Origin of the sequence: Rhodothermus bifroesti (genome assembly GCF_017908595.1) — a bacterium.
Classification (GTDB): Bacteria; Bacteroidota; Rhodothermia; order Rhodothermales; family Rhodothermaceae; genus Rhodothermus; species Rhodothermus bifroesti.
Genome location: NZ_JAGKTL010000002.1, coordinates 114,314 through 171,479 on the forward strand (window position 1 = coordinate 114,314; position 57,166 = coordinate 171,479).

The window sequence follows — 57,166 nt, forward strand, 5'->3', positions numbered from 1 at the left end:
GGACCGATTCTTTAGGCACGCTGCGGTACACTTCGCTGGTGCAAGCTATTGCCGACTCAGTAGACCGTGACTTTTGGGACGTCTGGAGCGTGCGGGTTACGCCAGAGGGCGTGTACTTTCAGACGCATAAGCGGCTTTTTCTGTGGGATGGGAGTGCGCTCCGCGTCTGGCGTGCCTCCACCCGCTTTCATACGGCTTTTGCAGTACGGGGACGGTTTTATGTGCGGCAAGACAGCATTGGGCTGCAGACCATCAAGCAGGGTAGACTACACCTGGTGCCTAGGGGTGAGCACTTTGCCCATCGGCGTATTTATGCCATGATGCCTTACGGTACCGATCAAATTTTGATTGCAACGCGCGAAGATGGGCTTTGGCTGTATGATGGACAAACGTTGCAGCCCTTTCCAAGCGAGGCCGACCCCTTGCTTCGGTCCTATCCGCTCTACCACGGCTGTGCTATGCCTGGAGGATTTTATGCGCTCGCTACACTAGGGGGAGGAGTAGTAGTGATCGACCGACAAGGACGGCTCATGCAGGTTATTAACGAAACAGCGGGCCTTCCAGATGGCTGGGTAAACTATGTGTATACCGATCGTCAAGGAAGCCTATGGATGGCGCTGAACAGTCGTGGCCTTGCCCGTGCCGACGCAGTGCCCTATCTGTCGGTGTTCGATAAACGACTAGGGCTAGAGGGGTTTATGTATCAAATTACGTATAAGGACGATACTTTATATGCTGCCACAAGTACAGGGCTCTTTTATCGTCCGATGCATCAACGGAGGTTTGAGAAGATAGACGGTATTGGGTCTCAAGTTTTTGGTATTCTGTATATTGGTGATCAAATGATTATAGCCACAGGAGAGGGTTTAAGGACTTACAAAAGACCTTCCTTATTAAGGAAAATATCTTCAGGCTTGACCTATTCATTAAGTGATTTGAATCATTTTATTGCAGTAGGCTCAAGTAGTGGGTTACTTATTTTTAGATATAATTCTGATACTAGCTTTTGGTATAGCGACCTTATAAAAAAAATTTCTTTACGTAGAGAAGTACTCAGAGTTGTTCAGGAAAATCATACCCTTTGGCTAAGTTTGCGAGGGGGGCGGGTGGCCCAGCTGCAGTTTCCACAGGGATGGGAAAGTGAGCCCATTATTACAGAGTATGGGCTGGAAGATGGGCTGCCGGGAAGCGAAGTGCAGCTGGCTTTGTTGGGTGAGAGGGTGCTTTTTTTTACCAAAGAGGGGATTTTTCGCTTTAATCCAGATCAAAAGCCGGCTTTTCAGCCTTACGAAGCGTTGATGGCTCCAGGGCATGAGGGTCATGAAGAACTACTTGCCTTGGTTGTGGATTTTGAGCGGAAGGTCTGGCTTGTTTTTCCAACGCACGTTGACATTGCACGGCTGCAGCCGGACGGCAGCTATCGTTTTGAGACGCCTTTGGTGCTGCATTACCCTTCATGGGGGTGGCCGGTACAGATTTTTGTAGATCGCGAAGGGATTGTCTGGATTGGCAACCGAGATCAGCTGATTCGCTATGATCCACGTTTGCCCCTCCCAGAAGGAGTAGCGCTTGAACCGCCGTCGGTACTTATTCGGCGCATTACTTCGGGCGACCGGGTGCTGTTTGGCGGAACCTTTGTGGGATCAGACGGGCGCCTTTCGGCACAGCCGCCGCCTGAGTTTGTGCTTGAAGTCCCTTATGCCTTTAACGATCTGCATTTTGAATTTGCGCTACCTAGTTTTATTCGAGCCGAAGAAAACCGGTATCAGTTTCGTCTGGAAGGAGTAGACGAAGGGTGGTCGGATTGGACAGCGGCTACGCAGCGGCTGTATCCCAATCTTTGGGAAGGGACGTATCGCTTTCATGTGCGGGCGCGCAACGCCTGGGGATTTACCACGCCAGTAGCCACTATTGTGATCCGGGTATTGCCCCCCTGGTACCGTACTTGGTGGGCCTATATGGCTTATGTGCTACTAACTGTTACCACCATCGGGCTAGCATGGCGGCACTACCGGGTGCAGCAGGCAGCCCAGCGGATTCAGCAGTCGTTGATTTCTGAAGATCGGATCAACTACCTCACGTGGCGTGTGCAGGAGCTCAGTCGCCAGCTTAGAGATGCCAACGCGGCCAAGGAGACGTTGCTTTCAACCACTTCGCACGAGCTGCGCACGCCGCTTTCGTCTATTCTGGGATTTGCTGCTGTGCTAAAAGAGGAAACCGATAAGCCCCATCACCACGAATTTTTAGAATTGATCGAAGAAAGTGGGCAGCGCTTACTAGAAACAATCAATGCCATTTTAGATTTGGCTCAGCTCCGTGCAGGAGCCATGATGCTGCATCGGGTGCCCGTCGACGTAGGAGAAAAGGTGCAGGAAGTGCATCGGCTCATGAGCGCCCTGGCCCAAAAGAAAGGGTTAACCTTTACCGTAAAGCTGCCAGAGACGCCTGTGTACGCGATGCTGGATCCCAAAGCGCTAGAACGCGTGCTCATTAACTTGGTCAGTAATGCGATCAAGTTTACAGAAGCTGGATCGGTAGAGATTGTCGTTGATGCTTCACCAACCCAGGTAGCCATTGCGGTGCGGGATACCGGTGTTGGCATTGCAGAGGAATTTATGCCGCACCTGTTTGAGGAGTTTCGCCAAGAGTCGTCAGGATTGGATCGGGCGTATGAAGGCAGCGGATTGGGTTTGGCCATTGTGGCCCAGTTAGTGCGGCTGATGGAAGGTACGGTGACGGTGCAGAGTAAAAAAGGTGAAGGTAGTACGTTTACGGTAACGTTTGCCCGGGTAGCAGTGCCTACAACGCAATCGGATCCCAAAGCGCGCGCGTACATTTCAACCTCATGAGTGTATTCCGAAGCGTGCAGGCATGGGGGCGACTTTTAGGGCGCCTGCCGAAGCTGCTCTATATTGCGCTGCGCTATACCATAGCGACCAATCGGCAAGCGCGGCGCTTGCCATCGGAGGCTCAGCCGTTGTTTCGGGCGCAGCGGCAGCAGGAAGGATGCCGCTTTTTGTGCCGGATCATGGGGTTGGAGGTGGACGCCTCCAATGCGGCACTGCCGACGGGTACGCCCGGACTTTTGGTGGCCAATCACTTGGGCGCCTTAGATCCAATTGTTCTGGCTACGTGCTGGCCAGTAGCGTTTGTCGGCAAGGCAGAGCTGAGGCGGTGGCCATTGATTGGTTGGCTTTGCCGTAGCTACGGTGTGTTGTTTGTCGCCCGTGAGCGCCGGACGCAATCAGCCCATTTTGTGCAACAAGTGCGGGCGCGGTTGCAGGCCGGAGTGCCCGTGTTGGTTTTCCCAGAGGGAACTACCAGCAGGGGGGATGCGGTGCAGCCGTTTAAAACGGGCGCATTTGAGGCGGTTGCCGGTATGCCTCAAAGTTGGGTTTTACCGGTAAGCCTTTGCATCCAGGAAGTCGACGGCAAACCGGCTTCAGGCAGGGAACGCCAATGGCTAGCTTGGCATGCGCAGGTGTCGTTTGTGCGGCATTTAAGTCGTTGGCTGCGCCTTCGTCGGGCTCGGCTCCAGGTGCGCGTAGGTCGGCCTATTTCTACCCTTCATAAAACGCGTAAACAGCTGGCACAGGAAGCCTTTGAAGTGGTACAAGGATTGTATGAGGCAATGCTTAAGGCAACGGTTGATACAGCTGGGCCGATGCAAAAAATTCCTGCTTCAACGGCGAAACAATCCGCTTCAGCTGCGGTCTCTGAAAGCAGTTCATCCGAACGTTGGGGTAATAGCTAAATATGGCCAGTAGGGCAGGTCGGCGTATTCTTTGGATCGTCAGCGCCTTGGGGTTGCTGCTTGTGGGACTATTGGGTGGAGGGTTATGGACTACATGGCGCATGCAGCGCTATCAAGTTCCGGCTGAGCCGGTCCGCATCGTGGAGCGTGTGCAGCTGGGAGGCGGTGAGACGGTAGGTGCGGTGACGTTGCCAGGGCGAAACGGTGCGCAGATAACCGTAGATCCCGTGGTGCTCAATCAGGTGTTTCGAGAGGTAGCCCAGCGCGTAACGCCTGCGGTGGTCTACATCGAAGTGCGCGTTGGGCGCGCTGGAGGAGAAAAGTGGTTACGGCAAATGGATCCGAATCAGGAGCCATTTTTCCAGGAGTTTACACCACGCCAAAGCGTAGGCAGTGGCGTACTGGTTAGCCGGGATGGATACATTGTGACCAACTATCATGTAGTCCAGAACGCTGCGGAAATTCTGGTCACCCTAGCCGACAAGCGACAATATCAGGGCCGGTTGATCGGATTTGATCGCTCCACAGACCTGGCAGTACTAAAGATCACGCCACGCTCAGGCGAAACTTTTCCGGTTGTTGCTTTTGGAAATTCAGACGAGCTGCAAGTGGGCGAATGGGTGCTGGCCATCGGTAATCCGTTTCGGCTGACCTCTACAGTCACGGCAGGGATTGTGAGTGCGCTGGGGCGACAGGTGAACATTATCGAAGATTTTTTCCGCGTAGAAGATTTTATCCAGACCGACGCCGCGATTAATCCAGGCAATTCAGGAGGGGCATTGGTCAATCTACGCGGCGAGCTGGTCGGTATCAACACAGCTATTGCTACCGAAAGTGGGGCCTATGAAGGTTACGGCTTTGCCGTGCCGGTTAATCTGGTAGCCCGTGTTGTGGAAGATCTGATTGCCTATGGGGAAGTGCAGCGTGGCTATTTAGGCGTATCGATTCAGGAAATCGATGCGCGCCAGGCGCGTCTTCTGGGATTGCCCGGCGTGCAGGGCGTGTTGATTACCGAAGTGCGCAAAGGCAGTGCAGCCGACCAGGCCGGATTGCAAAGTGGTGATGTGGTACTAGCTGTCAATGGGCGCGCGGTCAACGCACCCAATGAGCTGCAAAGCGTGGTGGCACGCTATCGTCCAGGAGATCGGATTGATTTAGAAGTGTGGCGTAATGCGCAGCGCCTGCATTTGCAGGCCCAGCTTATGGGCAGAGAGACCTCGGCCTATCAAGAGTGGTTCAGCGAGCTGACCCAGCAGGCTCCAGCGCTTCCGGAATCACCTCAAGAGCCAGCACCTGACAGTGTGTTTAACTTGGAAAACTGGGGCTTGGGACTGCGCGATCTGAGTGATCAGGAGTATAAGACCTTTAAGGTGAACTCGGGCGTTTATATAGCTTACGTAGCTCGGGGTAGTGTGGCTGATGAAGCAGGTTTGCCACGTGATGTGGTGATCCTGCAAATCGAAGGTTTTGAGGTTGCTGCACTGGAGGATGTGCTGGCTTTGCTCGAAGAATTCGAGGCGACCGAAGCCGTACTCTTTCGGGTAAAGAAACGCGATGGTACGATTGCCTTTTACGAGGTGCTTGTACCCGAACCTATATCGGTTCAGCGCTAAGAGCCTTCTGGATATACCACTCAATCTTAAGCATTTGGGCGTTGCATGCTGCGCTATCTGACAGCCGGTGAGTCGCACGGCGAAGCATTGATCGGTATTGTGGAAGGCATGCCCGCGGGCGTGCCGTTAACAGCTGAGGTAATCAACGAACAACTGGCCCGCCGATGGCAAGGTTATGGACGGGGAGGACGGGCGAAGATCGAAGAAGACCGGGTACACATTTATTCTGGGGTTCGTTTTTCAAAGACGATTGGTAGCCCTATTGCACTGCGCATCGATAACGCGGCCTATCATAAAGACCGGGCCCATTGGCCTGAGGTAATGGCTACCGAGGGAAGTGGCGAAGGCATCGAAAAGATCACGCTGCCGCGCCCAGGGCATGCCGATTTGGTCGGCGCGCAAAAATACGGGTTTGACGACCTAAGGCCTGTGATCGACCGTGCCAGTGCACGGGAGACGGCTATGCGGGTTGCCTGCTGCACGATAGCGCGGCAGTTGCTACGCCAGTTTGGCATCCAGATTGGCAGTCACGTGTTGCGTATCGGCCAAGTAGGCTATGAGCGTTCTGAGGATTGGCAGGCGCGCGTTTCAGCGCTTTTGTCCGAAGGTGCTGAGGCGCTCTACCGTGCAGCCGATCAAAGCCCGGTGCGCATGCTGGATCCAGAACTGACGGAGCGCGCCATTGAACATATCCAGGAAACCAAAAAGCAGGGAGACTCGCTGGGAGGTATTTATGAGGTCATCGTTACTGGTGTGCCGCCGGGGTTAGGTTCCTACGTGCACTGGGATCGGCGGCTGGACGGGTTACTGGCGCAGGCCATTCTTTCGATTCAGGCCCAAAAAGCCGTGGAAATTGGCGATGGGGTGGCTGCTGCATCGCTGCCAGGCTCTCAAGTGCACGATCCCATTGTCTTTGAAAACGGTGTGTTTCGGCGCCGCTCAAACCATGCTGGTGGCCTCGAAGGAGGCGTGACAACCGGCATGCCGATCGTGGTGCGCGGTTACATGAAACCTATTCCTACGCTCATTAAGCCGCTGGATACCGTCGATATCGCGACCAAGGAAGCGCAGCCGACGCGCTACGAGCGTAGCGACGTGACGAGTGTGCCGGCAGCTTCGGTAGTGGCCGAAGCAGTGGTGGCTTTTGTAATTGCGAATGCCTTTTTAGAAAAGTTCGGTGGCGACAGCCTCGAAGAAATCCACCATCGCTACGAACAAGAAGTGACCTGTCGGTCGTCTAACGCCCTGCATAAAGTCTAAGGCGTTTGAGGTGCTGGCTGTTGTAAGCGTTCGAGCAGTTCAAAGTAGCGACGGATGAGTGCTTCGTAGTCGGGAGCGTAGCCGCTTTCAAGGGCTTCGATAAGCGCGCGCCGCAACCGATCAAGTTCTTGCTGAGGCGTAAGCTCGGGTGGGCTTTCCCGAACTACGTCTTCGCCCGAACGGCTTTGGCGGCGGGGTTCTTCATCTTGCTCTCGAATGGAATGCTGGGCTTCAAGCAAGCGAGTGAGAATTTGGCGCTGGCGCTCAAGGGTACGGCGGTCGAGCTGACCCTGTTGGAGTTCTTGAACGGTTTCTTCCATCTGGCGGGCTAAAGCGTCTAAGTCGCCTAGCAGACGGCGCCGGGCTTCGCGGTCGCGGGCCAACTGGTGAAGCTGGCGACGAATGGCCTCCTGCTGCCTGGCCAGTTGGCGCATGCGTTCAAGCTGATCCGTGACCAAGCGCGTTCCCTGGATGTCGTTTAGAAGTTGCTGGATCTGATCGTTGAGTTGCTGCTGCTCGCCAGCCATTTGCTGAAGCTGCTGAATCATCTGCGCGAGCGACATGCCGCCAGCGCTTTGTCGCTGCAACTGCTCAAGTAAGTCTGCCAGCATACGCGCCAGTTCATTTAGGTGCATCATTGCCAGGGTTTGGTTGCTACTGGCCAGGCGCGCTGTACCTTCGGCCATGCCCGATACAGAAGCCTCCATGGCCCGAAGGGCTTCGCTGGCGGTTTGCTGCACGGCACGCTCCATTTGAGGAATACGGCGCGCCAGTTGCCGAAGGGAGTCGGTAACTGTTCGGGTACCTTGGATGAGTCCTTCCTGGCGGCGCGCTAGCGTTGCTGGGGGACGGTCTGTGCGCAGGGCTTGGAGCTCGTTGCGTAGCGTTTCTTGAGCTTCTGAAAGCAGGAGTACGTGCCGAAGGGCCTGGCGCAGACCAGCAACGTTAAGCTGAAGTTGCCCCCCTTCCATGTGTTGCCGCAGCTGGCTCAGGCGGGCAGCTAGTCCTTCCAGTTGCTGCTGCATTTGCTGCTGCTCCTGCTGCGCTCCAGAAAAGTCTCCTTGGCGAAGCTGCTGCGCGTTTTGCTGCATGCGCTCAGGCAAGGAAAGCCTGCGCAGGCTTTGTTGCAATGAGTCCATTGCTTGGCGGGGGGTGCCTCGCAGGGTTTCCATCTGACGGCGCGTTTCTTCGAGGAGTTGTTCAAGCTGCTGCGCTTCTTGGCTGGCTGCTTCTTGCTGACGCGCAAGCGCTTCGGGAGTGGGCATTGTGGCTGTATCCTGGGCAGCGGTCTGTTGCTGAAGTTGCTGTGTCTGTTCAGCCAGGCGTTCTTCGGTACGGGCCAATGCTTCAGCAAGGCGAGCAGCTTCTTCAAGCTGCTGCTGCGTGCGTAGCCGTTTAAAAAGTTCCAAGGCACGCTCGATTCGCTCCCGGAACTGGGCTTCGTTGAAGCGGACGTGCTCCAGGTTTTCCAGCATGCGTGGAAGGTCTAGGGCGCGTAGGGCTTCTTGAAGCTGCTCAAGGGCTTGGCGCAGTTCAGGTGAACGGATTTCTTCCACAACGCGCTGCAGCTCTTGGTACCGCTCGAGCGTCTCTTCACTAACGAGCTGGTTGACTTGCATCTCACGGGCGAGATGTTCGAGCTGCTTGGCCAAGGCATCGACCTGCTCCTCTAAGGCTTCCTGTTGCTGGCGGAGCTGCTCGGCCTGTTGTTGCTCGTTCCATCCAGCCTGTTGGGTGCGCCGGATGGTTTCTTGGAGTTCCTGAAACGTGCTTTGCAGCTGCTCGGCTTGCTCGCGCAGTGATTCTAAACCCTGGGCGATATTGTCTTGCGCGGCATCCAAGGCTTCATAGCGCTCAGCCAGTGAGGGCAAACGCAACTGTTGTATGGGAGTGCGGGTAGCTTTAGGGCCTGAAACGCGATCATTGTCCCACACTTCGAGGTAGTATTCGAGTACGTCGCCCGGTACCAGCTCCAGGCCGTCGGCGCGCAGCTCCCAGCGATATTCGATTTCCTGGTCGAGCGGCCTAGGGATCGTCAGTGGCAAAGTGCGGTAGCTGAACTCAGCTTCTACGGGCCGAAAGCTGCTTTGAGCTAAGCGCCAGTAAAGCCGAAGCCCTGTAAACCCAAAGTCGTCATGCACGCGCACCAGCAAAGGTGCCTCAAGGGCATCATCCAGGGTATAGGCTGCCTCGGGCCGAAGGAGGGTGATGATTGGAGCTTCGTCGGGTAAGAGTTTAAGTTGGTAGCGAATGGGGTCTACGTTGGTTAGCCCATCGGCCGTTTGCAGCTCAATCCAGTAAGTACCTTCCTGAAGCAGGACAAAGCTACCTTGGGCAAGACTGTCCTGGAGCCTTAGCGGCACTATAGCGCCATTATCGAAGCGGAGGGCCGCTTGGGCTACGGGGGCACCGGCCGTGAGGAATTGAAGGTATACCTGCGTGCCGGGCAGTGCTGTGACATGACCTACGTCGAGGGGCAGCGTTTGCGCAGGCAGACCGGTATAGGCCGGATAATGCAACGTAAGCTGCAAGCCTCGGGCTATAGGGCGCTCCTGAAGCGTCACTGTATGCCAGGGAGTAGCTGCAGGTAAGGCTTCGAGGCGATAGTGAAGCGGTCGTTGTAAGTTGGGGAGGGTAAACTGCGCACGGCCGAGGCTGTCGGGGATCAGGGTAAAGGTTTCTGGCTGCAACTCACCCGCATACCGCAGCGCCAGCGTAAGTTGCTTGGGAAAGTGCGTGCCTTGCAAGGTGGCCGTAATCCGTAGCGTATCACCGCGGGCTAATGTGGTATCTCCGGGCGTCACGATTAACATGAAGGGGAGGGGGCGTTCAAACGTGCGCCCAGGAGAGAAAAGGCGGGTGGCTGCGGCCTTGAATGCCCCAGGTGCTACCAGAAAACCCAAGCCCAAAAGGATGAGCGGTCCTAATCCGATACCGAGGAGTCGGTGTGAAGGGCGCAGCGCAGCTAGCTGCTCGAACGGTACCGGCATAATCTGCGTGGCGAGTTCCTGCTGGGCGCGCTTAACGAGTGCTGCAGCTGCCGAGCTGCAGCGGCCACGCTCGAGTTGCAAGAGCGTCAGCAGCCGGTCGGCGATTTCAGGAAATTGACGACCGATCTGACGCGCCAGATGCTCCTCATCCAGGCGCCAGAAGGCCCGCAGCCACTGGCCAAGATGCCACACAATTAGCGCGAGCGAACCCAGCACAAGCCCCAAAAGCAGCACAGTACGCCACGTAGCTGGCAGCCAAAATAGAACTTCCAGCAGCAAAGCCACTCCCCAGAGGAGTCCTAAAGCCCCTGCAAGCCGCAATAAAGCCATGGTTAGCTGCGCAGCGATCCAGCGCCGCCGCGTCTGGGCCAAGCGTTTTTGCAGTAATGCAATGGATGGGTGAGGGGCTTCGGTCATGCCTGCAAGCCTTGGGCGCTTTTGCAGCATGTACCCAGGGCACCAAGTCGGGTTTCAGGGGCACGTAACAAAGTTTTTGTATTCTCTGGCGCGATTCTGACGGTGAATGATGTATTTTTAAGAAAAGTGCTTTTGGTGGTTGCCTTTATGGATATTCTCCATGTAGCCTTTGAGTGTGCACCTATTGCCAAAGTTGGGGGGCTTGGCGACGTGCTGGGAGCACTGCCAAAGTTTTTAAACCGGAGAGGGGTGAACTCAGCCGTGTTTATGCCCCGCTTTGGGGATGCGCATGTCGATCCTGCAAGCTTAACATTGGTGCATGAGGGCCGCTTGCGGTACCGTGGCCGGGTGTTGCACTATCGCCTCTGGCAACAGGCAGCCCATGTGCTGGGATTCCCGGTGTACCTGTGGGAGGAGCCTGTGCACTTCGAGCGGCCAGGCATTTACCAAGATCCTGCTACCGGCCGAGACTTCCCCGATCAGGGGGATCGGTTTTTTGTGTTTCAACAGGGATTATTGACGATACTCAAAGCCCAGGTGCTTAAACCTGATCTGCTGCATTTGCATGACCACCATGCAGCCTTGATTCCGGTTTGGCTGCGTGAGGACCCTGCCTATCAGGACTGGGCTACGTTACCGCTAGTGCTGACAGTACACAATGCAGAACATCAGGGGCGCTATGACTGGTCGATATGGAAAGAAATCGGGGTGCCTGTTGCGCGACCAGAGGATCTGCAACATCATGGCCAACTCAATGCACTCAAAGCCGGTATGCTTTGGGCCGATGCCGTAACGACGGTCAGTCCTGGATATGCCCGAGAGCTGCAGGAGCGGGACGATATGGCTGCTGGACTGCGCGAGGTGTTTCAGCGTGTGGCCTTCAAAATGCGCGGTATTTTAAATGGCATCGATCCGGAAGTTTGGAATCCAGCTACCGATCCACTGCTCTTTGCTCCATATACCGCAGAGACGCTAGAAGGTAAGCAACAAAACAAACAAGCCCTGTGTCGGGCATTAGGCCTTGATCCTACGCAGCCGCTGGTGATTTTTATCGGGCGTCTCATGCGAGAAAAAGGAATAGACCTGCTTGTGCGTGGATTAGAACGCTTTCTGCCAAGGCATCCAGACGTTTCTGTCGTTGTATTGGGCACGGGCTTGCCCGAATATCATGCCGCATTAGAAACCTTAAAGCAGCGCTTGGAAAACTTCGACGCAGTCCATCGGCTGGTGCTGCGTTTTGAATTTAACAATACCCTGGCCCACCAGCTCTATGCAGCGGCCGATATACTGCTGATGCCTTCTCGGGTAGAGCCTTGCGGGCTCAACCAGCTGTATGCGATGACCTATGGGACTGTACCCGTAGTGCATGCTGTAGGTGGGCTGCGCGATACCGTGATGCCTTGGAATCCACATACCCAGACCGGTACGGGGTTCCGATTTGAATCCTTTACGCCCAAAGCGATGCTACAGGCCCTGCAGCAGGCACTGCTAACCTATCGACAGCCGAAGCTGTGGCAGCAATTGCAGCGTAACGGCATGCAGCAAGACTGGTCATGGGACCGATCGGCTCAGGAATATATTGCTTTGTATCAAAGCCTCATTCCAGTAACCTCTAAATGAATAGAACCATGCAACAGGCGTTTTCTGCTTCGTTAGATTTAGAAACGCTACGCTTAAGTGAACAGACCATTGCGGTTGTTTTAGGAGGCGGGGTCGGCAGTCGGTTGTTTCCGCTCACACTGATGCGCTCAAAGCCTGCAGTACCGCTGGCTGGCAAGTACCGGCTGATCGATATCCCCATTTCCAACTGTATCAACTCGGGTATCAACCGCATTTTTGTGCTGACCCAGTTTAATTCAGCTAGCCTCAACCGGCATATCGTCCAGACCTATCGGTTTGACCGGTTCCGGTCCGGATTTGTCTCAATCTTAGCGGCCGAGCAGACCCCTTCGTCGCGTGAGTGGTTTCAGGGAACAGCCGACGCTGTGCGTCGCAGCATGGCGCATATTGCTGTCTTTCGGCACAACTATGTACTCATCCTTTCGGGCGACCAGCTCTATCTAATGGATTACCGCCAGCTTCTGGCTTATCACCGAGCCAAACAAGCTGACGTGACAATTGCTACCATTCCGGTGCGGGCTGAAGAAGCGCCTGCCTTTGGCATTCTTAAAACCGACGCAGAGGGAATCATTACGGAGTTCTATGAAAAACCGCCCCTGCATGAGCTGGCAGGTAAAGAAAGCCCTGTGCCGCCCGAAATGGAGGCTCAGGGGCGCATTTACCTAGCCTCTATGGGGATTTACGTCTTCAGCAAAGAAGTTCTGCGCCAACTGCTCGAAGAAAACCCAACGGACCACGACTTTGGCAAGCAAATTATTCCAAAAGCGATCTGTGGCTTTCGGGTGGTGAGCTATCCGTTTACGGGCTACTGGAGTGACATTGGGACGATCCGCTCCTTTTACGAGGCCAATTTGATGCTAGCGCAGCGGCACCCTCCTTTCGATATGTACAATCCGCAAATGCCGCTCTACACCAATGCGCATATGCTACCTCCGGCTAAGGTGCAAAGCTCATTTGTACAAGATTCGATTATTGCCGAAGGTAGCGTGATCGTCAATAGCCAGATCGTCAACTCGGTGATTGGCATCCGCTCAGTTATTCGCGAAAATGCTACGGTGAAAAATGTCGTGATGATGGGGGCTGATTACTATCCTTGGCATGACCCCGAGGTGCGCGATCCGGTAGAAGGGCCTGAAAATCCTGGGATTGGTGAGGAGTCCTACGTAGAAGGGGCTATCATCGATAAAAACGTCAGCATTGGTCGGCGCTGCGTGATCAAAAACCGGGATCAGGTGCAGGAGGGCGAGGGACCGAATTTTTACATCCGCGACGGGATCGTGGTGCTCCCCAAAAATGCACATATTCCTGACGGTACCATTATCTAAACGCTGTGCAAAAAAGCCCTGAAAAGCGCACGCATTGCTTCTTTTTGCCATAGAAAATGCGGATTTTTTAAAACCATCGATAGATCTCTAGGGAATACTATGCCGCATTTGCGACAATTGTACGGGGCCGGTTTGGTTTTGGGACTGATGCTCGCTGGGTGTCGTTTTTATGGTTATCCAGAAGGCGTATCTCTAACGTTACAGCAGATCGAGGCGCTTAATGAACAGGCCGCTGCCGCACTGCAGGAAGCACTGGCCGAAGCAGAAGCGCTGCGATTGCTTTTGGATCGCTACCCCGAACTTTCCTCTTACCAGGCGCAATACGAAGCGATTTTACAGGCGCACCAAAAGGCTCTGGTTACCTTTGGACAGTGGGCACAAGCTGTAAAGGCTCACCCAAAGGATTACCGACGTGCACAACGCACGCTGAACGCTATCTTGGCAAACCTTACGGCGCTCGAAGACCAGTATGCTAAAGTGGCATGGTCTGTGGCGCAGCACGTAGGGACGGCTCAGCGGATATCAGCCGTTTCTGTGGGGCCGCGCTATTTCTTTGCGGTTGTACCTCCCCAGTATGCGCGCCTGCAAAACGTCCAGGCTAATTCGCCCCTTTACCTTTTGCGCAAACTGGTGCAACAACAACTCGAAAGTTTAACCCAAGGCAATCCATAGGAATCCGCCTGGTAATTAGGCAGATTCTTTGTTTTTACGACGCAGCTGCACTCTCTCCATTGCCCTTTAGGAGCATGTGGATGTAGTGCTCTATTTGTGGACGGATATCCGAGATGCGCTTGACCAGTTCAGACTCGCTCAGGCCCTGATGTAACAACAGGGCTGCCTGTGATGGAAGTGCGGGAACGCTTTTTCCTGAAAGATGCAACTGTTCGGCTAAAGCGCTACCGGTAGCAACCAGTGCGGCTTGAAGTTGCAGTTCAGGCGTTGAAAGCGTATGGGGCGTCTCTAAAGCGCTCAAAATCTGGCCTAACTCTTCCGGTAGGTGCCATTCTTGTGCAGCTTTTTCATTGAGTTCTAAATAGCTGACGCCAAAAATTTTATGCTCGGCCTCGGCGGAAGGGACTGCCCCATCTTCGTTTGTGTACCAAAGCGCTTCATAGTCATCTGGACGGTTGTAGAGCAGCACCAGGCGCCCGGCCGTGTGGAGCAGCCCCATGGTGAACACGCGGCGCATGTAAGGAAGACCTAGCCACTGGGCCAAGTGTTGCGCATAGATGGCGCTGCCAATGCTGAGCTGCATGAGCTGCTCAAAAATATGCTCCTGCTCTCGGGTTGAAACCGACTCGCGGAGCTGCAGCATGGCCGCGGTAAGGACGATGTTGCTGACTTCCAAAAAACCCAAAAGGGCTATGGCCTTGTGAATCTCACTGACGCGGCGCCGCAGGCCATAATAAGCCGAATTGATCCGGCGCAGGACCAACTGCGTGACAATGGGATCTGCGTGTACAATCTCGATGAGCTGCTTGAGGTTAGGGTCAGCGCTTTCTTCGCTTAGCATCCGAGCGACTTCGGCTGCAGTACGTGGGAGTGGCGGAAAGCGAACGTTCAAGTTCGGCGTCGGACTGAAGCGCGTCGCCGGAATAGGCCGTTCGGTCTTGGACATTGAGGGTTGAAGTGTTGGCCAGAGGGCACGCATGCCTTATGTCGCTAACGCCACATGTAATCCTTGTGCTCCTTTTGTAATCGACCAATCCAGCTCATTTTTAAGGTGTAGGTAAGTCTTCACGTTCGGCGCCAATGGCGTAGCGGCCAATGGCGCATTGCAGGCAGCGAATGCGCGCGCACCAATCCTGATACAGTTGGTGTAGTGCTTGCGAGAAAAAAGCGTTGGGCGGCTGGTAGTTCAGTGCAGCAAAGCGCCGGACGACACGGTCATTTTCGGGAGGCATTTGCTGGAGCAGGCCAAGCAGCGGCTCAGAAGCGCCCATCAGTGCGCAGAGTACCGGCAATACAGCATTTTGCAGTAGCCCATCGATGCGATCGCGTCCTAGGGCGTGACGGGTTGGAGGGGTTGAGGCTTCGAAATGCACGTGGCGCTGCCAGAAGGGTGAAGGCGTAGCATGTAGGAGGTGCCGTAAAGTTTTTAGTGGATGGGGGCTATGCAATGCCTGTCTGAGGTAGAGGAGGGGCTCATGGCGCAGCCAGCCTTCAGGTCCTAACCAGGCGGCGGCCTGAGCCAGGCGTAGTGTAGGTTGGTTGCTGGGACGCAGCCGAGCACGTTGCCAAAGTGCAGCGGGTAGGGGTTCGGCTGGAAGCCTGGCTTGCAGAGCGCAAAACCGTTCCCATAATTCGCCCACGTAGCGTCGGGCCTCGGCTTCCTGAGGAAGGGTTGCCGGTAAGAGCCCAGCCATGCCTAGCAGGGCAGCCTCAACGTCCTGCTGCGCAGGGAGGGTGCATAGCCAGGCAAGGGGTAAGCGTTGGGCCAATAGGCGCATTGGTTCAGCATTCGGAGTGTATCCCAGTGTCGTCAATAGGCGCTCGTAGAGCACTTGCTCAGGAGATACTTCGCGTAGGCGATCCCGAATCGCATGCGCGCGAGCAGTCAGGCGTTCAATTCCCAGCACTTGGAGCCATTGCGTGCGCAGCGCCTCCGGCACGCTCGCCCAGTGGGCTGCGCAAGGTAGCATTGGTGCCGGTCGTCGGTAGAACGCATAAATCAGTGTCCGAAGGGGCTGAGCGAGATAAGGCGTCAAGATGAGCTCTGGAAGGGGGGTGCCATCGGCCCGTTGCAGACGGCCAGTATAGGCATCGGCTTCCAGCACCACGTGTAAAATAACGCTGTTGTAGCGTGCATCTTGATGATGCCTATGGGTATTCCAGTCGCGCGAGCGCACGTGCACTTCGACACTGCCATACCAGCGGGTTTCACCTAAATACAATTGCGCATTTAAAAAATCCGGTCCTTCCTCTGCATTGGGGATGCCGGGATGCACAATGCGTATGGGTTGGCCGTCGCAAGTGCGCAGCGTTTCCGTTTGGAAAAGCACGTGCTGCCAAAGATCGTGCAGCAAAGCCTCCGGCGTCCTAGGGGCCATAGCAAAGGACTTTTTGGGAAAGACACCAGGGCGTTTGCTGCGTAACCTTGCAGTGTGATTAGGTTTTAGGCAGGGCAGGCTGGAAGCAGCTGCTGGCGGAGCTGGGCAGCTACGCGGCCGGCAGCTGCAGCAAAGTCCTCTTGTGCCGAGGCGTAAAGGATCTGGCGGCTACTGTTGACGAGCACGGGGCTACGACGCGCTACCTGCAAAATAGCGGGAATGTCGCCTCCCTGTGCACCAATGCCGGGAATAAGCAGGGGCAGGCCTGGGCAGGCCAAGTGCACGGCTGCTAGCGCATATGGATCGGTGGCTCCTACCACCAAGCCGGCCGTTCCAGGCAGCTCCCGGTCCCACTGGGCAACGGCCCGCGCTATAGTTAAGTACAACGGCTCTCCATCGCAGCGACGCTCCTGAAAGTCGCGTGCACCGGGATTAGATGTGCGCGTTAGGACAAAAGCAGCGCGATCGGCATACTGCAGAAACGGTTCAACGGCATCCCGACCCATATAGGGAGAGACAGTGCAGGCGTCAAACGGCAACTGTTCAAACACCGCCCGGGCATAAAAACGCGCCGACGAGCCAATATCACCTCGTTTACCGTCGGCAATGAGCAGCACATCGGGGGGCATTTGCTCCAGCATGGCCTCCAAGATCTGCCAGCCCTCCCAGCCTAAGGCTTCAAAGAAGGCCAGATTGAATTTGTAGGCGCAGGCTAGCTCATGGGTGGTCTCGATGATTTCGGAAAGAAATAAACGGACAGCTTTGGCTACTTCTTCACCTTGGAGCGGTTGTGGCAAGCGCTCAGGATCAGGATCTAAGCCTACGCAAAGCACCGTTTGCTTGCGTCGCTGCAAAGCCCGTAAACGGTCGGTAAACGTCATCGAAGCCAGCGCTGGTGGATAACCAAAAATACACCAGCTGTCGGGCTTGCCGTGCCAAGAGTCCGGAAAAAATCAGGGGATTCTGCGAAATTGGAACTTTACCGCCAGACTTCAGGTTGCCCCAACAGCGCGTTTAAAAAAGGCGCTTTTTTGCTTCATGATTCGGAAGCGCTTTCTGTAAAGCATTAAACCTGGAAATGCTATGTCGTTGCTAGATCGTTTACAGCGCATCTCGGCCCAGGATCGTCGCATGATTGCGGACATCGAAGCCATGCTGGGCCCGGAGCCCGAAGAATTGGGCTTTATGAAAAGCTTATTTTGGGGTCGTTTCCGCGAAGAGCTTGTGCTGCCTTACCCTGAAGCGTCGCCTGAAGAGCAAGCAGCTTGTGATGCGCTGCTTGAACGCCTAGAAGCTTATCTCAAGCACGAACACCCGGCCATCCTGATCGATCAAGAGCAGTATATCCCCGAATGGGTGCTGGAGCGGCTTTTCGAAATGGGCATTATGGGGCTAACGATTCCCAAAGAATATGGGGGGCTTGGGCTGGGCGTGACCAGCTATAATCGCGTTTTGGAGTTGATTGGCCGCTATTGTGCTTCAACAGCTGTGGTGGTTTCTGCCCATCAATCTATTGGCTGCAAAGCGATCATGCTGTTTGGCACTGAAGCGCAAAAGCGGAAATACTTGCCGCTTGTGGCCCGAGAAAAACTGGCCGCCTTCTGCCTCTCAGAGCCTGGCGTGGGTTCGGATGCTGCAGGCCAAGAAACGCGCTGCACGTTGAGCGAAGACGGGCAGTATTACATACTCAACGGTGAAAAGAAATGGTCGACTTCGGGGGCAATGGCGGGGGTGCTCACCGTGATGGCCAAGCAGCGCCTGCGGGATCCCAAAACAGGGCGAGAGGAGGATCGGATTACAGCGCTGATCGTTACGCCCGACATGGAAGGGGTGGATGTTTTTGAAAAAAACCGAAGCAAAGCCGGCATTCGCGGGACCTGGCAAGCACGCATTCGCTTTACGAATGTTCGGGTGCCCCGTGAAAACTTGCTCTACAAAGAAGGCAAAGGCTTAAATGTCGCGTTAACGTGCCTAAACTACGGCCGATGCACGCTTTCGGCTGGGGTGCTGGGCGGGGCTACTTGGGCTATGGAACAAAGCATCAAGTGGGCTCAGACGCGCTATCAGTTTGGCCGCCCGATTGCTGACTTCGAATCTGTCCAGCAGAAAATTGCAAAAATGGCGGCTTTAACCTATGGGATGCGTGCGCTGCTGTATCTGACCACGGGCATGCTCGATCGGCAGGATACGGACGTGATGCTCGAGACTGCTGCCACAAAGGTGTTTTGTTCGCAGATGGGCTGGGAAGTGATCGATGAGGCCATGCAAATCATGGGGGGCGAAGGCTACATGACCGAAAATGAGTTGGAGCGCGTCTGGCGTGATCATCGCATCCACCGCATCGTTGAGGGGGCAAATGAAGTCATGCAATCGTTCATCTTCGCTTATGGAGGTAAGCAACTGGCAGAGCAGATGCTGGCCATAAAGCAGGCACTCAGTTGGGATGCCAACCAGTCGCCTATAGGGAATTTGCAGCGTATTGTGCGGAATGCATTCAACCCGCGGCTATTGCGGCGGGCATTGCCGTTGGCCGCAGAGCTGTTTCTAGGCTTTCGGCCCAAAGCCCCCTCCATGCGCCGGGTACATCCTGCTTTACGGCCCTGGGCTGATCGGCTTGCCCGTTTGGTACAACAACATGCGCACTATTTCAAGCTGCTCAGTAAATGGGAAGGGGAAGCCATCGTCAGCCGGCAAGTCCAACAAGCCCGTTTGGCTGACAATGCCATGTATCTGTTTGCGCTTAGCGCAGCGCTTTCCGACATGGATCGGCAACTTCGAAAAGGTGCCTCGGGCCTTGCTTTTGAGCGCGACCGGGCAGCTTTTGAACACCTGTTCGATCTATTAGAAGTTCGGATTCAGCAGCAGCTGGGCCTGCTACGTCGCAATGCCGACAAGAGCATGCATCAGGCAGCACGAGCGGCCTTGCGCTACGTTGATGCGCTGCCCAATCGCGACTATTACATCCACGAAGCCTCGCCCGTTGCTAAAGGTACGGGTAAGCCCGTATCCAAGAAGCATATCAAGCAATTTCCTGGTGACCGTTATGTGACCGCCGGTGGTGATGGTGCTACGGCAACGCCGTCGGCGGCACGGTCGGAAACGTAGCCCTCTAAGCTGCCTGTGCAGGGAGCGCCCCGCACAACTCAGCAGGTATGCTATTGGGTCTCTGGGCGAGGCACCAGAGCGATGATGCGTAAGGGGCCACCGCTGCCACGGTGGATTTTCATGGGTAGCGCAATGACAAAGGCTCCGCGCGCAGGGAGCTGGTCTAAGGCGGCTACATTCTCGAAAGCAGGTACATTTTCAGCAAAAAGCACCTGGTGCGTCTCAAAGAGGGTAGATTGGCCATAATCAATGCTGGGCGTATCGATGCCTACCGCTTTGGGGCGGCGGTTTGCAAGCAGCCAGCGGGCGGCTTCGGGATGCAGACCAGGAAAATGCAGTTGGGCTACGGCTTCAGGCCCGCGGGCATCGGTGCCCATGTAGCGCACGCGGTCGGGCCAAAACTGACTATAGCCAGTGCGGAGCAGCACGATGGCGCCTTCCGGGATCGATCCGTGTTCAGCTTCCCAGGCTTCAAGGTCGGCTACCTGAATCTGATAGTCGCGGTTTGCCAGCGCTTTTTCAGATACATCGATCACCACGGCTGCGCCCATAAGCTGGGTGAGCGGGATTTCATCGGTGCTCCACTTTCCTTCTGCAAAGTGCACCGGTGCGTCGAGGTGCGTGCCCCCATGTTCGGCTGTGCAGAACGTGTTCGCTTCATAGTAGTAACCTGCCTCGGTATACCCACGGTGATCGATGCGAAGCTGAAAACCTTCAGCCGTAGGCCAGTAAATCGTCGTCTCGTCGTACGGATAGCTCAGGTCAAGCACTTCATAGCCGGCAGGAGGAAACGTAAAAGGCCGAGGCGCTTCTGGGGAGGGGCGGCATCCGAAGAACAGCAACCCTGCCGCAAGCATCCCATAAAATCGGTTCATGGCATCAGGCGCTTGGGGATGATGGATTCAAAAAATACAAAAAAACCCCGGCATCTGAATACCGGGGTTTGAGCAGGGCTGCGAGGTCTTTTAGATATTGATTGGTTCGCCAATGGCCGCGCGGGCGGCTTCCATAATCGCTTCGGAGAGCGTCGGGTGGGGATGTATCGATTCGATGATCTCATGGAAGGTGGTCTCCAGCGTGCGGGCCGCGACAGCTTCCGCAATCAGCTCGGTCGCGTCATGCCCAATAATGTGGCAGCCGAGGAATTCGCCATACTTAGCGTCGAAAATCACTTTAACAAAACCCTCAGTATGGCCCAGGGCTGTTGCCTTGCCTGAAGCAGTGAAGGGGAATTTGCCCACCTTAATGTCGTAGCCGGCTTCACGGGCTTTTTCTTCTGTGTAGCCGACCGAAGCGATCTGCGGTTGACAGTAGGTGCAGCCTGGAATGTTATTGTAGTTGAGTGGCCGCACGTCCTTACCTGCAATTTTTTCTACACACAAGATGCCCTCGTGGCTTGCTTTGTGCGCCAACCATGGTGGTCCGGCGACATCGCCAATAGCGTAAATGCCTGCCACGTTAGTCCGGTAGAACTCATCGACGACAATGCGACCGGGTTTGGTCTCAACGCCTAGGTCTTCGAGGCCTAAGTCCTCAATGTTACCTACGACGCCCACTGCTGAAAGCACCTGATCGGCTTTGAGGGTCTCCTGGCCGTTTTTTGTTTTAACCTGGATTTTGAGCTCTTTGCCTTTGGTATCCACCGATTCGACTTGAGCGCTGGTGAGCACCTTGATGCCCATTTTGCGGTAGGCGCGTTCGAGCTCTTTCGATACTTCAGTATCTTCGAGCGGGACGATCCGGTCCATCAGCTCCACTAGCGTGACCTCGGTCCCCATGTGGTGATAAAAATAGGCAAACTCGACCCCGATGGCGCCGGCCCCTACGATGACAAGCCGCTTAGGCTGTTCTTTTTGCAGCAGGGCTTCTTTATAGGTGATAATTTTCTTGCCGTCTATCGGCAGTGCAGGAATCTGGCGTGCCCGTGCCCCTGTAGCCAAGATGATGTGCGCAGCTTCGAGCGTGCGGGCTTCGCCAATTTTTTCCCCATCCATGTTGACCGATGGCTGCACGTCGATTTTGCCTTTAGCCACCAGGCGAGCACGGCCAAAGATCACATCGATCTTGTTTTTTTTCATCAGAAAAGCCACGCCTTTGCTCATTTTATCGGCCACGGCGCGGCTGCGCTCGATGACTTTAGCAAAATCGGGTTCGACTTTGCCTTCGAGTTTTAGGCCGTAGGCTTGCAGGTTACGCGCCTCTGCGGCCATCTCAGCGCTTTTGAGCAGGGCTTTGGTGGGAATGCAGCCAATGTTTAAGCAGACGCCACCGAGTTTGTCTTTTTCGATAATGGCAGTTTTAAAGCCGAGCTGAGCAGCCCGGATAGCGGTTTCGTAGCCCCCTGGGCCGGAACCGATTACCACGACGTCGTAGCGGGCATTGTTGGCCATATGCGCGTGCAGAGTTTACGTGGTCAAAGAGAACTTCCAAAAAATAACCGGTAGCGGGCGTTTTTGCTGCAGCGCTCCGGCAAGCTTATGTGAAAATGCCCATGGCTTTTAGCGCGGCCGTAGCCAGGGCGTGGGGTTGAGCACTTCCCCGCCGCGAAAGAGGGAGAAAAACACGCCGGCACGTTTGGGTTCGGCATCGGTGCCAGCACGGCCGATGACCTGTCCGGCCCGGACTTCTTGGCCAATCGATACGTAGACCAGCGACAGGTTGCTGTAGAACGTTTGGTATTCGCCGTGTTGGATGAGGATATAGGTGCCATATTCCGGCATGGCGTCTACCGCGATGACACGGCCATCGAAGACGGCCCGCACTTCGGCTTGTGGGGCTGTGCCAATGAGGATGCCGGGGTTAGGCGTACGCGTGCCATAGACTGGATTGACAATATCGCCAAACGGTTCAATGACGGCTCCTTCGGCTGGCCAGGGTAAGCGTCCGCGGTTTTGTTCAAATGAGCCGGAAAGTTCGGCAAAGGCCACAGCTGCGCGGGGATCGGCAGCTTCACGAGCCCGCTGTCGTTCTCGTTCCGCTGCCAAAAGAGCCTGAATACGCGACTCCAGTTCCTGAGCTGCCTGCCGCTTTTGGGCGAGTGACTGCTCAAGCGATACGCGCTGGGTGCGAAGCGCTTGAATGACACGTCGCCGCTCCTGCTCCAAGCGCGCTAGGCGCTGGCGTTCGGCTTCAGCTTCCTGAAGAAGTTGTTCGGTTTCTTGGCGTGCAGCCAGCAGTTCCTGGCGGCGGACTTCAAGCTGGGCTGTTGCCTGCTGGATGGCTTCGAGCTTGGCGCGGCGTTGCCGGGCAAAACGGCCCAGATAGCGGGCACGAATCAGCATTTGGTTGATGGACTCAGCCGACAAGAGCAAGGCCAAGTCGTGCATTCGGCCATATTTGTAGGCATGCAACGCCCGCCGCCGGTACTGCGCCTTAAGCGTTTCGATCTCCTGGCTCAGCAATCGCGCTGCCTGCTGGAGCGAGTCGATGGTTTGGGCCAATTGCTCCATACGTTGCCGATAGCTGCGCACCAGCTCACGGCGGATGGCGATCTGGCGCTCTAGATTTTCCAGGGTTTGCAGCGTAGCCTGTTCGGTCTGGACGGTTTCGCTTAGACGTGCCTCTTCCTGGCGAATTTGTTCTCGCAGGGCGCGTAGGCGACGCTCGATGGCTGTGCGATCGTTTTCGCTTTGGCCATAAGCGGCCAAAACCAATAGCAAGCAACAAAACAGGCCGAGCAGCTGTGGCTTCATGGCTGATCGCTTAAGGCATTCAAAGGCAGACGCTGCGTACCTGTAGGGTTCCAAGTGAATGCTAACGAGGGTGGATTGAGCGTCAGTTCACGATAGTATAGCCGGACCTCGAAGCCTTGTAGCGGCTGCGCCATCCGTAAACGCCGCGGGAGAAACACGTTTCCAAAGCGGTCAAAGGCATCAAAGTGAAAAGCTTCAATCACCTGGCCTGCAGCATCGTAGTGTTCGTAGCGCACTACGCACCATCGGGTTGGGTCAATCCTGTAGCGATAGCTGCCAGCTGTGTCCTGAAGCACATAGGAGGTAGAATCTGCCATAACTTGCCAAAAACCTGCAGGGGGGTAAAAAGCTCCAAGTAGGCTTAGGAATGGGTCCTGATGGGTCATTATGGGTAGCCAATAGCGTATGGGGTCGTGCCGCGCTGCTGTGTACAAACGCCGGTGAATGCGGTCGTGCAAGAAAACGCTGTCGGGTGTGATCAAAAGTCGGGCCGCTTCAATACCCCAACCTGCATGAAGGCGTACCAGGATCGAATCGCTGCGGCGTGCAGTTACGGTGGCCGAAAGGTTGTCGATCCCTGCTGGAGAGCGAAGTTGCACGTTGGCTTTTGCAGTAAAACTTAGCAGGGTGTCGAGGGGCAGCCGAAGATGGGCTCGGATTTGTTCAGCGGTGTGATAGGGAAAGCGGGCGGGCAGCTCAGGGGCTTCGACAATTCGGGGGCCACGGCTGCAGCCAGCCAAAAGGAGCAGGCAGACGATCAGTCCTTGGATACGCATAGGCACTTCAGGGACTGCGGTAAGTGGACAGAAGCTGGCGCAGGTGGGCATTTTCGGGGTCGCGCTGGAGGGCTTCCTGCCAGGCTTGCCGTGCTGCGTCGAGCAAACCCAGGCGCGCTAGCGCTTCACCGTAGTAGGCGTAGGCCAACGGTGAAGCACGCTTGGCAGACAACAGCGGCTGCAAGACATCCTGGGCGGCTTCGGGACGGCCAGCTTGCAGCTCAAGCCAGGCCAACGTTTCTAGCATCCAAGATTCCTTGCTTTCTCGGGCAGCCTGTCGCGCCTGACGAAGGGCTGCTTCGGGCTGTTGGCCTACCAGAAACTGGACCACAGCACAGTGGGTAGCTACAGCCGGTGTGGTGCCTGCGCGACCGAGCGCTTGAGCACAGGCTTGACGTGCTTTTTCAGGGGCCTCGAGCTGGGCCCACAGCCGTCCCGCAAAGGCTTCCCATTCGGCCACTTCTTCAGGAGACAGCTCTAGGTATTCCTCCTGCAAAGCTAGCAGCGTTTCAAGATGGGTTAACGCAGCCCGAAGGTTGCCCGTTTGCAGCTGCGCGTACGCTGCTAGACGAAGCAGCGGTAATTGACCGGGAAAGAGAAACAGCCCTTCTTCGGCTATGCGGGCGCTTCGGTGAGGATAGCCCGCCAGGAGCCAAAGGCGCGCAGCGTCCGTCCAAGCCTTTAAGTCGCGGGGATCTAGATGCAAGCTGCGTTCCAGCAAGGCAGCAGCACGCTCGGGCTGGCGTTGTTGGAGCAAGGTGGCCTGCAGACGCAGCGCCTCAACCTGGCTAGAGTCTTGTGCTAAAAGCTGATCGAGGAGCTGCTGAGCTTCTTGAAGCGTCAAGCTGTCGGTTGGTGTATGGAGAAGCTGGCGAATGCGGGCCAGCAAAGCGCTGGGTGTGGTAGGAGCTTCCGCCAAACGGCTTAACAGCCGAGCTGCAACGGTGTCACGAGGATCAAGGCGTAGGGCATATTGCAGCGCTGATCGGGCTTGGGGTACCTGACGGCGGGCGAGGTAAAGGGTACCTATCGTGCGCCACAGCGCTGGATCGTTTGGAGCGAGCTGTACCAGAGCTTCAAGCGAGGTTAGGGCAGCTTGCGTATCTCCTGCAGCCAACTGCAACGGCCAAAGGGCACGATACCAGGCAGTATCGGGGCCGTATTGTGCCAGCAGGTGTTCGTACAGATAGCGGGCTGTAGCAAAGTCTTGGGCTTTGCGTGCTTCCTCGGCCCGAAAGGCCAGTGCACGCGGGTCGTTAGGATGGCGCTGTAAGATATAGGCTACCAGAGCACGGGCTTCGCCAAGCCGCTGGTTAGCTTGCAGGAGATCAAGGGCTTCATGGCAGTAGCTCACCTCCTCGGAAGCACGGCGACAGGCTTGTTCAGCATAAAAAAAAGCTGTTTCGAGGTTGTTTTGCTGCTGATATGCGTGGGCCAGGGTGATTAAAAGCGCTGGCTCACCCGGAAGCAATGAGAGCGCTTCTTCCAACAAGGGAATGGCCTGATCTGGTCGATCCACTTGCAAATACGTTAGGCTGCGCACCAGCAGTTGCTGAGCCCGTAGCGTATCGGCCATTTGGCTTTGGGCAACCGCCGGGTTTAGCGGTAGCCATACAAGAGCAAGTAGCCAACAGCCCCAAACTCTCATAGAACCCTATTGGAGATGTACGAAACGTTACGTCGCTGCAGCAACGAAGGCACGTGCCAGAGGTTTCGGATCCTAAACGCTGTAGCGTGATACCCTCTGAGGTGCTGTTTGTAACAGCATGGTGCGGTTCGTGAAGGCTCTGGTATCCGAAGGCAAAGTGGCGGGGTATAACCTTCGTGGTTAAAATCGGCAAAGGCATAAATATGGTACGTAAGGCGCTCTGGGGGCTGATTGGCTTAGGCGTCGTTGCAGGTTTGGTGTATGCCCGCTGGCCTAAAAATGCAGAAGTCACGGCAACGCCTGCAACGCAGCGATTGCGGGTACAGGCGGTTGTGCTACAACCAGCGCGGGTGGCAGATCGGCTGACAGTAACGGGTACGGTGCGGGCTGGCGAAGCGGTTGAGCTGCATAGTGAGATATCTGGTATTGTGGAGGCATTGTTTTTTGAAGAGGGGCGGCCAGTGCAGCAGGGAGCACTGCTGGTGCGGCTTAACGACGACGAGCTGCAGGCGCAGCTGCGGCAGGTGGAAGCTCGGGTGCAATTGGTGCAAGAACAGCTCCAGCGCCAAGAGCAATTGCTTGAGCGGGGCGGCGTAAGTCAGGAGACCGTCGACGCTACGCGGAGTGAGGCGCGCGTGCTCCAAGCCCAAGCGGACTTGATTCGGGCACAGCTTGCCAAAACAGAGGTGCGTGCCCCGTTTAGCGGGGTGATCGGGCTACGTTCGATCAGCGTAGGCAGCTATGTAACCCCCAATACACCGATTGCCCTGTTGCAGGCACTCGACTCAGTGAAAATCGAGTTTGCTGTTCCAGAGCGTTATGCCCATCGCGTGCAGGTCGGGCAGCGCATTCGGTTTACTGTTGAAGGCCAAACGCGAACCTTTGAGGGACGCATTTATGCCGTTGAACCGCGTATCGACGAGAGCACGCGCATGCTGCGCGTTCGGGCCATCAGCCAAAATAGCGAGCGGCTTTTGGTTCCGGGCGCTTTTGCGCGTATTGAACTGATCTTTCAAGAGATTGACCAAGCATTGCTCGTACCTGCGATCGCGGTCATTCCGGAGATGGGTCAAAGTAAAGTGTTTGTCTACGAAGACGGTCAAGTTGCTGTACGTTATATCACCCTGGGCCTGCGCTTAGAAGACAGCGTGCAGGTGCTTGAAGGATTGCAGCCGCAAGATACCGTGATGATTACGGGTATGCAGCTATTGCAACCCGGCATGCCGGTCGAGGTCGAGGTGGTCCAGCCTTAAACCTTACGTTGCCATGAGCCTATATTCTGTAAGCATTCGACGCCCTGTGCTGGCCATCGTGCTTTCGCTGGTCATTGTGCTGTTCGGCCTGGTCAGCTTTACCTATCTGGGCGTGCGTGAATATCCGGCGGTTGATCCTCCGATTATTACGGTGTCGACCAACTACCGAGGCGCAAACGCCGAGGTCATTGAATCCCAAATTACGGAGCCCCTAGAAGAGTCAATCAACGGGATTGCGGGGGTGCGTTCGATCACGTCGGTCAGCCGCGATGGACGCTCGACGATTACCGTAGAATTTGAGTTGGATGTGGATCTTGAGCAGGCGGCCAACGATGTGCGTGACCGGGTTTCGCGGGCCATGTCTAATTTGCCCCCTGATGTGGAGCCGCCTATTGTCTCCAAAGCGGATGCCGATGCCCAGCCGATCGTTTTCCTCAACATCAAAAGCGACCGGCGCAACTTGCTGGAGCTAACGCGCCTGGCTGAAGAGCTGTTTAAAGAGCGACTGCAGACCATCCCAGGCGTAAGTTCAGTTGATGTCTGGGGAGCCAGGCGCTATGCTATGCGGATTTGGCTCGATCCGCATAAGTTGGCGGCCTACCGGCTCTCGCCTATGGACGTGCGGGATGCGCTGCAAAGGGAAAACGTGGAGCTGCCTTCTGGGCGCATCGAAGGTGGTGCTGTTGAACTTTCCATCCGTACGCTGAGTCGGCTTGAGACGCCAGAGGATTTTAATAACCTGATCCTTAAAGCAGAGGGAGGCCAGCTGGTACGGCTACGCGACGTCGGATATGCCGAGCTGGGGCCAGAGAACGACCGAACTGTGCTTAAGCGCGACGGCATCCCCATGGTGGGGGTGGTACTGCGACCTCAGCCTGGAGCGAACTACATTGCTATTGCCGACGAATTTTATCGTCGCTTGGAACAAATCAAAAAAGAACTGCCAGCTGACCTCGAGCTGGGCATTGGCTTTGACATTACCCAATACATTCGAGAGTCTATCCGTGAGGTGCAGCAGACGATCTACCTAGCGATCGTCTTGGTTGTGCTGATCATCTTTTTGTTCTTGCGCGACTGGCGCACAACGATCATTCCGGTGCTGGTCATTCCAGTGTCCCTGATTGGGGCGTTTTTTATCATGTACGTTTTGGGCTTTTCCATCAACGTACTGACGCTGCTGGGGATTGTCTTGGCCATCGGATTGGTCGTCGACGATGCTATTGTCGTGCTTGAAAACATCTATGCAAAGCTAGAGCAAGGTCGTCCACCTGTTGAAGCGGGAATTGTGGGTACACGTGAAATCTTTTTTGCGGTTATTGCCACGACGCTGGCTTTGGTGGCGGTGTTTATGCCGCTACTGTTTCTAGGAGGACTTACCGGCCGGTTGTTTCGGGAGTTTGGCATGACGCTGGCTGGCGCCGTGGTAATCTCTTCGTTTGTGGCCCTGACGCTTACGCCAATGCTGGCTACACGTTTGCTGCAGGGCCATTCAGGCCACTCTTGGTTTTATTACAAAACTGAACCGTTTTTCCAACGTCTGGCCCAGGGGTATCGACGTTCACTAGAGGCTTTTTTGCGGCGACGGTGGCTAGCCTTTCCGGTACTGGCGACTGCAGCGGCGTTGATCTTTGTGTTCTTTAAGGCCCTTCCAGAAGAGCTGGTCCCTACCGAAGACCGAAGCAGCATCGTGATTTCAGCCACGGGACCGGAAGGGGCTACCTTTGCCTACATGGAGCAGTACATCGATCAGCTCGTGCGCATGGTCCAAGAAGAGGTGCCTGAGCACGAAGCCATCATTTCGGTTACTTCACCAGGGTTTGGGGCTGCCTCGGCGGTCAATTCAGGGTTTGTTCGGCTAATCTTGAAAGATCCAGACCAGCGGGAGCGGACCCAGCAAGAGATTGCCAACTATTTGACCCGAAGGGTGCGCGACTTTCCAGGCGCTCGTACCTTTGTAGCCCAACCGCAGTCTATTGGAGATCGTCGCGGGGGGTTACCGGTGCAGTACGTATTGCAAGCCCCTAACTTGGAAAAACTCCAAGAAGTGTTGCCACGCTTTCTGGCCGAGGCTGAAAAAGACCCAACCTTTACCTTTGTAGACGTCAACCTGAAGTTTAACAAACCTGAGTTGCGCCTGCGTATCGACCGGGACCGTGCGCGGCAGGCTGGCGTGTCGGCTGTAGATATTGCGCAGACGATCCAGCTTGCGCTTAGCGAGCAGCGCATCGGCTATTACATTATGGATGGTAAGCAGTATCAGGTGATTGCTCAGGTGCAACGTGCAAACCGTAACGAACCTTTAGATCTGCGCACACTCTACGTACGCAATACCCGTGGCGAGCTGATTCCTCTGGATAATCTGGTAGAACTTCGCGAGGAAAGCACACCGCCGCAGCGCTATCGGTTCGACCGTTACGTGTCGGCCACCATATCGGCAGGCCTTGCTCCGGGCAAAACCATTGGTGACGGCATTGAGGCCATGGATGCAATTGCCGAGCGGGTGCTGGACGAAACGTTTTCCACAACGCTGAGCGGCCCCTCACGAGATTTTGCCGAAAGTAGTCAGAGCCTCCTGTTTGTGTTTCTGTTTGCGCTTGTACTGGTGTATTTGATCTTGGCTGCTCAGTTCGAAAGTTTTCGTGACCCACTGATCATTATGCTTACGGTGCCACTAGCGTTGGCAGGGGCGCTACTGGCCCTGTGGTATTTCCAGCAGACGCTGAATATCTTCAGCGAAATCGGAATGATCATGCTTATCGGTTTAGTAACCAAAAATGGTATTCTCATTGTAGAATTTGCAAATCAGCGTAAAGCAGCAGGCTTAAGCATCTTTGAAGCGATCATCGAAGGGGCTGCTGCCCGGTTCCGGCCTGTGCTGATGACCAGCCTCTCGACCATTCTGGGCATTTTGCCCATTGCTTTAGCCCTCGGTGCCGGCTCTGAGAGTCGCATTCCGATGGGGATCGCCATTATCGGTGGCCTGCTGATCGGCACCTTGCTGACCTTGTACGTGGTACCGGCGATGTACACGTATCTAACGCGTCGGAAGGTCGCTGCCGTACATAAAGTCGAACAACCGGTGCTGGAAACCACCTCCGTATGAACAACAGCATGCGTTGGCGGACTGTCGCTGCGGCTTGGGTAGCTGTCTGGGGAAGCTTGAGCTTGGCTAAAGCACAGCCGCTTTTGACCCTTGATGAGGCGCTTTCGATAGCCAGACAAGCTAACCCTGCATTGCAACGCGTTTGGTTAGTTGCCGAGCAGGCCGAAAATAATGCGGCCCCTGGTGCAGCAGGTCTGTTGCCGCAGCTTTCCTTGAGCATGGGCTGGAACGGAAGCGTGGCTAATACGCGGCAGCAGTTTTTGACCAATCCAGAGCCGGTCATTCGGAAAGGTGCGCAAACGCGCCAGCTTAACAGTGGCGTGCAGTTTCGGTGGACGGTATTTGACGGCTTGGGCCAGTGGGCCCGCTATGAGCGCTTGCTGGCAACATCTGAACAGGTCGCTTCGGCAGCGAAAGAAACGCAGGCCACCCTACTGGCCGATGTAGCAGTGGCTTACTACAACTTGGTGCGCCTCGAGCAGCAGCGGGCCGTGCTAGAAGCTACCGTGGCTATTTCGGAAGAACGCCTGCGTATTGCTGAAATGCGCTACAGCCTAGGCGCTGCCTCCCGCCTGGAGGTCAGTCGCGCCCAAGTTGACCTCAATGCCGATCGTGCGGCGCTTTTGCGCCATGAGGTGCTGCTTGCGCAGCAACGGGCTGCATTTAATGAAATGCTGGGGCGAGACCCAGAAACGCCCTTTCGGACCATCGACACCATTGTGGTAGACGAAACGCTTACGCTTGAAGCCCTGCAAGAAGCAGTGCGTCGCCAAAATCCCTCGCTGCAGCGTGCGCAGGCCGCTTTAACCGTGGCTGCGCATACGCAGCGCGAGTTGGCAGCGCAGCGTTGGCCCCAGGTGGATCTGGTCGCGGGCTACGGCTACACGAACCTAAACTCGGAAAGTGGCTTCATGCAGCAAAGCCGGACCCATAACTTTAACTACGGCTTCAGTCTCACGTTTAACCTGTTTGACGGGTTTAACCGAAAGCGCCAGATCGAAAACGCACGCCTAAGCTATCAAGCTGCGCAGCTTCAAATGCAGGAAACGACGCAGGCGCTTCAAACAGCACTAACGCAGCAATATGCAGCCTACCGACACTATCTAGCGTTGGTCCAGCTAGAACAAGAAAACTTAGAAGCAGCCCGACTGAATGTCGAGGTAGCTTTAGAGCAGTTCCGCTTGGGCACCATTACTTCGGTAGAGCTACGTGAAGTGCAACAGGCCCTGCTTCAGGCCGAAGAGCGTCTGGTGAGCGCTCGCTATGAAGCCAAGGCGGCAGAAATCCGCCTGCGCCAGTTGGCTGGGGCTTTCTAACAAAAAAGCGACAGGAAAACTGTCGCTTGTGCATCGCCCCTCATCAAATCCCAAAGGCTAATCTTTCTCTTCGTCGTCTTCAAAATCGTCTTCGAAGTTCTCCTCGTCCAGATCTTCGTCCAACGCCTCTTCTAAGTCTTCTGCCTCTTCTTCAAGTTCTTCCTCGATTTCTTCGTCTACTTCAGCGGCCACATCTTCAGGAGCTTCCAGGATCGCGCCCAGTTCGTCCGTTTCATCTGGTTCCTCCACTACGTGCGGCCGCTGCCGCTGTCCCTGTTGTAGCTCCGCTTTAACCTCAGGGGCTAGCTCATAAATGACCCCCAGATGATGCGTACCCGTCTGCACGACCAACCCCTGCTTGATCATCAGGCAAGCAATATCGTAGGGGCACATTTCGTAGCCCTTACCACGAAGGTAGAAGTTGGCATTACGACGGGTGGTGCCTACAATCAACACGTATCCCCGGGCCAGCTTGTTTTTCGCGTGGCTGACCCATTTTTCCTTGGAAACGGTTGGGCCAACGCGCCGCTCAGGTTGAAATTCACTGACAGGTTCCATAATGCCGGTCTTTCATGCTGCTTAAAAAGCAGAGCGATGCAACCGTCATGCCTGCGGGCTGTTCCGCGTTCACAAAGGGCCTGATAAATTTTATCAGGCCCAAAAAAGCCAGAAACTTCCGGCTTTTTTACTTGCCCTTCTGGAAGCTAGCCCTATTTTAAAGCCAAAGGTCTCATTGAACCAAAACTGAAAGCATCATGCACATGCTGTTGCAGTTTTTCTATCAAGGGGAACCAATCGTAGTTGCGGGCGCGCTTTTGGTAGACTGGCTTAAAGCCTTAGGGGTTTGGGCTGCGCTATCTGGTTTGTTTATCGGCCTGCGATGGGTTCTGGCCAATCGACTTACGGCGCTGGCCCAGCGCACCCGGACCCATCTGGATGACATCGTAGCGAACGTATTGCACCGGACGCGGGCTTATTTTCTGGTGGGTTTGGCTTTCTATGCTGCTGCAGCCATCGTGCAACTGCCCAGCGTAGTGATTCGCTGGGGAGGCCGCATTGCCTTTGTGCTGCTGCTTTTGCAGATCGTACGCTGGGGAAGTGGTCTGATCACCTTGTATGTTGAGCGCTATCGTCAGCAAAAATTGGATCAAGACCCCGCGGCCGTTACCTCGATGCAGGCCCTAGGATTTATTGGGCGACTGGCGCTCTGGACGCTCGTGCTTTTGGTGGCGCTTGATAACTTCGGTGTCGATATCACGGCGCTGATTGCCAGCGTGGGCATTGCTGGCGTGGCCATTGGCTTGGCGGTGCAAAACATCTTGGGGGATCTGTTTGCTTCGCTCTCAATCGTGCTCGACAAGCCGTTTGTTGTGGGGGATTTCATCATTGTGGATAACTACTTGGGCACGGTTGAATATATCGGCCTAAAATCGACACGTATCCGTAGTTTGACCGGTGAGCAGCTTATCTTTTCCAACAGCGACCTGCTCAAAAGCCGTGTGCGTAATTTTAAGCGCATGCAAGAGCGGCGCGTTGCCTTTACCATCGGTGTCGTATATCAGACCCCGAAAGAAAAACTCGAAAAAATTCCGCAGATGATCCAAGAGGCGATTGAGTCGCAGGAACTGGTGCGGTTTGATCGGGCGCATTTCAAAGAATTTGGTCCGTCCTCGCTCAACTTTGAAGCGGTCTACTGGGTGCTGAGCCCAGACTATACGGTTTACATGAACATTCAGCAGGCGATTAACTTGGCCTTGGTTTCGCGTTTTGCACAGGAAGGGATCGAGTTTGCCTATCCGACGCAGACGCTTTACGTCTACCCCATGCAGCCTGCCGCTGAGCCAGCACGAAACGCAGCGCTTGAACAGGTCTAAGCGTTAGGGTGTATTTTCAGGCTGCGGTAAGGGTTTGCGGGGCAGGCGGGCGTCGCGTTCAGCCGCATGGTAGGCGAAGGCAGCGATGATGGTAGCTGCTTGTTTGAGGTCGTCTTCGATCAGATGGTCGAAGACGTCCATGTTCGAGTGATGTGTACGCGTGCCGTAGGCCAAGTGGTCTTGAATGAACTGAAAGCCTGGCAGTCCAGCAGCATCGAACGACAAGTGGTCGGTCCCTCCCGTATTGCGGAGCGAGACGGTAGCCGCGCCGAGGTCGTGAAAAGGTGCCAGCCAAGCGCGAAAAATGGGTACAACGGCTTCGTTACCTTGCGTGTAAATGCCCCGGATCTTACCGGCGCCGTTGTCCAGGTTAAAATAGACAGAAAACTTTTCGTGGGCGGGTTTAAGACGTCTTGGGGGCTGTCCCCAGGAGCCTAGCTCGGCAAAGTGCTGGTTGACGTAGGCCCGCGAGCCCAGTAAGCCTTGCTCTTCGCCTGTCCAAAGCGCCAGTCGGATGGTTCGACGCGGCTTGCGCCCAAGCCGATCGTAGACGGTCTTGAGAATACGCATGGCCTCCATCATGACGGCCGAGCCAGCCGCATTGTCCGTAGCTCCTGTGCCTGCATGCCACGAGTCGAAGTGGGCACCCAGCATGACCAGTTCATCGCCTATTTCAGGATCGGCACCAGGCAGCTCAGCAATCAGGTTGTACGCATACGGGTCTTCTTCGTGAAAGGCAACTTTGAGATCGACTGTCATTTCCACGCGAAAGCCTCGTTCAAGCAGCCGGTAAATGCGGTTGTAGTGCTCCGCAGCTACGATGAATTGAGGGATCACCTGTGCGTTGGTTGCCCAGGGGCCAAATCGTACATCCCAGAACGCGGCGGTTGGGGTAGGCACATCCGCTCCATCTACGAAGACCGTGCCGTAGTCGCCACGATAGCCTCGGTCTAAAATGGCCAATGGGCGCTCTTGGTAAAGAAACTCCAGTCGACGCTGCGCAAGCGCTCTCTGGCGGAGCACCTCAGTGCTGTAGCGCGGCGTGCTGCTTCCTGATGCTGGCGCATTGGCTAGAGACAGCAAGTCTTCGGCGTCGCGGCGCCGCGCCAGCGGCTCAAAAGGTTCTTTAAGCGCACGAGGCGGTTCCAAGAGCACAATTTTGCCCTGGAGCTTACCTTGGTAAGTTGCAAAAGCGGTTGTGTCTTCGACATCAAAGCGCACCACCTCGGCCGTAACTGGGCCGTCGATGCTGGGCGACCACGCTTTGGGATAGGCCAGCACAGGAAAACGTACCGGTGCCGTTACTTCCATGCGAACGTGCTCAAGCGACCAGCCGCGGCCAAAGGGGCCCCAGCGTTCGCGGTGCACATTGGCTAAGCCCCAGCTTTCCAATCGGCGCATTGCCCAGGCCGTAGCGCTGTCGAGCTGGGGCGATCCGGTCAGGCGTGGGCCATACACATCGGTTAGCCAGAAAACCGTCTCCATGACCTGGCTGCGTTCTAGACCTTCCTCACGAATGAGCCGTATAGCCGCGGTATCGACCGGCTCCTGTGCCCAAAGCGCAGGGGCCCAGCACAGGATAAGCAGCAGGCTCGTTGGTTTAAGCTTCCGTGCGATGGCGATACCGGATAACATGGGCTTTCTCCAATGTGATTAAGCCTTCTTGCACGACCTCCTCCAGAAAAGGTAGGATTTTCTGGATATTTTCCTCGGTATCTACAATTTCTATGACAACTGGTAGGTCCTCTGAGAGGCGAAGCAGCTTGGCCGTGTGCACGCGGCTAGAAGCCCCAAAGCCCATCAGGCCGCGCAGCACGGTAGCCCCAGCCAGGTTAAGTTCGCGCGCTTTCAGTACAATCTGCTCGTAAAGTGGCCGTCCGTGATGGCGGTCGGTCTCACCAATAAAAATGCGCAGCAGAACCCCCTCTTTGGGCAACTGGGTCATAGCCAACCCCCTCCATGCAGGATCAGGCGAGCGGTTAGAAATCCCAGGGCAACGCAGCATAGCCCTAGCAAGCTGCTTCCGAGCAGATTGAGGAGCCCAAGCAGCAGTTGGTTGTCGCGTAGCAGGTTCAAAGTTTCCAGTCCGTATGTCGAAAACGTCGTATAAGCCCCAAAGAGCCCGACAAAAATCAGCGGTGAGACGTAGCTGGGCATAATGAACACTTCCGAAAACGCCCAAAGTAGGCCAATGCCGTAGCATCCTGTTAAGTTGACCACCAGCGTTCCCCAAGGAAATCCCGGGCCTAACCATTGATAAACTAGACCTGAAATGCCATAGCGCAAAAGGGCACCAACAGCTCCTCCAAGAGCAATGAGCAAAAGTTTGGTCATTTTTTGGGTTGAGGTGGCCGTCGGGTGGACTTTTGGGTGCTCTCCCATAACCGGAAGCGCTCAAGATCTGACTGAAGCATACGGGCAACTGCAGCCACCACGGCTACATCGTCGACCAAACCCAAGCCTACAACCACGTCCGGAATGAGGTCAGCCGGATTAACAAAGTACACCAGGGCTGCTACACCGTAGAGCAGCGACCGCCAGGGAATCGCGCGATACTCACCGCGCGCCCAAGCTTGCACCAGGCGCAAAAGCGTTTGCACCTCACGGCGTACTGGGGTTAGGCCGGCTTGGTTGAGCACCAGCCGGCGATAACCATGCATAACCAGCCGTAGCAATCGGCTCCGACGGGTAAGGGCGCGCTGCGCAGCCCGAAACGCTAAGGTAAATGCCCGCGTGTGCAGCGGAGCAACTTCTTGTGACATCGTGTGCCAAGGTAGCAAAAACCTTAAAGAATATAAGGCATTCGGTAAAATAGGGGGGCTACAAAGCATAAAATTATGTTAAAAGGCCGTTAGGTATTACGCAACCTGAGCTCTTTGGGGTAGGGTTCTAAATACACCTGTGTGCGAATCCAAGGATGTACGGGAAAGCGCCGAAAATGGTGGCGTAGCAGCACAATGGGTGTAATGAGGGGCACGAGGCCTTGGCGATAGTCTTCAATTAGCGTGTGCAGCTCTGCTCGGTCTTCTGGAAGTAAGTAGTCGCGCAGATATCCTGCCAGATGGAACAAGACGTTTGCGTGCTTTTTGCGTGTGGCCATTACGTTCATGGCTGACATAAACTGCTGGGCATAGCTTTCGAGCAGCTCTTCCCAGGGCGCATTGCCCGCTTTGGCAACCAGTTGACCAAGGCTTTTAAGGTGCTTGGGGCTGTGGGACATTAAGGTCAGTTTGTGGGCTGTATGAAAGCGAACTAAGGTTTGAGGAGAAGGATTTTCTTGTAAAAACTGTCGCAACCGATGATAAGCAAATAATCGATCTATAAAGTTTTCACGTAGTAAAGAGTCCTGCAAGCGTCCTTCTTCTTCCACAGGCAATAGAGGAAAGCGGCGTACCAGAGCTTCGGCAAACAGGCCACGGCCTTCCTTATGAGGGATGCCATTATGGTCGTAAACCTTCACACGAAAAAGCCCGCAGGTGGGGGAGCGACTTTTGAAAATATAACCGTCCAAGTCCAGTAGAGCTAAGTGTTCAAGTTGGGCTTCAGTCCAAATGCGCATGGCTTCAGTCCAGTCTTGGCCTGTAGTAGCGCCCACCAGCCGAGGGGCGTGTACATCGCCGACGAGTCGGACTGCTTCACGCGGTATTCCCATGCCTGCGCCTACTTCTGGGCAAACAGGGACCCATTCCACGTAAGGTCCCAACAGCTCAAGTAACGAGCGGTCGCGGGCATGGCCACCATTAAAACGGACTGGTTCTCCGAGTAGACAACTGCTAATGCCTATGCGGAGCCGTTGTGTTGTCCACGTCATGCGTCGTTTGAGGATGTAAAAGTAACGCAAGTCCCTGCAGGACCATTAAGCTAGTTAGGAAGAAAAAAAGCGCTTCTTCTACAGGCAAGGGCCCGATTTTAAGACCAGTACTGGTCTGAGCAGCTATGGTCCAAATTTGATCATGGATAGCCCAGGAATCAATGATCCAAAGGTAGGTGACTCCTACGCTCAAAGCTTTTAGTACAGTTGGGGCGTATGTACGAATCAAATGCGCACCAAAGGCCCACTGTCCTAGCAGAACTGGTCCTGCCCAGACGAGGATCAAGCCAGCATACAATAAACGCTCGTATTTCAAGGCTACTACGCCTAAAAACGTTAGTAAGCTGTAGATCAGGGTACCCTTCCAATGGCTGGAGTGCCAGCGTAGACTAGGTTTAGGTGGGAAAAAAGTCTTAGGTAGAAAGGCTAAAAAAAGCAAGGACAAAAATAGGGGCTGCAATAGAAAAAACAAATATTCCTCAATGGGCACGTAGCCGATAGTGCCAATAACCCGGTTGCTTCCATATAACCAAACGCCGCGGTACACCAGGTAGTTGTCCCAGGGCGTAGTATACACCAAAGCAATGAGGCTTAGCAGCATAAGGGTACTTAGAGGACGGTGAATGCGCCTCATAGGTAGTTGCTTGCGGTTGTAGAATGCAAGCAAAACTATGGGAATTACCAAAAAAACAAGCAAAAACGTGAGGTATTTCATAGCCGTCCTCGTTCTAGATCTTCTAAAAGAAGGTAAGCCGCGTTGCGGCCTGAAGCGCCCATAATACCGCCGCCGGGATGTGTGCTGGCTCCCGTTAGGTAAAGACCGCGCACGGGTGTGCGATAAGCTGACCATCCTAGGGCTGGACGTAAGCTAAACATCTGGTCTATGCTCATTTCCAGATGCATCACATTACCGTGCCGCAAACCGAGTTCACGTTCTAGCCATACCGGATGTTGAAACAGAGCGCCTACAATGTGCTTGCGCGTTTCTGGGGCATACCGCTCAAACTGATCAAGTAGGCATTTTTCCACTTGGGGAGCCCATGTTTCCCAAGATCCGCAGTTTAATGCATATGGAAAATATTGTGCCCAAAGCCAAAGCACTTCTCCGCCTGGTGGTGCTAGCGTGTCGTCAATTGCGCTAAAGGTCATGGCTAGCAGAGGGGGATCTTGGGCAGGCTGACCCATGCGATAAGCTCCGTAGGCCTGTTCGATTTGATCGACTGAGCGGCAAAGCAATTGCAGGCCAATGCGTGCTTCTGGACTATCTGTAGCTGCATAGCGTACCGGAGCATTGAGCGCTAGGCGCAGCATAACTCCAAAGCCATTACCTACCCGAAGGAGCGGTCGCAGTGCTTGCAGTTCAGGAATGGGTAAAAGATGATCGATGAGCTCTAAAAGATGCGTGCCACAAAGCACGGCTCGGGCGGTGTAAGTGTCGCCGTTGTGCAGTGCAATGCCTTGTACGCGTCCGTTGTGATAAAGTAGCTTTGCTACAGGGGTACTGGTGTACACGAGTCCACCATGTGCTACAATGCAACGCTGCAAGGCGGTAGAAAGCATGCCCGAGCCGCCACGTGGACGGGCAATGCCGCCTTTGTGGTACAGCGGATGCCAAAGCACAAATGGTGCACTTAAGGGTTCGCTAGGAGGAGGGCCCGATTGGGCGGCCATCCAAGCCATAAGAGCTTTAAGTTTTGTAGAGCGAAAAGCTTCTTCAAGTACTTGCCCAAACGGTTTGAGAATACGAGGCAGGCTCCATAGCCAGCGGGGTAATCCTCGTCGAAAGGCAAAAGCGCGGCTTATAGCCCAAGGTGTTGGTGGACGTAAAAATGCCTCACATACTGCTTCAGCAAAGGGCTGCCATGTTTGACAAAACCGAAAGTAGGCTTCACCTTCACCAGCCTGGTGCGTTTCGAGATGGGCAGCAGTGCGCTCTAAATCACGATAGATAAAGAGCGTTTCCCCATCTTCAAAAGGGGCCACAAAAAGGGGATCGAGCTCAAGGTATTCTAGTCCGTAACGGTGCAGTTCGAGCTCTTCCACAATAGGCGTGAGGCGAATCAGAATGTGCGCGCTACCCCCTAGGTCAAAGCGATACCCCGGAAGGTACTCTATGGTTGAAACTGCACCGCCTGGCTGTGGGCGACGCTCAAAGACCATGACCCGGTAGCCTGCACGGGCCAGATATGCAGCAGCCACCAGCGCGTTGTGTCCGCTTCCTACCACAAGGACATCAGCATCGTGCATATGCGGCCTGCCAAAGTGCAGGGATTAAAAATGGTGGAGATCAAGGATTTTATGCGCCACCTGCTCAGCATGCCAGAGTGCTCCTTGAATGGAAGCTGGCCCTAGATAGTCGCCGCAGAGCCATACCGATTGACCTATCGCTGGTGAAGGGGCACGCCAGCCTTTAAGTTCTGCAGGAAGAGCATAGCGGATAGGATAGCAGGCCAGTGGGCGCCAGCGATCGACCTGTTTACCGAACCAGCGGCGCAATTGAAGTCGAGCGGCTGCGAAAGCATCGGTTTCGCGCTCCAGTAACAAACCTGGCATGTTGGCTGAAATCAATGCGGCTCCTTTAGGAGCGTACGAGGGAGCGATTCGATGGAGCGCTGCTGCCGTTGCTACTGGCCCACTCTCCGCCTCGCCTTCGACAAGTAGCACCTCGGGTAGATCACCTGCGCTTTGCTCAGTGGCAAAATAGACGGTTGTTTCACAGTTCCATGCCATTGCAAAATGGTGATGCGGCCATAGTTTGCTGAGTGCTGCTGCATCGGTGGCTAATACAGTATAGCGTGGCCGAACTACAGCGCCGTTGTGCAGATGCACGCTACCATTAGGCTCGACGTATACTGCAGCGCAATTCAAATGGAGATGCTCAGGGGGCAACTGTCGAGCAAGTTGTTCAGCCAGCGCCTGCATCCCTTGAGCTGGGAGTGCTGCGTATCCTTCACGAAAAGCCTTAAGTACAAAAAAGAGCTTTTCAGCCCTTGTATCAAGTGCGCGTTCTAGAAATACACCGCTGAAAAAAGGTTTTAGAAATCGCTGGAGAAATTTTTCAGAGAATCCGAGCTGTTGCAAGGCTTCTAAAGCAGTGCTGTCGTTAGCTTCAGCTTGCGGTTGTGCCTCTAGATCTACCGTTTCCAGTTGGCGAGCTAAGCGCAAAAAAGCAATCAAGTCTTTAGCCTGAAGTAGGCCGCTTCTAAGAGTCCCCCACAGCTGGTCTGGGTGCCGTAAAGGATCAAAAAAAGGATAAAAATGCCCCTCAGAAAACACGAAAGCTCCCGAAGGGAAACAATGAAGATCGAGCGCCTTGTAGTCGAAGGCTCGTTGTGCTGCGGGATAGGCAGTTTGTAATACTTGAAATCCGCGATCTAACCGAAACCCGTCAATGAGATCAGTGCGTACGCGCCCTCCTACGCCCTCTTGACGCTCAAAAACGTGTACCTCTAGGCCTTGGGCATGTAGGAGGGTAGCACATCGCAGGCCTGCCAGACCAGCACCGATAACGGCAACCTCGGGAGATTTCATAGGGGTTGGCTTAGTTGTGTTTTCCATCGTTCATACATCTCGAGTGCTTCGTTTCGGCTTTTCTCAAGCGGGACAAGTGGGCGGGGATAGCTGGTTGCATGGAGCTGTTGCTGGCAGCAATCGTTCTCCCAGGGACTGTGAATGCAAGAGGTAGGCAAGGAGGCCAGGGCTGGAAGCCAATAGCGAATGTAGAGCCCCTCGGGGTCAAATTTTTTACTTTGTAGCACTGGATTAAATAAGCGAAAATAGGGGGCCGAATCGGCCCCGCAGCCAGCCACCCACTGCCAGCCCAGGGTATTGTTGGCTAAATCCGCGTCGACCAACGTATCCCAGAACCATTCAGCTCCGCGCAGCCAATGGATACGCAGGTTCTTGGTGAGAAACGAAGCAACAAGCAGCCGAGCGCGGTTGTGCATCCAACCGCTGCACCAAAGCTGTCGCATGGCCGCGTCGATGATCGGATATCCCGTTTGGCCTTTCTGCCAGGCGTAGAGCTCTGGTGCCTCGGTGCGCCAAGGAAAGCTTGCCCACTCCGAACGAAGCGGCTGCTCTACCGTTTCCGGAAAGTGATAAAGTAGGTAATACCCAAACTCTCTCCAGCCAAGCTGGCGACGAAAGGCAGCTACCGCCTGGGCAGAGATACCATTTTTCTGCGCCTCGCCACTTACCCGCCAGATTAAATGTGGGCTTATTTCCCCATGGGCAAGGTAAGGTGAAAGCCGGGAGGTCAGGTCCCGATCAAGTCGGTCTCGATTATGGTGATAATGCGGCAAGCCGTAGGCTAAGAATTGTCGCAGCAGACCCCAGGCAGCCGTTTCTCCAGGCTTCCAGTATTGAGCGATAGTTTCAGTAGCCCAGTCTGGTTTAGGTAGGAGCTCGAGTGCCGTTAAAGGAGCAGATTCCGGCCAGCTTTCGGGCGCAGGCAACGTGGCTGGTGGAATAAAAGGGGTGGGCGGAGTGTAATGCTGCTGAAGCGCTTTCCAAAATGGAGTAAAGACGCGGTAGATATCGCCGTTTTGCGTTCGAAGTTCAGATGGATTCATCAAGGTACATCCATCCGTTTCTATAAGATGGATGCCCTTTTGACATAGATGCATGACCTTTGTTAGGGTGTATCGCTCATGAGGCAAAAGTGGACGATTACAGCACAACGTACTGACAGGTAAGTTGGTTAGCAGGAATCCAAGTTCTTGGATAGGATCATCTGTTACACGCAAAATCAAACGACTACTGCGCTGGCGCAGCTCAGCATCCAAGGATGCTAGACTGTGATGCAACCACCATCGCCGAGCGGCACCAAGGCGAGCAAAGCCGGAAGCCTTGCGGTGCCAAATAAACACCGGCACAATCGGCCTTCCCGTGCGCAAGGCGGCTTCTAAAGCGGGGTTTTCTGTAAGCCGAAGATCCCCAGAAGAAAACAGCAGTAAGGTAAGGGACATAGGGATGCAAAAAACTATGCCGCAGGTTCAAGCACCGTTAGACTTGAGAGTCCGCCATCCACAGCAAGCACCTGTCCCGTAATCCAGCTGCTAGCTGGGTCCAGTAGGAAAGCGATAGCTTGTGCTACGTCTTCTGGCTTACCTAGCCGTCCTAGGGCGTGGTAGCGTCGAGACAGCTCTACAACGGTTGGGCGTGAAAAAAGGGAAGCAGTTAAAGGGGTTTGTGTAAGTCCTGGTGCAATCACGTTAATGCGTAAGCCCCGACGGGCATAGGTGGCTGCTGCCGAGCGTGCCAACCCAATCACAGCTCCCTTAGCAGCAGCAATCGCTTCATGGTTGGGCAACCCATGAAGGGCAACAGCTGAAGCTGTAAGTACAATGCTCCCGCCTTGAGGCATCAAGGCACGCACCCCCTGGCGTAGCACATGAAACGCACTCCAGAAGTTTTGAGCGAGAACTTCTTCCATTTCTTCAGGAGGGGTGGCCATCAATGGTTTGAGGTATATAGAACCTATCAGATGGGCAATACCGCTAACCTTACCATACGTGCTTTGGGCTTTCTCAAAAACGGATCGTACTGCCTGGGGATCACGTGCATCAGCAGGAATCGCTAAGGCGTTATACCTTGAAGCCAAAGCCTGTAGCGATTCAGCCCGACGAGCCACCAACACCAAAGCCTCCTGTCCACGCTGATGTAAAATTTGGACTAGCGCAGACCCAATGCCCCCTGTGGCACCAAAGATCAAAATACAGCCCTGCATATAGAGACGTGATCAATTGTGTCTTTTGATCTTTTTTACTAATATAATAACAAGGATAATAAAGTCAAAATTCGATCTTATGTTAGATAAAGACGAATTAATCCTTTCCTCTACAGAGGCTGCAGCGTTACTGGAAATTCACGTTTCTTCGATTAAGCGATGGAGTGACGAGGGACGGTTAGAGGCTGTACGTACACCTGGGGGACATCGCAGATTTTCCCTGCAAACGCTGCTCATGTTTGCAAAGCAGGAGCAACTGCGCATTCCCCTTTTAGGGTTTGCGCCATATGAGGCTAAGGTGTGGCGTGGGTTGCAGCAGTTGCGCCAAGGCATGGTGCCCAAAGAACTGCTTGCATTAATGTATCAGTGGCTTAAAGAGGGAAAAAGCGGACGTTTAATCCGGCTTATTTTATTTTTTTATCGCTACGGCGTCTCGATAGCCAGCTTGGGTGATTATTTGCTGGGGCCTTTGATGGATCAGGTTGGTGCAGCTTGGGAAGTGGGCGAGGTAGGCATTGGCGAAGAGCATCGAATGACCCAAGTGCTGGTGGATGCGCTCTATGCGCTTAGGCATGTAGAACAGGAGCCTGAAGAGCCAATAGCGCTTGTAGCTTGCCCAGAAGGCGAGCAGCACGAATTGGGAGCATTCTTAGTGCGTCTCATTTTAGAGGAGCATCGATGGCGGGTGCTTTACCTAGGAGCTGATGTTCCAGCTGAAGAAGTGGGATGGCAACAGCAACAGTGGCGGGCAAGCCTTGTGGCGCTTTCTTTTGTGCCACCGCTAGGGCGTGCTGATGTTTTACGGACGATTCGGGTGCTCGATCAACTTTACAATCCAGATTGTCCATATACGCTCATCCTTGGAGGTAAAGGGACTGCAGCGGTTAGATGTATCCATGGATCTTTTAAAGAAATAGTTATCTTCCAAAAACTTGAAGATTTTGAATTATGGCTTTACCAACATCACGCGCAACGTTAGGGCAAGTTGACCGATTTCTACTCTATGGCCTGTATGGGTTTACACTGGTTGCGGTTGCAGGCTTTGGTGTCTTTGGGCTAAATCCGGAGCTTTTGGGACGCTGGCCTGGGCTTGCGCCTTTTTATGTGCGCTCGTTTTCCTTTTTTGCCCGCCTGCACGTGCTGCTTACAGCGCTGGTGATTGTGGTTTACTTGGCGCGCCGTGTTGGACTAAAGTGGGTTCCAGCAGCAATTGTGGTGTATGCTTTGAGCTTGCTGAGCGAAACTCTAGGTACAACGTACGGCCTACCTTTTGGCTCATACCGCTATACCGCCCTTTTAGGGGAAAAATGGTTTGGACGTGTGCCTTATCTGATACCCTTGAGTTGGTTTGTAATGGCCGTGCCTTGCTTTGCCCTAGCCTATAAAACTTTTCCGGAGCGGCGGTGGTTTGGCCGTGTGCTCCTAGCGACTTACTTACTGGTGGTGTGGGATCTGAGCCTAGATCCAGCTATGAGTTATCTAACTTCTTACTGGACCTGGGAAGAGAAAGGCCTGTATTACGGTATGCCTTTGATCAATCTGGCTGGATGGGCGCTGACGGGTCTAGGGATCATGATTACGCTAGAGCTGATGCGTAGTACGCGATGGGCAGTGATGTTGGATGCGCGCTGGATGACGGCGTTCTATGGCGCTGTGCTTTTGATGCCTTTAGGTATGCTAGCTGCAGCGGGACTTTGGGGGGCCGTTGGCGCTACTTTGGGAGCACTTGCTTTAGCTTGGGGGATCATCAGGCGAGGTCGCCGGCGTTTGGCTGCGCTTGGCAGGTCCGCAACCTCCGGGGAGCAAGCAGCTCAGTTCGAAAATGATCCGTCACGTTTTTTTGCTCGCCATGCCCGCTCTTTTGCTTTTGCTGCTCGCTTTTTTCCATCAAGTTTTCGGAGGGAAGTAGTTCTACTTTACGGTTTTTGTCGCCTCACCGACGATTTGATTGACGCTGCTGAGCGTACGGTGTCTCCTGAGCTGCTGCATGAACGCTTCAAGCTTTGGCAACAATGCGTGCAGGATGCTTACGATGGGAGGCCATCTAGATTGCGCTGGTTAGACGAGCTAATGCAGCGTTCGCGCGCAAGCGGATTGCCTTGGGTGGTAGTTCAAGCACTGCTTGATGGCGTAAGAAGTGACATTGGTCCCGTGCGTTTGAGGTCATATCCCGAGTTGGATCATTATGCCTATTGTGTAGGCTCAACGGTAGGCTTATGGATGTGCTATCTGATGGGTATAACAGAGCCCAACCTATTAAAACGGGCCGAAGCCTTGGGAAGAGCAATGCAGTACACCAATATTGTACGTGATGTAGGGGAAGACTTGCTGCGTAATCGCATCTACTTGCCCGCTGAGCGTTTAGCAGCCTATGGTTTAGATGAGGCAACTTTACGCCAGATGCAGCAAACAGGCATTTTAAACCCTGCTTACCCTATGCTTCTTGAAGAAATTATGCAGCGCGCCGAGCATGACTACGCTGCGGCCTGGGAAGCCGTCCCGGCATTGCCGTCCCGCATGCGTGAAGCTATCGCTGTAGCTTTAGAGCTATACCAAGGCATTCATAGGGCTTTGCGACGCAATAGCTATAACAACCTCACGCGCCGAGCTTATATCTCAATGATTGAAAAGTCAGCTTTAGCTTTGCATGCTCTTTGGCGTTTGCATGGTTTCCCCAAGCTTAAATCCGCCTTAACATGACACTGCTAATGCTCTTTTTTCTTGTAAATGCACCAAAGTGTGAAATGGCCCAAACCGCACCGATAGAATGTGTGCGTTGGTATTATCTACAAAGTGCAGAGCAAGAGACCGCAATTGTGCACGGGTTAGCGTTTCTAGATCAGCATGCCAAGCAACTTCCTCCTGAACTGGTAAAGGCGTATCGCGCAGCGCTGATGGTCATGAAAGCCCGTTATGCCTTCTGGCCTCAGGCTAAAATGAATTACCTTCAGCAAGGTTTGCCTGTGCTAGACCAGTTGGTTGATCAAGATCCTAAGCATACGGAAATTAGAATCTTGCGTCTTTTGAGTATCTACTATTTGCCGTTTTTCTTAGGGCGCAAGACTATGGCTCGCCAAGATATGCAAATGCTTACAACACAACTGCTCCTCGGAGAGGCAGTCTTGCCAGCTGCTTATCAGCGCATGATGGTAGAATTTTTACTAGCAAACGCACCCCTTGAGCCCGCGCAGCGGGCGCAGCTCCAGTCGCTCTATGCTCAGCTGAGGCATTCTACGCTTACGCTGCCATGAACAAGCCTGCTTGCTGGTGTAGACCCGTAGTCAAGGTTTTTTTTAGCTTTTTTGCTCCTTATAGATGGTTATGTTTGCACCGTGTGCTTATTGCTGAATCCAGCCCGCCTCTAGGGTCTGATCGTGCCGTACTGCTGTGTGCGAATCATGTAAGCTGGTGGGATGGCTTTTTACTTCGGGCTGTGCATCATCGTTTAGCAGCCCATATGCCTTTATACACTGTAATGCTTAGTGCGCAGCGGCAACGGTTTTTCTGGTTTCGCTGGATGGGGGCTTTAGGGATAGATCCTGGGAATGTGGGGTCTCTACGTCGGTTGTTTCGCTTTTTGCATCAAGAACGCAAGCGTAGACCTTACTGGCTGGCGTTTTTTCCACAAGGAAAGATTAGACCCTCTTTTGCGCGTCCCTTGCGGTTTCAGCCCGGTATTCGTCTAATGGTGCGTGCCGTGCATCCGGGATGGATTATACCGGTTGCATTACACCTGGAGCCGTTGCGCTATCCAGGACCTACGGCTTTTGTGATACTAGGCAGGCCTATAGACACTACCGAAGACCCTAGCCCAGAGATGTTAGAGGCAGCGACCCAAAACCTCCTAGATCGGTTATTGATGTGGCTTAGTGAAGTAGGCGAAGATGCTGAAGCGCGTTGGCCTCAGTTTGTTGCGGACCTGGTCAATTCAATCTCAAATGCATCATGAAGGAACAAAGCGCAGTGGTTATCGGCAGCGGTTTTGGCGGCTTAGCGGCTGCTATCCGGCTGCAGGCTATGGGTTTTAAGACGATCCTATTTGAGCAGCGTGCACGTGTAGGAGGGCGGGCTTATCAGCTTCTGGACCGGGGTTATACGTTCGATATGGGCCCAAGTTTGATTACAGCGCCCTCTCTGCTTAAACACTTGTTTGCAATTGCCGGACGCGATCTAGAAGCCTATGTTTCGCTTGTGCCGCTAGATCCCTTCTATCGTGTCTATTTCCACGACGGTACGTATATCGACTACACAGCCGATCCAGAGCGCATGCGTGCTCAAATGGCGCGCTTCAATGAGAAAGACGCTGCGCACTATGACCGTTTTATGAAGGCTACGCAGCCTATTTATGAAGCTGTTATGCAGGAAGGATTAGGGGCTCGGCCTTTTGATACAGTCGGCAAGCTGCTGGCTTTTCTTCCTAGAGCCCTACGCTTGGGAGCCGTGCAGCCTGTAAGTCGTTTTGCACGGCGTTTTTTCAAAGATTTCCGTCATCACTTTCTTTATAGCTTCCACCCCTTGTTTATCGGCGGCAATCCGTTTCGCGCACCGGCGGTTTATATCATGATTCCTTATTTAGAACGGAAAGAAGGGGTTTGGTTTGCACTAGGAGGAATGTACAGTTTAGTAGAAGCTATGGCCCGTGTATTTTTAGAATTAGGAGGAATCATTCATACCGCTACGCCAGTAACGCATATTGTGGTCAAAAACGGACGGGTTAAGGGCGTTGAAACAGCTAAGGGCTTTTATGAGGCTAAGCTGGTCGTCAGCAATGCTGATCCCGGCTTTACCTATCAACACCTCGTCGATGCGACCTATCGCCGGCGTTGGAACGATCGTCGCATTGCTCGCCTGCACTACAGCATGAGCTGCTTTTTGCTTTACCTGGGCGTGCGACAAACCTACCCACAGTTACTGCACCATACACTTATCCTTTCGCACCGCTATCGGGAGTTGATTCGGGATATTTTTGACCGAAAAATTTTGGCTGCCGACTTTAGCTTGTATCTCCATGCCCCTACGCGTACAGATCCTTCGATGGCTCCTGAAGGTGGAGAAAGCCTTTATGTATTGGCCCCGGTACCCAATCTCCTATCAGGGGTTAACTGGAAAGTCGAAGCGCCCCGCTATGCTGATCGGCTCCTAAGCTTTTTAGAAAACTGGGGACTTGAAGGACTTCGAGCGAAGCTCGAGGTTTTGCACTGGTTTACGCCAGAAGATTTTGCCGTGCAACTTTCTACGCCTTATGGCAGTGCCTTTAGCATCGAGCCGCGCCTGCTGCAAACGGCTTATTTTCGCCCGCACAACCGCAGTGAAGACGTGCAGGGGCTGTATTTTGTAGGGGCTGGAACACACCCCGGAGCTGGGTTGCCTGGCGTGTTGCTTTCAGCAGAAGCAACGGCCTATGCCATTGCTCAAGACTACAACGTAAGGGCAACTTCCCGAACAGCTACTTGGGCATAAAGGGACTCGCTGTCTTCAAAGCGAAGATGCGGCATGAGTTGATCTCGAAGCGCAAAGAAAGCGCTACGTAAGGAGTCGGGTACAGGATCACCCGGCGGCATAGGTTCACGGAGCGGGTCAATCTGCTGGCCGTTTTTCCAGAAGCGGTAACATACGTGGGGACCCGTAGCCAAGCCCGTGCTACCCACGTAGCCGATCACTTGGCCTTGACGCACGCGAACGCCCGGACGAATGCCTGGGGCAATGCGTGAGAAATGCAAATAACCCGTGGTATACACCGCATTGTGCCGGATTTTAACGTAGTTGCCATTATACTGATCATAGCCTGCCGCGATGATCACGCCATCTCCGGTGGCATAGACAGGCGTGCCAGCAGGTGCTGCATAATCCGTACCTAGGTGCGGCTTGTAGCGTTTTTGAATCGGGTGAAAGCGGCTTAGGCTATAACGAGAAGTAATGCGGCTGTAGCGTAGCGGCGCTTTTAAAAAGGCCTTACGCAGGTTGCGCCCTTGTTCATCGTAGTAGTCCCCTAACGGGGCATGTTCAAAACGAAATGCGTAAAAATCTTCTCCTTGATGTTGAAAACGAGCAGCCAGTATGCGCTCGACCCCTATGGTTTCGCCATCAATGCGGGCTTCCTCGTAAAGGGCGACAAACCGATCTCCGCGTTGAATACGGTAAAAATCAATCTGCCAGGCAAAGATTTCTGAAAGCCGTACAGCGAGTTCAGGATCAGCACCTGCCTCTTGTAGCGTTTCGTAAAGCGAACCGCGAATGGTACCGTGCACCACGCGCGGCACGCGCTCTACAGCACGCCGACCAGAGTAGACGTGCACAGGTTCGCGGCGGTCAAAAACCACGAAGCGTACAGGATCTGGCTGATAGACAAACAGCTGGGCGCCTGTGGAATCGCGATAAACGTGCAGCAGCCGTCCGGCCTGAAGTTGACGGATGTTAAATACCCCCTTTGCGGCCTGCGTGAGCGCAAGAATGTCGTTGTAGGGCACTTCGTAACGCGCCAGTATTGCTGCGAAGGTTTCACCCTGACGAATGCGATGCGTCAGCCGTTCATACTCGCCTTCCTCAATGCCAAAAGCGTCGTAGGTAATGGTCAGCACTTCTGGAGGGCTAGACTTCTCGACAGTAGGAGGGGGGGTGGAAAACGAGATTAGGTGAAGGGTTACGTACAGGCTAATCCCTAAAAGCAACGCTAAAAACCACGGGGTCCGCACGGCTTACACCAGTTGGTTAAAACAACCCACACCAAGGTAAAAGGCAGGCCCAATATACAATCCCTGAAATAATCCTGCACGGCATCTCACCGTTTCTTCAAGAAGAAGCGCGAGGGAATGAAGATTTCCAAGGTGTTTCGGCCATGCCATGGGTGTGGTTCACCCATCGCGCCAGTACGAAGAGCAAATCGGAGAGTCGGTTCAAGAACCGAAGTAGCTCGGGATTAATGGCTTCTTGCTCCGCTAGTGCAGACACGCAGCGCTCCGCGCGTCGGCAGACCGTGCGGGCTACGTGAAGCATTGCAGCTGCTGGGGTCCCTCCTGGTAAAATAAAATGCCGTAGGGGAGGCAATACAGTTTCTAAGCGATCGATTTCTTGTTCCAGGGCCTCGGTATGCTCGGGCGTGATGCGCGTGATGCGGGCTCGGCTATGGAGCGGTGTGGCTAAATCCGCTCCGACTTCAAAGAGCAGGCGTTGGAGCTGGACAAGCAAGGCTTCTGCTTGGTGGTCGTCAGGCGCTAGGTACGTACGCGCCAATCCTAAGAAGGAATTCAACTCATCGACCGTCCCGTAAGCCTCCAGCCTTGGGTGGTGTTTAGGAACGCGATCCCCGCCAAAAAGTCCGGTGGTACCGTCGTCGCCGGTTCGGGTATAGATCTTCATGGAGAAAGCGCCAGTTCGGGAATTGGATAAAGGTAATGAATGCAAAGGGCTCCATCAGCCAGGCGGCAAAGGCGCGCGGCCATGCGAAACACACGCGCAATCAGCGCTTCGGTTAATACGGCTTCGGGAGGGCCGTCGCCGACCAGCTGTCCTTGATGGAGCACCAACAAGCGGTCGGCATAGCGCGCAGCCAGCTCCAGGTCATGAAATACGGCTACGACTGTGCGGCCCTCGGCGGTTAAGGCACGCATGCGCTCCAAAAATTCAAATTGGTAGTGGACGTCTAGGTGGGCTGTGGGCTCGTCCAGTAGCAACAGGTCCGCTTCTTGCACAAGTGCTTGGGCCAGAAACACGCGCTGCTGCTCCCCACCGCTCAAGGTGTGGAGCAGGCGATGAGCTGCGTCAGCCAGGTCAACAGCTGCCAGCGCCTTGCGCGCTTTTGCACGGTCTTGCGCGGTAAAAGGCGCTAGCCAACCTTTATGCGGCGCATGCCCCAGCAGAACTACGTCCTCAACGGTGAAGTCAAAGCTCAGTGTAGGGGCTTGGCGCACGACGGCCACGCGGCGCGCCAAAGCACGTCGGGGCCATTGCCGCAGCGGTCGCCCCTCCAGCTGCAACCGGCCTTTGTAAGGCAACACACCGCTGAGCGCTCGAAGGAGCGTTGTCTTGCCACTGCCATTGGGCCCTAGGAGCCCTACAAAGGAACCCGCCGAGATCTCAAAAGTGAGCCCGTGCAAGATCGTACGTCCACCAAGCGAGACGCTCAGCGCTTCTGCTGAAATGATCGGTATCATGCCGTGCATGCCAGGATGCCGGGGGGTTGCTACGCTAAAACCCCAGCTCTGGATTCTCCTTTTGCTGGGAGGACTGTTAGGCTGCAGCAGTGCACCTCAGGAAGACTTTGTGCGGGACGCGTTTCGTCCCCCCGAAGGCTTTACGCGCACCGATGAAAATGGGCAGGTGCTTGCCGAGGACCCAGACGACTGGCGCGTAGCCCCAGCGTATCGTGGCTATTTGCGTTTTGATCCCGCCTATCCGAACCCATTTTCAGGGGGCGTAGTGCGGCTGCCTTTTCATGTATTTTCGCCCTTAAGCGGCACGCTAAGCTTGTGGGCTGAAGACGAAGAAAAGCGCCTACGGTTGCTGGACGAATCGGCTTCACTGTCGCAACCTGGGCTATATGTCTTCACCTTTAATCCGGCAATACTAGCCCGTGACGGCAGCCTTTCACGACTGGCGGGCCTCCATCGACTGCGCATTTACCGGGGCAATGATCTGGTATCCTACGGTGACCTGATGATTCAGCCGCAATAAACGCTATCGAATGAGTAGCACGCGCCGCGTGACCGTAAAGGTTGTGCCTTGCACCCGGTAGAGATATACCCCGCTAGGCAAATCTCCGGCCTCGATGTGAAAGCTACGCGGCTCTCCGCCAGGAAGCCAGCCATCATAGAGCAAACGCAAGCGCTGGCCCAGGAGGTTAAATAATTCAATGCGCACAGGCTGCGCTTGCGCAACGGTGAGCGTAAACGTGGTTGTGGTTTGAAAAGGATTAGGGTAGGCTGGCGTCAGCTGATAGACCTCTGGAAGCACGCTGGCTTCTTGTGCCCTTGCAGACACAGCAACCAGGAGAGCTAAGCATACCCATAAACCGAAAAGCTGTAACGCGCGCGGCATGGTTGCGTGCATTTTAAATGCCAGGGCCTACCTAGCTACGCTGCAAAAAGTGTGCACATCGCAACTAAAAGCGCATCGTCTTGGGGAAAGTTCCGTTACTTTGCAGCTGCCCGTTCTAGGCGATCCATGAGGGCTAAACCCAGGCCGATGCGTGGGACACGCTGGGCGTAGATGCGTTTGCAGCCCGCTGCGTCGCTCCGGCGAAAAAAGTCAAACAACTCGTAGGCATAGGTGGCTACGTCGGGGCATACGCAGCACAGACCAAAGGCTTCGGGGTGCGTTGGCGAAGCAAGCCCAATGTAGGCATGCTGCGGATGCGGCTGGGCTGCCTGGGGCGTATCCACCAAAATAACTTGGGCCTGGGGCGCATAGTGACGGTAACGGGTCCCGGGACTGCGTGCTTGGCGTACATCATCAGGCGTTGCCAAACGGGTTTGGGGTACCACTGCTTGTAAAGCCTCTAAGGGCACCGCACCAGCACGCAGCACCAGAGGCTCTGCTCCAGTACAATCGACTACGGTTGACTCCAGGCCCATATCGCTACGATCTCCCTGGAGGATACAGGCAATGCGACCGTTGAGATCAGCATAAACAGCCTCCCACCGCGTAGGGCTGGGGCGGCCGGACCGGTTGGCCGAAGGGGCAGCTACAGGGATACCACAGGCCCTAAGAAACGCTTGGGCCATAGGATGGCGTGGCATGCGCACCCCAACCGTTGGTAGCCCAGCGGTTACCTCATCTGGAACTGCTGGATGGCGCGGCAACACCAACGTCAAAGGTCCAGGAAAAAACCGATCGATAAATCGCTGGGCCGTTTCCGGCACTTCTTGCACTAACGCAGCAAGTTGTGCAGGTTCGGCAATGTGCACAATGAGGGGATTATCCAGCGGCCGACCTTTAGCCTCAAAAATTTTGCGGACAGCCTCTGGATTGAAAGCATCGGCCCCTAGGCCATAGACCGTTTCTGTGGGAAAGGCCACAAGTTCCCCTTGGCGAACCAAGGCAGCAGCAACCTCAACATCGCGTGTGAGGAGCGTAGCGTGAGACATCACTTCCGTGGGTTTCAGATCTCCGCCTGCTTGCGCCAAAAGCAGATGACTCTAGGGCCGATGATGAAATACCTTTGCTATTAAAGGTTTCGATATCAAGTAAGTGATGCGTTGTGATTACACGTTGGCGCAGTGCCCGGCCCAATCAAGCACCCCTCACACCTGATTTAGCGCAGCCGCCTTCGCTGCGCCGGATGTTAAGGCTTTCCTTGCGCAAAGATGCCTTACGCAAACTCAGAAAAGGGGATTTGTCGTTACTCTGGAAGATTTTTAAGCTTATTGCCAAGCTAGAGTGGCAGCAACGACGGTTGGCCTTGCCGGAACTCATGCAGCAATTTGAACCCCAGCTTGGCGAATTGCCACTTTCACCAGCCATGCTGGAACGTGCAGAGCGCTTGACGCTAGCCGTACTACGACGCCTTTATGGTTATAACTTCTGCATGAAACAAGCACTGCTATTGTACTATTTCTACAAACGTGCCGGGAAGTCGGTTTGCGTACGCTTTGGCGTGCGCAAGGAAGCAGGCGGTTTGCAAGGGCATGCCTGGATCGAATGCCACGGCATTCCTATTGCTGAATTAGAAGATCCCAGAAAGCAATTCGTGATTACCTATACCCATCCAAATCCGCTTTTGTCCAAATTGGGGGAATCATTTCAGGAACAGAATTTGCAAAGAAAATAGCAAGCCTTGGTTTTCAGATCACCGATTTGTGCACTGTCCGGCTAGGAGGAACTGGAAGAGGCCTATACCTATCGCCAAACTCAAACCTAGCGCTATCCTATGAAATGCTATGAACCTATCCCTGAGGTAAGCTTTACCCGATTCGATGAAGGGGAGGGGATCTTGCTGCACCTAGCGAACAACACCTACTACACGCTTAACGCTACGGGGGTGTTTATCTGGGAGCAGCTCGCGCAAGGGCCAAAAAGTGTTTCCGAAGTGGCAGAAGCGCTGCTGGCGCACTTTGACGTGTCGCCTCAAGAAGCTTGGCGACAGGCCGAGCTCTTCTTAGAAGAACTTGCCCAACAGGGCTTAGTAAAAGCCCAGGCTGGTTAAAAGATCGTTATTGGGCTTTGCTTTGGGGAATTTTATATGTAAATTTTGCGACGTTCCTGGAGTGTCCGGGGCGTGTAATTTTGTGAAACCGTTATTGTAATCCAAAAAAGCTTTCCCAAGTCCAACAATCCACATAGGGTTTTTGCTGCCCCACGCTCACGGGCACGCCGCGCACCGTTTCGAAAGTTTCCTTTTAGCCCGTGGGTGGTAGTATGAAAGGGCACGTGCTTGTTCTGAATCAGGACTTCAGCGTGCTCACGGTGTGCAGCGTCGAGCGCGCGCTTATCCTGGTTTTTTTGCAAAAGGCAGAGGTGGTAGAGGCCTATGCGGATCGGTTTGTGCGTTCCCCTAGTCTTCAGTTTCCTTGGCCTAGTGTGGTTCGGCTTAAAGGATATGTGCGCGTGCCTTACAAGCACATCATGCTCAGTCGCAAGAACATTTTGCGCCGGGATCGCTACCGTTGCCAGTATTGTGGCAGTCGTGAAAACCTAACGGTTGACCATGTCATTCCACGCTCACGCGGCGGGAAAGATACGTGGGAAAACTTGGTGACGGCCTGCACGCGCTGCAACAACCGCAAAGGGAATCGGACGCCAGAAGAAGCCGGCATGCAACTCCGCAGTCAGCCCTTCCGTCCCAGCCACATTATGTTTATTCGCGACTTTGTGGGCGTGATCGACGAGGCTTGGAAGCCGTATTTGTTTCTGGTTTGAAGTCTAAAAATCCGCGTAGGCTAAACCGATTGACCAAAGGATCGTTTGGAGGGTTTAGATTATCCTTCCAATCCACTTAGCTTGTACGCGTTGTGACCACACCGATGGTTCGATGGATTGCGCGGGCCTTGTGGCTAGCACCTGCTTTGCTTTTTGCGCTTGCGGTATACCAGGCCTGGGTGGCTTATGCGCTACACCGCACCTGGACGGAAGGCATTCCGGCGGTGGCTGCCATCACAGCGCTGGAGATTTCGCAGCGCATGGATGTTACCTACGACTACGTAAACCTGCGGGTGCATTTGCCCGACGGTCGGCTGTTGGAGCGTGAAAAGCTCAGTCTACCGCATACGCTGGCTCCTCTGCTGCGCGGGCGCGACTCGGTGCAGGTGCGCGTGCGCCCTGAGTCTCCCGAAGATCTAGTGATTGTTGATTTAGCCCGGGCCCAGTGGCGTATGGCAGCCATTCAGGCGATTATGAGTTTACTAGGCGGGGCTGTGTTTGCCTTCGGCGTAGGGTGGTGGAATCGGCTGCTGCGGCGGCAAGGCGACCCAGCGTTGCGCGCGCCAGAATCATGACGTTACAACGGTCATGGATCTTACGGTTTGGTTATCACAGCTTGTTACAGCCATTCGGCATTGGGAAGCTTCGTGGGGTGCCTATATGCCGCATCCTGCCATGCGGGTAGAGGCAGAAGCGTTGCAAACGGCGCTTGAGCAGTACTTAGAGCGGCTGCGGGGGAATTATCCGTTTTTCCATCCGCGCTATGCCGGGCAGATGCTTAAGCCGCCGCATCCAGTGGCGGTGATCGGCTATTTGGCGGCTCAGCTCATCAATCCCAACAACCATGCCCTGGACGGTGGTCCGCCAACCGGTCAGATGGAAAAAGAAGTGGTACAAGCGTTGGCGGCCATGTTGCATTTTCCGGAGACGGCACTGGGGCATCTAACCGGAGGGGGAACGATGGCTAACCTAGAGGCGCTTTGGGTGGCGCGTTGCCTCCATCCGGATCGGGCAGTGGCTTTTTCGCAGGAGGCGCACTACACGCATGCCCGCATGAGCGCGCTCCTGCAACTTGAAGCCATAGAGCTCCCTGTAGATGCTGAAGGACGCATGGACCTGGAAGCGCTAGAGGCGGCATTGCGCACAGGCCGCATCGGTACCGTGGTCCTAACAGCCGGCACAACGGGTCGGGGCGTGGTGGATCCGATTGCTGATGCCCTAAGGCTTTGTCAGGACTACGGCTGCCGTGTCCATGTGGATGCGGCTTATGGGGGTTTTTTTGCACTGCTGGCCCATGCCCAAGCGTCTGAACTTGGAGAGGCGACCGCCCGGCACCTGCGCGCGCTGGCAGCATGCGATTCGGTAGCGATTGACCCTCACAAACACGGCTTGCAGCCCTACGGCTGTGGTGCAATTCTTTTCCGGGATCCTTCTGTAGGCCGTTTTTATCAACATGATTCTCCCTACACCTACTTTACCTCGGAAGCGTTGCATCTGGGCGAGATCAGCTTGGAATGCTCACGGCCTGGGGCAGCTGCAGGGGCGCTTTGGCTGACGTTACAGGTACTGCCTTTAGCTGCTGATCGGGGACTGGGGCCCATCCTGGCTGCTTGCTTGCGGGCAGCGCGCCGCTGGGCAGCGTTAATCGAAGCCTCCGAAGAGCTACGCCTAGTACAGTTACCGGAGTTGGACATTTTGACGTTCTATCCGGTGCCACCCTCGCTTACGGCATCGGCTGTTGATGCCCTTAGCCAACGCTTGTTTCAAGTAGCAATGGAGGAACCAGAAGATCCGGTGTTTCTTAGCGTATTGCGACTACAGGCCGAAGGCTTGCGCGTGCGATATCCAGCGTTGGTGGTGGATCGTCCGCAAGTGCGCGTTTTGCGCAGTGTACTCATGAAGCCGGAGCATGAAGACTACGTGCCGCACCTGCATGAGCGACTGCAGGTGTTGGTACGTCGCCTGCAACCGCGCACATCCTATGCGTGAGGAGATCGATCGCTTGGTCGGCCGCAATCCAGTGCGTGAAGCGCTGGAGCAGGCGGAAACGCGCGTGGAGAAGGTCCTCTTGCAAGAAGGTGCTGGGGGTCCTGCGATCGAAGCAATCCGCAGGGCGGCTGCCGCTCGAGGCATTCCAGTGCAAACGGTGCCTAAGGCGCGTTTAGATCGGTTGGTGCCTGGTGCCACGCACCAAGGCGTTGTAGCGCTGATCGCACCAGTGGCTTACTGGGATTTGGAAGACCTGCTCGCTACAGTAGCCCCAAGCCCAGAGCTGGTTACTGCACACCGTCCCCTGTTGCTCGCCTTGGATCAGATTGAAGACCCACATAACTATGGCGCCATTTTGCGGACGGCTGTCGCTGCCGGGGTATCCGGCGTGATTGTGCCCCGCCACCACATGGCTCCCCTAAGTGCTGTGGCCGTAAAAGCCAGCGCTGGTGCAGCCCTACGCCTGCCAATTGCTCGGGTCACGAACCTGGCCGAAGCGCTTGAATCCTTAAAATCTTACGGTTTCTGGATTGCCGGTGCTAGCCCACAAGGACAGATAACCCTTTGGGAAATGGACTGGCACCGACCGCTCGTTTTGGTGCTGGGCAACGAAGGGCGCGGTTTACGCCCTCGCGTTGCCCAGACCTGCGATGTGCTGGTTTCGATCCCGCTACGCGGCCCCGTAGCCTCACTGAACGTATCGGTCGCCGCTGGCATTTTGCTTTTTGCGGCGATTCGGGAGCGCCCTTAGTGCTGTCCGTTCCCGCGATAGACAATCTTGCGGATGGTGTCGAACTGCAGGTAAGGGTACTCCTCCTGAATCCGTTCGATAGCATCGTAGGCCGGTATGTTCTGCGCGCGAAGCTGGCGAAAGCGCTGCCGGATGCAATAATCGCGAACGCCTTTCTCATCCAGCAGATCGTGTTCGACCAGCATCTGATACACCTCGTCGCTGATCAGATCGGCAAGCGGGTTGTGGTGTTTTA

At 54.7% G+C, this 57,166-nt stretch carries 50 protein-coding genes (2 of these 50 cut by a window edge); 24 read left to right on the forward strand and 26 right to left on the reverse strand.

What is annotated here, in order from left to right; translation table 11 throughout:
- The 4 genes in view from J8E65_RS04205 to aroC are tightly spaced (at most 45 nt apart) and all read left to right on the forward strand, a layout consistent with a single transcriptional unit that may run on beyond the window.
- Positions 1–2,849, forward strand: the 3' portion of a protein-coding gene (locus J8E65_RS04205) for a sensor histidine kinase (protein ID WP_237181646.1). Its footprint begins 382 nt before the window's first position; only the last 2,849 of its 3,231 coding nucleotides appear in the window; its start codon lies off the left edge, out of view; the stop codon is at positions 2,847–2,849.
- Entirely contained in the window at positions 2,846–3,754 is a 909-nt protein-coding gene (locus tag J8E65_RS04210) for a lysophospholipid acyltransferase family protein (protein WP_210374163.1), read from the forward strand. Before J8E65_RS04205 ends, J8E65_RS04210 begins: the two co-directional genes overlap by 4 nt.
- A gap of 2 nt (positions 3,755–3,756) precedes the next feature.
- Positions 3,757–5,367: a Do family serine endopeptidase gene (locus J8E65_RS04215; RefSeq protein WP_210374164.1), complete on the forward strand. Its 1,611-nt coding sequence runs from the start codon at positions 3,757–3,759 to the stop codon at positions 5,365–5,367.
- A gap of 45 nt (positions 5,368–5,412) precedes the next feature.
- Positions 5,413–6,627 (forward strand): chorismate synthase, encoded by a 1,215-nt coding sequence (aroC, locus tag J8E65_RS04220; protein WP_210374165.1) that lies wholly within the window; start codon positions 5,413–5,415, stop codon positions 6,625–6,627.
- Here the strand turns inward: aroC and J8E65_RS04225 are convergent.
- Positions 6,624–10,034, reverse strand: coding sequence for a coiled-coil domain-containing protein (locus J8E65_RS04225; protein ID WP_210374166.1), 3,411 nt, complete (start codon positions 10,032–10,034; stop codon positions 6,624–6,626). The two genes, aroC and J8E65_RS04225, sit on opposite strands and share 4 nt — an antisense overlap.
- Before the next feature lie 147 nt (positions 10,035–10,181).
- On the opposite strand from J8E65_RS04225, the gene J8E65_RS04230 reads away from it, so the two are divergent.
- The 3 genes from J8E65_RS04230 (at position 10,182) to J8E65_RS04240 (ending at position 13,651) form a co-directional block, all read left to right on the forward strand.
- A complete protein-coding gene (locus J8E65_RS04230; RefSeq protein ID WP_210374167.1) occupies positions 10,182–11,654 on the forward strand; it encodes a glycogen synthase in 1,473 nt (490 codons plus the stop codon).
- The gene (locus tag J8E65_RS04235; protein WP_237181647.1) at positions 11,651–12,979 is read left to right on the forward strand and encodes a glucose-1-phosphate adenylyltransferase; all 1,329 of its coding nucleotides are present in this window, start codon (positions 11,651–11,653) and stop codon (positions 12,977–12,979) included. Before J8E65_RS04230 ends, J8E65_RS04235 begins: the two co-directional genes overlap by 4 nt.
- Positions 12,980–13,078: 99 nt before the next feature.
- Positions 13,079–13,651 (forward strand): hypothetical protein, encoded by a 573-nt coding sequence (locus J8E65_RS04240; RefSeq protein ID WP_210374168.1) that lies wholly within the window; start codon positions 13,079–13,081, stop codon positions 13,649–13,651.
- A 34-nt stretch (positions 13,652–13,685) separates the two neighbouring features.
- Here J8E65_RS04240 and J8E65_RS04245 read toward each other — a convergent pair whose 3' ends face one another.
- The 3 genes from J8E65_RS04245 to pyrF all read right to left on the reverse strand — a co-directional run bounded on the left by J8E65_RS04245 (position 13,686) and on the right by pyrF (position 16,910).
- Positions 13,686–14,630 carry an HDOD domain-containing protein gene (locus J8E65_RS04245; RefSeq protein ID WP_237181648.1) on the reverse strand — a complete coding sequence of 315 codons (945 nt, stop codon included), beginning with the start codon at positions 14,628–14,630 and terminating at the stop codon, positions 13,686–13,688.
- A gap of 67 nt (positions 14,631–14,697) precedes the next feature.
- Positions 14,698–16,029, reverse strand: a complete 1,332-nt coding sequence (locus J8E65_RS04250; RefSeq protein ID WP_210374169.1) for a DUF2851 family protein — start codon at positions 16,027–16,029, stop codon at positions 14,698–14,700.
- A 65-nt stretch (positions 16,030–16,094) separates the two neighbouring features.
- On the reverse strand, positions 16,095–16,910 hold the full coding sequence (gene pyrF / locus J8E65_RS04255; protein WP_210374170.1) for an orotidine-5'-phosphate decarboxylase: 816 nt from the start codon (positions 16,908–16,910) through the stop codon (positions 16,095–16,097).
- 202 nt (positions 16,911–17,112) lie between these two features.
- Between pyrF and J8E65_RS04260 the strand changes: the two genes are divergently transcribed.
- Positions 17,113–19,134 carry an acyl-CoA dehydrogenase family protein gene (locus J8E65_RS04260; protein WP_210374171.1) on the forward strand — a complete coding sequence of 674 codons (2,022 nt, stop codon included), beginning with the start codon at positions 17,113–17,115 and terminating at the stop codon, positions 19,132–19,134.
- A gap of 50 nt (positions 19,135–19,184) precedes the next feature.
- On the opposite strand, the gene J8E65_RS04265 is transcribed toward J8E65_RS04260, so the two are convergent.
- The 5 genes from J8E65_RS04265 to J8E65_RS04285 form a co-directional block, all read right to left on the reverse strand.
- Positions 19,185–20,009, reverse strand: coding sequence for a cyclase family protein (locus J8E65_RS04265; RefSeq protein ID WP_237181649.1), 825 nt, complete (start codon positions 20,007–20,009; stop codon positions 19,185–19,187).
- A gap of 90 nt (positions 20,010–20,099) precedes the next feature.
- Positions 20,100–21,524, reverse strand: a complete 1,425-nt coding sequence (gene lpdA / locus J8E65_RS04270; protein WP_210374172.1) for a dihydrolipoyl dehydrogenase — start codon at positions 21,522–21,524, stop codon at positions 20,100–20,102.
- A 108-nt stretch (positions 21,525–21,632) separates the two neighbouring features.
- Positions 21,633–22,826, reverse strand: coding sequence for a murein hydrolase activator EnvC family protein (locus J8E65_RS04275; protein ID WP_210374173.1), 1,194 nt, complete (start codon positions 22,824–22,826; stop codon positions 21,633–21,635).
- Complete coding sequence (locus tag J8E65_RS04280; protein WP_210374174.1) at positions 22,823–23,602, reverse strand: DUF4292 domain-containing protein; 780 nt, start codon at positions 23,600–23,602, stop codon at positions 22,823–22,825. Before J8E65_RS04280 ends, J8E65_RS04275 begins: the two co-directional genes overlap by 4 nt.
- Positions 23,603–23,609: 7 nt before the next feature.
- A complete protein-coding gene (locus J8E65_RS04285) occupies positions 23,610–25,178 on the reverse strand; it encodes a tetratricopeptide repeat protein (protein ID WP_210374175.1) in 1,569 nt (522 codons plus the stop codon).
- Positions 25,179–25,453: 275 nt separating this feature from the next.
- Between J8E65_RS04285 and J8E65_RS04290 the strand changes: the two genes are divergently transcribed.
- The 3 genes from J8E65_RS04290 to J8E65_RS04300 are packed head-to-tail and all read left to right on the forward strand — an operon-like array spanning position 25,454 to position 30,922.
- A complete protein-coding gene (locus tag J8E65_RS04290) occupies positions 25,454–26,503 on the forward strand; it encodes an efflux RND transporter periplasmic adaptor subunit (RefSeq protein ID WP_210374176.1) in 1,050 nt (349 codons plus the stop codon).
- A gap of 13 nt (positions 26,504–26,516) precedes the next feature.
- A complete protein-coding gene (locus J8E65_RS04295) occupies positions 26,517–29,606 on the forward strand; it encodes an efflux RND transporter permease subunit (protein WP_210374177.1) in 3,090 nt (1,029 codons plus the stop codon).
- Entirely contained in the window at positions 29,603–30,922 is a 1,320-nt protein-coding gene (locus tag J8E65_RS04300; RefSeq protein ID WP_237181650.1) for a TolC family protein, read from the forward strand. The genes J8E65_RS04295 and J8E65_RS04300 overlap by 4 nt, the downstream gene beginning before the upstream one ends.
- Before the next feature lie 57 nt (positions 30,923–30,979).
- Here J8E65_RS04300 and J8E65_RS04305 read toward each other — a convergent pair whose 3' ends face one another.
- Positions 30,980–31,480 carry a hypothetical protein gene (locus tag J8E65_RS04305; RefSeq protein ID WP_210374178.1) on the reverse strand — a complete coding sequence of 167 codons (501 nt, stop codon included), beginning with the start codon at positions 31,478–31,480 and terminating at the stop codon, positions 30,980–30,982.
- 203 nt (positions 31,481–31,683) lie between these two features.
- Here J8E65_RS04305 and J8E65_RS04310 point away from each other — a divergent pair, with 203 nt between their 5' ends.
- Entirely contained in the window at positions 31,684–32,796 is a 1,113-nt protein-coding gene (locus J8E65_RS04310; RefSeq protein WP_210374915.1) for a mechanosensitive ion channel family protein, read from the forward strand.
- Between the two features lie 3 nt (positions 32,797–32,799).
- Here the strand turns inward: J8E65_RS04310 and J8E65_RS04315 are convergent, their stop codons facing one another.
- The 10 genes from J8E65_RS04315 to J8E65_RS04360 form a co-directional block, all read right to left on the reverse strand.
- Positions 32,800–34,431 carry a M28 family peptidase gene (locus J8E65_RS04315; protein ID WP_210374179.1) on the reverse strand — a complete coding sequence of 544 codons (1,632 nt, stop codon included), beginning with the start codon at positions 34,429–34,431 and terminating at the stop codon, positions 32,800–32,802.
- Positions 34,397–34,741 (reverse strand): DUF190 domain-containing protein, encoded by a 345-nt coding sequence (locus J8E65_RS04320; protein ID WP_210374180.1) that lies wholly within the window; start codon positions 34,739–34,741, stop codon positions 34,397–34,399. The genes J8E65_RS04315 and J8E65_RS04320 overlap by 35 nt, the downstream gene beginning before the upstream one ends.
- A complete protein-coding gene (gene crcB, locus J8E65_RS04325) occupies positions 34,738–35,130 on the reverse strand; it encodes a fluoride efflux transporter CrcB (protein ID WP_210374181.1) in 393 nt (130 codons plus the stop codon). The genes J8E65_RS04320 and crcB overlap by 4 nt, the downstream gene beginning before the upstream one ends.
- Positions 35,127–35,558 carry a YkvA family protein gene (locus J8E65_RS04330; RefSeq protein ID WP_210374182.1) on the reverse strand — a complete coding sequence of 144 codons (432 nt, stop codon included), beginning with the start codon at positions 35,556–35,558 and terminating at the stop codon, positions 35,127–35,129. Before J8E65_RS04330 ends, crcB begins: the two co-directional genes overlap by 4 nt.
- An 89-nt stretch (positions 35,559–35,647) precedes the next feature.
- Positions 35,648–36,607, reverse strand: coding sequence for a YbgA family protein (locus J8E65_RS04335; RefSeq protein WP_210374183.1), 960 nt, complete (start codon positions 36,605–36,607; stop codon positions 35,648–35,650).
- Positions 36,570–37,322 carry a lycopene cyclase domain-containing protein gene (locus J8E65_RS04340; RefSeq protein WP_210374184.1) on the reverse strand — a complete coding sequence of 251 codons (753 nt, stop codon included), beginning with the start codon at positions 37,320–37,322 and terminating at the stop codon, positions 36,570–36,572. The genes J8E65_RS04335 and J8E65_RS04340 overlap by 38 nt, the downstream gene beginning before the upstream one ends.
- A complete protein-coding gene (locus J8E65_RS04345) occupies positions 37,319–38,854 on the reverse strand; it encodes a phytoene desaturase family protein (protein ID WP_210374185.1) in 1,536 nt (511 codons plus the stop codon). The genes J8E65_RS04340 and J8E65_RS04345 overlap by 4 nt, the downstream gene beginning before the upstream one ends.
- A 24-nt stretch (positions 38,855–38,878) precedes the next feature.
- Entirely contained in the window at positions 38,879–40,138 is a 1,260-nt protein-coding gene (locus tag J8E65_RS04350) for an FAD-dependent oxidoreductase (RefSeq protein ID WP_210374186.1), read from the reverse strand.
- Entirely contained in the window at positions 40,135–41,577 is a 1,443-nt protein-coding gene (locus tag J8E65_RS04355; protein WP_210374187.1) for a cryptochrome/photolyase family protein, read from the reverse strand. Before J8E65_RS04355 ends, J8E65_RS04350 begins: the two co-directional genes overlap by 4 nt.
- A gap of 14 nt (positions 41,578–41,591) precedes the next feature.
- Entirely contained in the window at positions 41,592–42,338 is a 747-nt protein-coding gene (locus tag J8E65_RS04360) for an SDR family NAD(P)-dependent oxidoreductase (RefSeq protein WP_210374188.1), read from the reverse strand.
- Positions 42,339–42,417: 79 nt separating this feature from the next.
- On the opposite strand from J8E65_RS04360, the gene J8E65_RS04365 reads away from it, so the two are divergent.
- The 5 genes from J8E65_RS04365 to crtI all read left to right on the forward strand — a co-directional run bounded on the left by J8E65_RS04365 (position 42,418) and on the right by crtI (position 47,798).
- The gene (locus tag J8E65_RS04365) at positions 42,418–43,317 is read left to right on the forward strand and encodes a MerR family transcriptional regulator (protein ID WP_210374189.1); all 900 of its coding nucleotides are present in this window, start codon (positions 42,418–42,420) and stop codon (positions 43,315–43,317) included.
- Entirely contained in the window at positions 43,287–45,038 is a 1,752-nt protein-coding gene (locus J8E65_RS04370) for a carotenoid biosynthesis protein (protein WP_210374190.1), read from the forward strand. Before J8E65_RS04365 ends, J8E65_RS04370 begins: the two co-directional genes overlap by 31 nt.
- Positions 45,039–45,109: 71 nt before the next feature.
- On the forward strand, positions 45,110–45,589 hold the full coding sequence (locus tag J8E65_RS04375) for a hypothetical protein (protein ID WP_210374191.1): 480 nt from the start codon (positions 45,110–45,112) through the stop codon (positions 45,587–45,589).
- Complete coding sequence (locus J8E65_RS04380) at positions 45,586–46,287, forward strand: lysophospholipid acyltransferase family protein (protein WP_237181652.1); 702 nt, start codon at positions 45,586–45,588, stop codon at positions 46,285–46,287. The genes J8E65_RS04375 and J8E65_RS04380 overlap by 4 nt, the downstream gene beginning before the upstream one ends.
- Entirely contained in the window at positions 46,284–47,798 is a 1,515-nt protein-coding gene (crtI, locus tag J8E65_RS04385; RefSeq protein ID WP_210374193.1) for a phytoene desaturase family protein, read from the forward strand. The genes J8E65_RS04380 and crtI overlap by 4 nt, the downstream gene beginning before the upstream one ends.
- Here crtI and J8E65_RS04390 read toward each other — a convergent pair.
- The 3 genes from J8E65_RS04390 to J8E65_RS04400 form a co-directional block, all read right to left on the reverse strand.
- Complete coding sequence (locus J8E65_RS04390; RefSeq protein WP_210374194.1) at positions 47,756–49,030, reverse strand: peptidoglycan DD-metalloendopeptidase family protein; 1,275 nt, start codon at positions 49,028–49,030, stop codon at positions 47,756–47,758. The two genes, crtI and J8E65_RS04390, sit on opposite strands and share 43 nt — an antisense overlap.
- Positions 49,031–49,127: 97 nt before the next feature.
- Positions 49,128–49,694: a cob(I)yrinic acid a,c-diamide adenosyltransferase gene (locus tag J8E65_RS04395; protein ID WP_210374195.1), complete on the reverse strand. Its 567-nt coding sequence runs from the start codon at positions 49,692–49,694 to the stop codon at positions 49,128–49,130.
- Positions 49,691–50,488 carry a heme ABC transporter ATP-binding protein gene (locus J8E65_RS04400; protein ID WP_237181656.1) on the reverse strand — a complete coding sequence of 266 codons (798 nt, stop codon included), beginning with the start codon at positions 50,486–50,488 and terminating at the stop codon, positions 49,691–49,693. Before J8E65_RS04400 ends, J8E65_RS04395 begins: the two co-directional genes overlap by 4 nt.
- Between J8E65_RS04400 and J8E65_RS04405 the strand changes: the two genes are divergently transcribed.
- Positions 50,487–51,008: a hypothetical protein gene (locus J8E65_RS04405; protein ID WP_237181658.1), complete on the forward strand. Its 522-nt coding sequence runs from the start codon at positions 50,487–50,489 to the stop codon at positions 51,006–51,008. The genes J8E65_RS04400 and J8E65_RS04405 overlap by 2 nt on opposite strands.
- Before the next feature lie 3 nt (positions 51,009–51,011).
- Here the strand turns inward: J8E65_RS04405 and J8E65_RS04410 are convergent, their stop codons facing one another.
- On the reverse strand, positions 51,012–51,371 hold the full coding sequence (locus J8E65_RS04410) for a T9SS type A sorting domain-containing protein (protein ID WP_210374196.1): 360 nt from the start codon (positions 51,369–51,371) through the stop codon (positions 51,012–51,014).
- 95 nt (positions 51,372–51,466) lie between these two features.
- Positions 51,467–52,423 (reverse strand): L-threonylcarbamoyladenylate synthase, encoded by a 957-nt coding sequence (locus J8E65_RS04415; protein ID WP_210374197.1) that lies wholly within the window; start codon positions 52,421–52,423, stop codon positions 51,467–51,469.
- Positions 52,424–52,533: 110 nt separating this feature from the next.
- Here J8E65_RS04415 and J8E65_RS04420 point away from each other — a divergent pair, with 110 nt between their 5' ends.
- From J8E65_RS04420 to rlmB, 6 genes are all read left to right on the forward strand, one after another.
- Entirely contained in the window at positions 52,534–53,103 is a 570-nt protein-coding gene (locus J8E65_RS04420) for a lasso peptide biosynthesis B2 protein (RefSeq protein ID WP_341481739.1), read from the forward strand.
- Positions 53,104–53,202: 99 nt separating this feature from the next.
- Positions 53,203–53,478 (forward strand): PqqD family protein, encoded by a 276-nt coding sequence (locus J8E65_RS04425; protein WP_210374198.1) that lies wholly within the window; start codon positions 53,203–53,205, stop codon positions 53,476–53,478.
- A gap of 212 nt (positions 53,479–53,690) precedes the next feature.
- Positions 53,691–54,191, forward strand: coding sequence for an HNH endonuclease (locus J8E65_RS04430; RefSeq protein WP_210374199.1), 501 nt, complete (start codon positions 53,691–53,693; stop codon positions 54,189–54,191).
- Positions 54,192–54,295: 104 nt separating this feature from the next.
- Positions 54,296–54,766 carry a DUF3592 domain-containing protein gene (locus J8E65_RS04435; RefSeq protein WP_210374200.1) on the forward strand — a complete coding sequence of 157 codons (471 nt, stop codon included), beginning with the start codon at positions 54,296–54,298 and terminating at the stop codon, positions 54,764–54,766.
- A gap of 13 nt (positions 54,767–54,779) precedes the next feature.
- A complete protein-coding gene (locus J8E65_RS04440) occupies positions 54,780–56,180 on the forward strand; it encodes a pyridoxal phosphate-dependent decarboxylase family protein (protein ID WP_210374201.1) in 1,401 nt (466 codons plus the stop codon).
- The gene (rlmB, locus tag J8E65_RS04445) at positions 56,173–56,931 is read left to right on the forward strand and encodes a 23S rRNA (guanosine(2251)-2'-O)-methyltransferase RlmB (protein WP_210374202.1); all 759 of its coding nucleotides are present in this window, start codon (positions 56,173–56,175) and stop codon (positions 56,929–56,931) included. Before J8E65_RS04440 ends, rlmB begins: the two co-directional genes overlap by 8 nt.
- Here the strand turns inward: rlmB and J8E65_RS04450 are convergent.
- A protein-coding gene (locus J8E65_RS04450) for a hypothetical protein (protein ID WP_210374203.1) crosses the window boundary here: on the reverse strand, positions 56,928–57,166 show its 3' portion. Its footprint extends 13 nt past the window's final position; 239 of the gene's 252 nt are visible here — the last part of the coding sequence; its start codon lies beyond the right edge, outside the window; it ends in the stop codon at positions 56,928–56,930. The two genes, rlmB and J8E65_RS04450, sit on opposite strands and share 4 nt — an antisense overlap.

Bases quoted from the DNA above. Each gene is read 5' to 3' on its own strand.
- J8E65_RS04210 (WP_210374163.1), top strand. From the start codon at position 2,846: ATGAGTGTATTCCGAAGCGTGCAGGCATGGGGGCGACTTTTAGGGCGC.
- J8E65_RS04215 (WP_210374164.1), top strand. From the start codon at position 3,757: ATGGCCAGTAGGGCAGGTCGGCGTATTCTTTGGATCGTCAGCGCCTTG.
- aroC (WP_210374165.1), top strand. From the start codon at position 5,413: ATGCTGCGCTATCTGACAGCCGGTGAGTCGCACGGCGAAGCATTGATC.
- J8E65_RS04225 (WP_210374166.1), bottom strand. From the start codon at position 10,034: ATGACCGAAGCCCCTCACCCATCCATTGCATTACTGCAAAAACGCTTG.
- J8E65_RS04230 (WP_210374167.1), top strand. From the start codon at position 10,182: ATGGATATTCTCCATGTAGCCTTTGAGTGTGCACCTATTGCCAAAGTT.
- J8E65_RS04235 (WP_237181647.1), top strand. From the start codon at position 11,651: ATGAATAGAACCATGCAACAGGCGTTTTCTGCTTCGTTAGATTTAGAA.
- J8E65_RS04240 (WP_210374168.1), top strand. From the start codon at position 13,079: ATGCCGCATTTGCGACAATTGTACGGGGCCGGTTTGGTTTTGGGACTG.
- J8E65_RS04245 (WP_237181648.1), bottom strand. From the start codon at position 14,630: ATGCGTGCCCTCTGGCCAACACTTCAACCCTCAATGTCCAAGACCGAA.
- J8E65_RS04250 (WP_210374169.1), bottom strand. From the start codon at position 16,029: ATGGCCCCTAGGACGCCGGAGGCTTTGCTGCACGATCTTTGGCAGCAC.
- pyrF (WP_210374170.1), bottom strand. From the start codon at position 16,910: ATGACGTTTACCGACCGTTTACGGGCTTTGCAGCGACGCAAGCAAACG.
- J8E65_RS04260 (WP_210374171.1), top strand. From the start codon at position 17,113: ATGTCGTTGCTAGATCGTTTACAGCGCATCTCGGCCCAGGATCGTCGC.
- J8E65_RS04265 (WP_237181649.1), bottom strand. From the start codon at position 20,009: ATGAACCGATTTTATGGGATGCTTGCGGCAGGGTTGCTGTTCTTCGGA.
- lpdA (WP_210374172.1), bottom strand. From the start codon at position 21,524: ATGGCCAACAATGCCCGCTACGACGTCGTGGTAATCGGTTCCGGCCCA.
- J8E65_RS04275 (WP_210374173.1), bottom strand. From the start codon at position 22,826: ATGAAGCCACAGCTGCTCGGCCTGTTTTGTTGCTTGCTATTGGTTTTG.
- J8E65_RS04280 (WP_210374174.1), bottom strand. From the start codon at position 23,602: ATGCGTATCCAAGGACTGATCGTCTGCCTGCTCCTTTTGGCTGGCTGC.
- J8E65_RS04285 (WP_210374175.1), bottom strand. From the start codon at position 25,178: ATGGCCGATACGCTACGGGCTCAGCAACTGCTGGTGCGCAGCCTAACG.
- J8E65_RS04290 (WP_210374176.1), top strand. From the start codon at position 25,454: ATGGTACGTAAGGCGCTCTGGGGGCTGATTGGCTTAGGCGTCGTTGCA.
- J8E65_RS04295 (WP_210374177.1), top strand. From the start codon at position 26,517: ATGAGCCTATATTCTGTAAGCATTCGACGCCCTGTGCTGGCCATCGTG.
- J8E65_RS04300 (WP_237181650.1), top strand. From the start codon at position 29,603: ATGAACAACAGCATGCGTTGGCGGACTGTCGCTGCGGCTTGGGTAGCT.
- J8E65_RS04305 (WP_210374178.1), bottom strand. From the start codon at position 31,480: ATGGAACCTGTCAGTGAATTTCAACCTGAGCGGCGCGTTGGCCCAACC.
- J8E65_RS04310 (WP_210374915.1), top strand. From the start codon at position 31,684: ATGCTGTTGCAGTTTTTCTATCAAGGGGAACCAATCGTAGTTGCGGGC.
- J8E65_RS04315 (WP_210374179.1), bottom strand. From the start codon at position 34,431: ATGTTATCCGGTATCGCCATCGCACGGAAGCTTAAACCAACGAGCCTG.
- J8E65_RS04320 (WP_210374180.1), bottom strand. From the start codon at position 34,741: ATGACCCAGTTGCCCAAAGAGGGGGTTCTGCTGCGCATTTTTATTGGT.
- crcB (WP_210374181.1), bottom strand. From the start codon at position 35,130: ATGACCAAACTTTTGCTCATTGCTCTTGGAGGAGCTGTTGGTGCCCTT.
- J8E65_RS04330 (WP_210374182.1), bottom strand. From the start codon at position 35,558: ATGTCACAAGAAGTTGCTCCGCTGCACACGCGGGCATTTACCTTAGCG.
- J8E65_RS04335 (WP_210374183.1), bottom strand. From the start codon at position 36,607: ATGACGTGGACAACACAACGGCTCCGCATAGGCATTAGCAGTTGTCTA.
- J8E65_RS04340 (WP_210374184.1), bottom strand. From the start codon at position 37,322: ATGAAATACCTCACGTTTTTGCTTGTTTTTTTGGTAATTCCCATAGTT.
- J8E65_RS04345 (WP_210374185.1), bottom strand. From the start codon at position 38,854: ATGCACGATGCTGATGTCCTTGTGGTAGGAAGCGGACACAACGCGCTG.
- J8E65_RS04350 (WP_210374186.1), bottom strand. From the start codon at position 40,138: ATGAAATCTCCCGAGGTTGCCGTTATCGGTGCTGGTCTGGCAGGCCTG.
- J8E65_RS04355 (WP_210374187.1), bottom strand. From the start codon at position 41,577: ATGTCCCTTACCTTACTGCTGTTTTCTTCTGGGGATCTTCGGCTTACA.
- J8E65_RS04360 (WP_210374188.1), bottom strand. From the start codon at position 42,338: ATGCAGGGCTGTATTTTGATCTTTGGTGCCACAGGGGGCATTGGGTCT.
- J8E65_RS04365 (WP_210374189.1), top strand. From the start codon at position 42,418: ATGTTAGATAAAGACGAATTAATCCTTTCCTCTACAGAGGCTGCAGCG.
- J8E65_RS04370 (WP_210374190.1), top strand. From the start codon at position 43,287: ATGGCTTTACCAACATCACGCGCAACGTTAGGGCAAGTTGACCGATTT.
- J8E65_RS04380 (WP_237181652.1), top strand. From the start codon at position 45,586: ATGAACAAGCCTGCTTGCTGGTGTAGACCCGTAGTCAAGGTTTTTTTT.
- crtI (WP_210374193.1), top strand. From the start codon at position 46,284: ATGAAGGAACAAAGCGCAGTGGTTATCGGCAGCGGTTTTGGCGGCTTA.
- J8E65_RS04395 (WP_210374195.1), bottom strand. From the start codon at position 49,694: ATGAAGATCTATACCCGAACCGGCGACGACGGTACCACCGGACTTTTT.
- J8E65_RS04405 (WP_237181658.1), top strand. From the start codon at position 50,487: ATGCCGTGCATGCCAGGATGCCGGGGGGTTGCTACGCTAAAACCCCAG.
- J8E65_RS04400 (WP_237181656.1), bottom strand. From the start codon at position 50,488: ATGATACCGATCATTTCAGCAGAAGCGCTGAGCGTCTCGCTTGGTGGA.
- J8E65_RS04410 (WP_210374196.1), bottom strand. From the start codon at position 51,371: ATGCCGCGCGCGTTACAGCTTTTCGGTTTATGGGTATGCTTAGCTCTC.
- J8E65_RS04425 (WP_210374198.1), top strand. From the start codon at position 53,203: ATGAAATGCTATGAACCTATCCCTGAGGTAAGCTTTACCCGATTCGAT.
- J8E65_RS04430 (WP_210374199.1), top strand. From the start codon at position 53,691: ATGAAAGGGCACGTGCTTGTTCTGAATCAGGACTTCAGCGTGCTCACG.
- J8E65_RS04435 (WP_210374200.1), top strand. From the start codon at position 54,296: ATGGTTCGATGGATTGCGCGGGCCTTGTGGCTAGCACCTGCTTTGCTT.
- J8E65_RS04440 (WP_210374201.1), top strand. From the start codon at position 54,780: ATGGATCTTACGGTTTGGTTATCACAGCTTGTTACAGCCATTCGGCAT.
- rlmB (WP_210374202.1), top strand. From the start codon at position 56,173: ATGCGTGAGGAGATCGATCGCTTGGTCGGCCGCAATCCAGTGCGTGAA.